We start from the raw sequence: 57,671 nt of genomic DNA, 5'->3' as shown, positions 1-57,671 counted from the left end.
CGTTTCCGGGGCGGGACGGGGCGGGGGGTTGCATGATCCAAGATGAGGACTTGAAGAATTCTTCATCTGCCGGGATGATGCTTCCCGGTCGTGGCGGCCGAGGGGACCAGCGCCCCGCGCCGGCCGCGCACACCGGTACCACCGAGCAGCAGGGAGCGAGCGGACGATGGCGGTCCCGCTGTACCAGGCCAAGGCGGAGTTCTTCCGCACCCTCGGGCACCCCGTCCGGATCCGGGTGCTGGAGCTGCTCCAGGACGGACCGCGTCCGGTGCGCGAGCTCCTGGCCGAGATCGGGATCGAGCCGTCCAACCTCTCCCAGCAGCTCGCGGTGCTGCGCCGCACCCAGCTGGTCGTGGCCACCCGTGAGGGCAACACCGTGGTGTACGCGCTGAGTACGCCGGACGTCGCCGAACTGCTGCGCGCCGCCCGGCGGATCCTCACCGAGCTGATCACCGACCAGGGCGCGCTGCTCACGGAGCTCCGGGGGCCGGGCGCCGCCGAGGGCCCGGCCCCCGCGTCGACCGCGTCACGAGCCGATGAGGACGGATGAGGGCCGGGCGGCCCGCCGCCGCCCGGCGGACCGGTCGCCCACCCGTCCCCCGACCGAAGGAGACCCCGGCCATGGCCAGCGGCACCAGTGACGAGAAGAGCAGGCGCAGGGCCATGCTGATCCGCGCGGGCATCTACATCTTCGCCACGCACCTGTTCGCCGGGTTCGTGCTCCTCCTGTTCACCCTCGGCGACCGTCACTGAGGTAGCGGTGGCTGGTGCTGGTCCACGCGTAGACGCCGTCGACCAGTTCCCGGGTGCCGTCGAGGTACCAGTGGCCGGACGGGTGGCGGCGCAGCAGGTGGCGGCGCAGCGCCTCGCTCTCCTCCCGCAGTCGCGCGACCCGGGCGCGGACCGACAGCACCGCCTGGCGGCGGGTGCAGCCGCGGACGCGTTGCAGGGTCAGCACGGTGTTGAAGGCGACGGTCGGCTGGCGTTCCTCCCGCTCCAGTGAGTACAGGTCGTTGATCAGCGTCGCGGCGTCGGCCGTGTGCGCGCGCAGTCGGTGCAGTTCGGGCTCGGCGTGCAGCCGGGCGGGCGCGTCGGCGCCGTGGACCCGCTCCAGTATGTTCATGAACGGGTAGAGGCAGCTGGCATGGCGGCGCAGCCGCATCGTCCCGGGGAGGCCGGGGGCCGTGCCGCGGGACCGGTGGGCGGACTCGGTGAGGAAGGTGTCCAGGCAGGCCCGCCACTCGGCGGCGCCGCGCGCGTGCCAGGCGGGGGACATGCCCTCGTTCTGCCGTAGCCACAACTCCCGCCAGGCGTGCAGGAGTCGGCCGCCTTCGGGCGCGGCCGCAGGGGCCGGGGCGAGAGCGGGGCCGGCGCCGGTGAGCACGCCGAGCAGCGGGTCGACCAGGCTCCGGGCCCGGTCCGGGTGGCGGCCGGGCGGGCCGTCGAAGCGGTCGTCGAGAATGGTGAACCAGCCCAACACATCGATGAGCAGGTCGAGTTCGGCACCGTGCGCCCGGGGGTAGGCGTGGTCGATCAGCTGGGGGAGCGCGTAGGCCTGGTAGCGCGGCAGGTCGGCCGGGGTGAGCAGGCCGTGGCCCAGCACCCAGTCGGCGTGCCGGGCGGTGGACGCGCGCAGCTCACCGGGCCGGCGCGGACCGCCGGGTGCGGGCGGCCGGGCGGCCGGATGGGTGGGCGGGGCCGGTCGGGGGCGGGCCGTGGCCCGGGTGGCCGGGAGCCCGGCGCGCGGGAGCCCGGTGACCGTGGCCCGGGTGGTGTCGGCCGGGGCGGGGGCGGTGTGCCGGTCGGTGGGGTGGTGCGGTGCGCCGCCGGTGCGCGGGGTGAGGCGGACGCGCAGGTCCTGGGCCTGGACGGTCGTCCAGACCACCTCGCGGGCCCGGGAGCCCGGTTGGGCCGTCGGCCGCCAGCGGCGCAGGATCGCGGCGGTGGCCACGGTCAGCTCCGCCCAGGCGAAGGCCTCGCCGATGCACTTGTGCTTGCCCGCGCCGAACGGCAGGAACGCCTGTCGCCCGGCGGTCGCCGCCGCGCCGCCCTCGTGCCAGCGGTCGGGGTGGAAGCGCAGCGGCTCCGGGTGCAGCAGCGGGTCACGGTGCACCGCGGTGAGGCTGTAGAGCAGTTCGGTGCCGGCCGGGATCCGGTACTGGCCGAGTTCGACCGGCACGCGGGCCGTCCGCATCAGGAAGGCGTTCGGCGCGTGCAGCCGGACCACCTCCTGGGTGACGCTGCGGGTGTACGTCAGCCGGGCGAGTGCCTCGGGGGTGGGGACGGTGCCGGCCGGGAGGTGCTCGTCCAGCTCCGCCAGGACACGGGCCTCCACCCGGGGGTGCCGCAGCAGTTCGTCGATCAGCCAGGTGAGCGTGGTGGAGACGGTCTCGGTGCCCGCGCCGAACATGGTGATCGCCTCGGACCGTACGTCGGCTTCGGTGAGCGGCCGGCCGGTGGCGGGGTCGGTGGCGGCGCGCAGCAGGGCGGGCAGGGTGCGGTCCGGCGCGCCGGAGGGCCGGCCGGTGCCGGCGGAACCGCCGAACGGACAGCCGCCGGCGGGTGAACCACCGGACCGGGCGCGGCCGTCGACGGCCTGGTCGACCACCTGGTTCAGGACCCGGACGGCGGCGTCGAAGCGCCGATTGACCGGGAGCGGCAGCCGGGCGAACGCCGGGTGCGGGTAGAGCGACTGGACGATCTGGCCCTTCACCATGTCGGGCAGCGCCCGGTGGAAGGCGAGCGTGGCGTCCTCGCTCAGCCGCGCGTCGAACAGCGTGCGGGTGACGATCTCCAGCGCGAGGTGGTTCATCTCCTTCGCGACGTCGAGGATCTGGCCCGACCGCCAGCTCCCCGCCCGCTCCTGCGCCACCTGGTGCATCACCGCGAGGTACTCGCCCGTCCGTTCCGGGCCGAAGGCGGGCTGGATGATCCGGCGGCGGTCGCGGTGCGCCTGCCCCTCGGACATCAGCAGGCCGTCGCCGAACGCCGTCTTGAGGGTGTCCTGGACGGCGCCGCGCGGGCAGTCGTGGGCGAGTGCCACCAGCAGGGTGTGGACCAGAGCGGCGTCGGTGACGACACAGACGGTGCGCGGCCCGAGCCGGATCCGGACCACGCCCCCGTGGCGGGAGAGCGAGCCGAGGAAGCCGAGCGGGTCGCGCAGCAGCGCGGGGGCGTGGCCGAGGCCGGCGAGGGCGCCCGGTGCGAGCGGGGGAGGGGCCGAGGGGGCTCTCCGTGGAATGCTTCTGGAGGGCGCGCTCGTTCTACGCGTCTCGGCCGTCAGGACCATGACATCACCTCTCACCAGATGGACCGGTGCGGCGGTACCGCCGGAGTCGTCGCCGCGACCGGGGGGAACCGAGGCGCCGCCGACGCGGACCCCGCGCGCACCACTGCCAGAGGGCGCACGTTATGGGAAACGCGCCGGTCCGGCGGGCGTTGCGCCGTACCCCGGTGGATCACTCCATCGGTGGAGCGCACAGGCGCGGACCGGGAGCGGTGTCCGCGGGCGGCAGGCGGTGGGTGGACGCGACCCGGTCGTTCGGCCCGGACCGGGTGGCACCCGGTCTTGCCCCACAGACAAGGTCTTTCGGCCCTCGGCCGCGGGGGCCCGGCCGGTCCAGCATGGTCCGGAACCAAGGAGGACCCTGATGACCCGTCTGCGCCACCGCTCGGCCCCCGACGTGCGGGTGGAGATACGCGGCGAACTGCCCCGCGCCGATGCCGAGTACGCGCGGGCCCGGGCGCTGGACGTGAGCGTGGCCCTCGGCCCCGGCGCGTACGCGGCCCGGGTCCGGCTCACCCGGCTGCGCCACCCCTCACTCGCCCGGCCGGTCGTGGCACAGGCCGCGATCGAGCTGGCCGGCGCCGGTCCGGTCCGGGTGCAACTGGCCGCCGCGACCGGGGGCGAGGCGGTGGACGTCGCGCTCGGCACCCTGGCCGGCCGCGCGGCGCGGCTGCGCGAACTGGGGGACATCGGGCTGGCCGCCGTGTACGAGAGCGCCTACCGGCCGCAGTGCGCGCCGCGGCCGCTGGCCGAGCGGCAGATCGTCCGACGGAAATCGGTCACGCCGGCCCGCCGCACCCCCGACGAGGCGGTCCGCGCGATGCTGGCCCTGGACCACCGGTTCCACCTCTTCACCGACGCGCTCACCGGCCAGGACAGCGTCGTCCACCGCAGCGCCGAGCACGGCGGCCTCCGGCTGGTCCGCGCCCACTCCACCGCGCGGCTCGGCCACTCCGGGCTCCCCCTGACCGAGAGCCCGCACCCCGCGCCCCGGCTGGACCCGGCCGAGGCGGCCCGCCGGCTCTGGCTCACCTGCCTGCCCTTCGTCTTCCACACCGATCCCGGCGACGCGCGCGGCCGGGTCCTCTACCGCCGTTACGACGGTCACTACGGCTTGATCACGCCGGTAGCGGAGGCCCGCTGAGGGGCAGGTATCGGTCGGCACCGGCCGACCGGGCCGGCCGCCGCTCCGCCGGGCGGGCCGCTCCCGCAGGCCGGCCCCGCACGGCACCGCCCCGCACCGCCCGTACGAGTGACGAGCAGACGAGCACCCGACCGACAGGCACACCCCCTAGCGCAAGACGGGAACTGGGACCATGGACTGCGAAGAAGTCATGCTGACCGTCCGGATCTCCGCTGCCGAGCGGGCCCTGCTGCGCGAACTGGCGCGCGGCCACGGCAGCGACGTGTCGGAGGTCGCCGTGGACGGCCTGCTGGACGTCATCCCCGCCCTGCACGGCGACGCCGGCGTGCTGGCCCTGCTCCGCGTCCTCGCCCGGCCCGCGCCCTGCGCCGTCACCCTCTGGCTGCCCGTACCGGTCGCCGACCTGCTCCCGCTGGTCGGCGAGCGGGTCACCCGGGTGGCCGGACTGCGGGTCGGCCCCGCCAGTGCCGCGCTCGCCGCCGGGCTGCGCCTCTGGCTGGCGGGCGACCCGGACCGCCTGGCGGCCTCCCTCGCCACCATGCACGCGCAGGGCGCCCACCGGTACGGCGTCGGAAGCCTGGGCGTCGCGGCCTGAGCCCGCCGCGGTCCGGGGGCGGTCCGGGGGCGGTCCGGGGGCCCGTTCCCCCGGCCGGACCCGGTGTTGTCGGACCCCTCTGGTACTCCTGACGGCATGACAGACCACGCCTCGTCCGAAGAGCTCGCTCTGCTGCGTGCCGCCTTCACCACCGGTCCGGCCGCCGCTCCGGCCGCCGATTCAGCTGCCGACCGGAGCGCGCCGGCCCTGCGGACACCGCCGCTCGGCTGGGACGCGGTGCGTGCCTTCGAAGCGGAGCACGGCATCGTGCTGCCCGAGCCGTACCGGACGGTCGTGGCCGAGATCTGTGACGGCTCCTCGGACGGCCCGCCGTACTACGGGCTGATACCGGTCGCCGCGCTGCCGGCCGACTGGGGCGCCGGCCGTCCGCCGCAGGTGCTGGCGGAGCCGTTCCCGCTGACCGCCGCCTGGCAGTGGGACGACGATCCGCGGCCGGAGGAGGAGGTGGACGCCCTGCTGGAGCGGGTCTTCCACCACGGCTCGATCGTGTTGGGCACGGACGGCTGCGGGATGTACTGGCACCTGGTGGTCTCGGGCCCCGGGCGCGGTGAGGTCTGGCTGATCACGGGGGAGGGTGCGGTCCCTTACGGCACCCGGGAGGGTGGGTTGGTGGGGGAGCCGGGTTTCGCGGGTTGGGTCGGGCGCTGGGTGGCGGGCCTGTCCTGGTGGTCGGAGTGATGCCGGGCGCAGGGGCCCCGGATGGCATGTGCCGGGCAGGAAAAGGGCCGGTCGGAGTGCTGGTCACGATGTCGGCGCGGGTCTAGCATTCCCGTCACGGCAGCCGGGGTACGGACGTTCGGACCACCCCGGCCGGGGTGGCCGCCACCACCCCATGCCGGGGAGCGCGTACCCCCCGAGCGCGCTCCCCGGCGCCCGCCGTACGTTCGCTCGCCGTACGTTCGCCCGCCGTACGTTCGCCCGAGTCGGCGAACGGGTCGTCGGCCCTGCCCGGGGCGGGCGCTCAGTACGGTCCGGTCAGTTCGGCCACCCGTGGGAAGCGGGCGATCGCCTCGGCGACGGTCGGTGCCGCCGACCGGCGGGGGCGCAGCGTGGCGAGGGCCACCGAGGGCGCGGTCAGCCGGGCGGCGGGGGCGGCGAGCGAGAACACGTCGAAGTAGGCCGCCGAGACGCCGGGGTCGGTGAGAGCCGCGCGCAGCAGCCGGCCGGTGTACCAGCGGGTGAACCGGCCGGCGGGCCGGTGGGCGGGAGGTTCGTTCGACCGGACGCCGGGAAAGGCCCGGTCCTGCTCCTCGGCCATGTTCCAGGGGGTGTCGACCGCGCGGGCGATCCGCTGCTGGACGGCGCTGCTGACGTGCGGGTGGAGTCCCTCGGTGTCGAGGGCGCTCCGGATGGCGACCGCGCACTGGGCGGCGACCGCCATGCCGTGGCCGTAGACCGGGTTGAGGGCGGCGAGCGCGTCGCCGGTGGCGGCGAACCCCGCCGGGGTCCCGTCCCGGTAGCAGCGGCGGCGGTTCAGCGTGCCGTGGCAGGTGCGGATCGGACCGATGGGGCGGGCGGTGCGGGCGAGGTCGTGGACGACCGGGTGGTCGAGCCCCCGGAGGAAGGTGTGGAACTCGGCCTCGGTGCGGGAGGGTTCGCCTGCCCGGGTGCCGGAGAGGGTGATGATCCAACGGTCGTTCTCGATCGGGACGACGGTGGCGCCCCGCCCGGGCGCGCGTCGGCCGGGGACGGGGACGATGCTGACGATCGGGAAGCCGTGGTTGCCGCGCGGGGCGTCGAACAGGCGGGCGGCGTAGGCGAGTCCGGCGTCGACCGTCACCTCGCGCGGGCCCGCGGAACCCAGCGCGCGCAGCCATCGCGGGGCCTGCGAGCGGCGGCCGGTCGCGTCCACCACGAGGTCGGCCGGCAGGCTCTCCCGGGATCCGTCCGGGTTCTCGACCAGTGCCCCGCGGACCTGGGTCGCGTCTCCGGTCAGGCCGAGGACGGAGGTGCCCTCGCGGATCGTGACGGTGGCGCGGCCGCGCAGTCGTTGCCGGACGGTGTGGTCGAGCAGGTGCCGGCTGCAGGCGATCAGATAGGCGCTCGACTCGAAGGCCTGGAGCCAGCCCGGGCCCAGCCGCATCAGCAGGCCGGAGGGCATCGGCCGGCGGTGGGCCCCGGCGGTGAGCAACGCGTCGACGGTTCCCGGGAGAAGGGCGTCCACGGCGTCGGCGCCGCCGCCGAGCAGGATGTGGCTGAAGTCGCCCTGCGGCAGTCCCCGGCGTGGGTGCGGCCCGTCGGGGAGGGTGTCCTGCTCGACGACGGTGACGTGCCGGGCGTGCGGTTCGAGGGCCGCGGCGGCCAGCAGCCCGGCCAGGCCGCCGCCGAGCACGAGGGCGGTGCTCACCGCACGCCGGTGTGACGGTCGCCGACGGGGGCGCGCCCCCGGCCGGAGCTCAGCGGACCCGGCTCCATGCGCCGCCCTTCGGTCTTCGGTGACCGGTCGGTCGACCGGGGTAGCCCATTCTGGCCAGCGGTCGCAACTGTTCAAAGCGCAACCATCGTTCTTTCCCCCGCACGGGTGATCAAGGAGCCCTGGCGGCGCCTCGCGCCGGGGCTGCCCGCCTCGCGCCGGGTCCCCCGCCCCACACCCGGCCGGCCCGTTCGCCGGGCTGCGCCGGGGCGTTCGAGGCGGTCTCGCAGACGCGCGCGAATTTCGAAAGGAGGTTTTTGTTATCCGGTCCGGCCGGGTCCGGTCTCCGGGGTGTCGGAAGGTCCGGCCGCCGCGTCGAGCGGTGGGCGGGCCGTCGTACCGAGGAGAGGAGAAGAACACGATGGGAAACCGGAGCAGCGAACACCGGAGTACGGACCGTCGGCGTCGCAGGCGCGGCAGGCCGGGGCGCCGGACGGCGCTCCTGGCCGCCGCGGTGGTGGCCGGGCTGGTCGCGGGCGCACTGGGGATCCAGACCGCGTTCGAACCGGCTGCGGACCGCGGCACGGCGGCGGCGGCGGTGGACAGTTCGGCCGACCGGGCGGAGGCGGGCACGGCCGGAGCGGTCACCGAGGACGGCGGGCCGGGGGAGACCGGGACCGCCGAGGGGGCCACCCAGGCACCCGCCCCGCAGCGGGAGAAGAAGGCCACCCCGCTGCGCGAGATACCCAAGGACCAGCCGGAGCGCGGCCTGGTCTACGCGGGCCTGACCCTGCCGACCGGCGACCGGTGCGCCGGCTCGTTGGAGGTCTCGGGCGGGCAGCTGTGCAGCCACGGCCCGGACGCGCCGCCCAAGGACATCGACATCCGCAAGGACGTCCCGCCGGTGGCCGCCGCGGCCGCCCAGGCGCCGGTGCTCACCCCGGCACCGGATGCCCAACCACCTGCCGTCGCGGACCTGTTGAAGGGAGCGACGCCGGTCCTGGACGCGGGGCAGAAGGCCCTCCTGGGTGACGCCGGCGCCCCCGCCGGAGCGCCGGCCCCGCAGCAGAACGCGGCCGCCGCCGGCGCCGCGCTCGTCTGCGAGGGTGACGGCAGCACCGGCAACCGGGTCCAGGCGGTGTACGTCCACACCCCCGGCAACGACCGGTTCGCCCAGTACCTGGCCTCGTTCAAGAAGTGGGCCGCCGAGGTCGACGTCATCTACAACGCCAGCGCCGAGGAGACCGGTGGTGTGCGGCACGTCCGTTTCGTCACCGAACCCGACTGCACCGCATCGGTGTTGAACGTGCAGATCGCGGACTCCGAGATCCAGGACTTCAACGCGAGCAACCGCGCGCTGGCCGCGCAGGGGTTCAATCGCAAGGACCGCAAGTACATGATGTTCACCGATGCCAAGGTCTACTGCGGCATCGGCACCTTCGCGGGCGACGAGCGACCCGGGCAGGACAACCTGAGCAACTTCGGCCCCTCGTACGGCCGGACCGACTCGGGCTGCTGGGGAGGCCACACGGCGGCGCACGAACTCGGCCACAACCTGGGCGCGGTGAGCAACAGTGCGCCCAACTCCAGCAAGGGCGGCCACTGCGTCGACGAGTGGGACCTGATGTGCTACTCGGACACCCCGTACTACCCGGCGATGAAGACGGTCTGCCCGGACAACGCCAGTGACGCCCGGCTCGACTGCCACCACGACGACTACTACAACACCGCACCCGCGCCGGGCAGTTACCTGGCCACGCACTGGAACGTCGCCAACAACCGCTTCCTGATCGCGGGCGGCGGCACCGGTCCGAACCCCAGTCCGACCCCGACGGCCACCGCGACGGCCTCGCCGACCCGCACCGCCTCGCCGAGCCCGACCGGCACGTCGACCGGCACCCCGACCCCGACCCCCACGCCGACCGCGACGACGACCCCGACCCCGACCGGGAGCCCGACGGCGACCACGACCCCGTCGCCCACCGGCTCGCCGACCCGCACCGCCTCGCCCACGCCCTCGCCGACCTCCTCGCCCACCTCCGGCGCCGCCGGGCCCGAAGTGACGACCAGTCAGATCACCCAGAACTCGGTGATGCTGAGCTGGCCGGCCGTGCCGGCCGCCGCCGGGTACGACGTGCTGCTGAACGGCCAGACCCTCGGCACCGTCCGCTCCACGGTCGTCGGTCTCGTCCGGCTGGCGCCCGCCACCTCGTACACCGTGGCCGTCGCGGTGCGGGACGGCGCGGGCGCCGTCTCCAAGCCCGGCCGCGCCGCCACCTTCCGCACCCTCGCCGACGGCGGTCAGCCGCAGCCCGGCAGCCGCTACACGCTGGTGAACGGGTTGACCGGCCAGGCCGCCGACCTCTGGGGCAGCTCGCTCAACGACGGCACGGTGGCCATCGCCTACCAGCGCACCGGCTACGCCAACCAGAAGTGGAGCTTCGAGGACGCCGGTTCGGGCGCCGTGCGGATCAAGTCCGCCCGCTCGGACAAGTGCCTCCAGCTGGGCGGCGACCCGGTGGCCGGCCAGTACCTCGCGCAGCAGCCCTGCTCCGGCGCTGCCGCGCAGAAGTGGCGGCTCACCCCGTCGGCCGGCGGGTTCACCCTGAACGCCGACGGCTCGAACCTCGTCCTGGGTGTCAGCAACCGCTGGTACTACGGCGGTTGGCTGCTGGAGCTGCAGAAGCCCAACGGCCAGGCCTACCAGTCCTGGACGCTGCAGAAGACCGGCTGACGGCGGGTCGCCCCCGCCGTAGCCGTCCCCACCACCCGCCCGGGTGCGGCCGCCGCGCAGCAGCGCGGCGGCCGCACCCGGCCACCCCCCCACGAGGAAAGCCCCGCCATGCGCACCCGACCGTTCGCCGCCGCCCTCGCCCTCGCCGGGGCGGTCGTCCTCGCACCCGCCGCGGTGCCCGCCGCCGCCCACGGCGACACCGTCCACCTGGAGGTCACCGGCCAGGACAGCGGGCACGTCACCACCGTCGCCACCTGGGAGAACGACCACGACCCGGTCACCGAGGAGTTCGCCGGGACACTCGCCGCGACCTCCGCCGACGGCCGGGCGGCCGGGCCCTGGCGGCTGGTCGCCGTCCCCGGGCACCCGGGGGCGTACACCACCCGGGAGCTGCTGCCGGCCGGCCACTGGAAGATCACCGTCGACTGCGCCTTCCCGTCCCTCGGGCACGGCGAGCGCGAACTGGACATCGAGGCGGCCGTCATCTCCGACCCGACGCTGCCCACCCCCACCGCGCCGCCCACCGCGCCGCCCACCGCCACGTCCGGGCCCGGGCTCCCGCCGGCGTCCGCACTCGTGCCCGTGTCCCCGGTGGCGTCCGCCGCCGCCGGCGCGGCCGCGTCGTCGGCGCCGAGCACCGCCGCCGGGACCGGCGGCTCCTCGACGGCGACCTGGGCGGCCGTCGCCACCGCCGTCGCCGCCGTGCTGCTGGTCGCCACCGGCTTCCGGCTCCGCCGCCGGGCCAGCCGGAGCTGACGCCCGGACCGGAACTGACGCGCGCCGAAGATCCGCCGGCCGGTGGAACCGTCGCGCCCGAACCGTCGTCCCCTCACTCACCGGACGCTGCCGAGGCGTCCGTCGGGAGCAAGGGAGCGTTCGCGTATGAAGAAGGTCCTGATCACCGGTGGCGCGGGATACATCGGCAGCACCGTCGCGTCCGCGCTGCTCGACCAGGGCATCACACCGGTCGTCCTGGACGACCTCTCCAAGGGGCGGCCGGAGTTCGTCGAAGGCCGGGTGTTCTACCAGGGGGACATCGCCGACGCCGGGCTGCTGGACCGGATCTTCGCCGAGCACCCCGACATCGCCGCCACGCTGCACTGCGCCGCGCGGATCGTGGTGCCCGAGTCGGTGGCCAGGCCGCTGTTCTACTACCGGGAGAACGTCGCCAAGACCGTCGAGCTGCTGGAGGGCCTGCGCCGCAACGGCTGCACCCGGGTGGTCTTCAGCAGTTCCGCCTCCATCTACGCGCCCACCCCGGACGCCCGGGTGGACGAGAGCTGCCCGGTCGCCGCCGACAGTCCGTACGCGCGCACCAAGCAGATGATGGAACAGGTCCTCCAGGACTGGACCCGGGGTGACGGCGCCGAGCACGTCCGCGTCATCGCGCTGCGCTACTTCAACCCGATCGGCGCCGATCCGCGACTGCGCACCGGCCTGCAGGACCTCCGGCCGACCCACGCCCTCGGCAAGCTGATCGAGGCCCACGCCGACGGCGTGCCGTTCACCGTCACCGGGGTGGACTGGGCGACCCGCGACGGTTCCGGCATCCGGGACTACATCCATGTGCAGGACCTCGCCGAGGCCCATGTCGCCGCGCTCACCCGGTTCGACGAGGTCGTCGAGCCGGCGGCCGAGGACCGCTTCCGGGTGATCAACATCGGCACCGGCGAGGGCACCACGGTCCGCGAACTGATCGCGGCCTTCGAGGCGGCCGTCGGGGCCGAACTCGACGTCCGGGAGGCGGATCCCCGCCCCGGAGACGTGATCGGGTGCTACGCCGCCGTGGACACCGCCCGTGAACTGCTCGGCTGGACCGCGCGGCGCACGATCGAGGAGGCGGTCGCCGACGCCCTCGCCTGGCGCGCCAAGTGGACGGCGCACCTCGCCCCGGCCGACCTGACCTCGGCCGACCACACCTCGGCCGACCTGACCTCGGCCTGACGGACAGCACCTGACGGGTACTGACTGAGGAGACCCGCCCGACGAACCCGCCGACCGGGCCCGCGCGTTCTGCCGCGCGGGCCCGGTCGTCTGCCGCGTCCGCTACTCGGCGGGCTTCTGGTCGCCGTCCGGGGTGCGGATGAAGTCCTTGGCCTTCTCGACACCGGTGCCGAGCGGACCCGCGTACGTGCCGTCGGTCCGGTCGTCGATCACGCCGGCGACCTTCTCCAGGCCCTGGCCGACGAGGTCGCTGTGCTCGCGTGCGAGGCCGGTGGCCCGGTCCACGAGGTTCTTCAGGCCGTCGAACATGGTGTGCTCTGCTCCTCTGCTGTGGTGGCCGCGCGGCGGGCGGCGGGTGTGCAGACGGCAGCTTACCTCTACAGGGGTGTAGAAGTTCCCTGGGTCCGTGGAGCGGTTCGTACTCCGGGTGCCCCGCGCACCCCGCCGCCCCCGTCCGGAACCGGGGCCACGGCCCGCCGCGTCTTTCGGTGGAGCCGACGGGCGCTCGTCCACATGGTCGAGCGGCCCGGCGGGGCGGGCGGTCGAGGGACGGAGGGGCGCGTGGGTGAGCGGGTGGCCGGGCGGAGCTGGTGGAGGTGGACCCGGAGGGCGTTGACCGGACTCTGCGGGGTGGGCCTGGTGCTGCCCGCGGTGCTGGTCGCCACCCGGCTGGGCGGCTGGGACGACGGGACGGCGCTGGCGCTCCCGGTCGTGCTGCTGCCCTACGCGGCGGTGGCCACCCTGCTGGTGCTGGGCGTGCTGCTCGCGCTGCGCTCCTGGTGGGCGGCGGGTCTGGCCGGACTGCTGGCGGTGGTTCAGCTCTGCTGGCTGGTGCCGAGGTTCGTGCCCGCGGGTGGCACGGTGGCCGCCGACGTGCCGCGGCTGCGCGTCGCGACGAGCAACGCCTACCTGGGGCAGGTCGACGCCGACGCGTTAGTCCGGCTGGTGCGCGAGCAGCGGGTCGACGTGCTCGCGGTGGAGGAGCTGCGCGGCTCCGCGGCCGCCGCGCTGGAGCGGGCCGGCATCGCGGAGGTGCTGCCGCACCGACAGCTGCCGCCGGGCGGCGACACCGCGCTGTACTCCCGGTTGCCGCTCGCGCCGCTGGACGAATCGGCCCCGGCGGCGGCCCGGGCGCAGGTGGCCGCCGAGGTGTCGGTCGGCGGCCGGGTCGTTCGGCTGACGGCCGTGCACACCTACTACCCGCTGGGCGACGCCCGGCGCTGGTCCGAGGACTTCGAGGGCCTGCGGGCGGCGGCCGAGGGCGGCACCCGCGATGCCGTCTTCCTGGGCGACTTCAACGCGACCCTGGACCACGCGCCGATGCGTGACCTGCTCGCCACCGGCCTGACGGACACCCATGCCGAGCTGGGGCGCGGCGGTTCGCCCACCTGGCCGGAGGACAACGCGGACTTCCCCCGGCTGCCGCCGATGATCCAGATCGACCATGTTCTTCATGGGAAAGGTTTGACCGGGGTGGCGGTGTCCGAGCACCGGGTGCCGGGTACGGATCACCGTGCGGTGGTGGCCGAACTCGCCGTGACGGGCTGAGAGTCGTCCGGCCGGTGCGGGCTGCCCCGCGCCGGCCGTCGGCCTGGCTCGGAGCGGTCGGCCGCCCTTCGTGCACCTCATGGATCAGGGTGTTCGGGTCGTCACTCCCGTCACAGGAGTGATCACGATCATCACCCGATCGTGTTCGACATGACGTAGAGTCTGAGTCGGCATGCACAGGCCAGACGGTACGTCCGAGTGCGCCCTTCCGGCGGGGGCCGGGGGCGCCGGCCCTTTCCTGCGGGCACGGTCGGGCTCGTCCTGGGGCTGTCGCACAGCGGGTGAGGCTGCGGGCCGAGGGGGTGAGATGCGTCGTGCGGGTCGAGTCACAGGTCGTGGTGGGTCGCGACATGTCTGAACAGGTGCGGCGGCGAGACGGTCTGTTCCACGATGTGGCCGGGCCTTTCCAACGCCTCGGTGTTCTGGGCATGCTCATGGGTGACCGTCGGCGGGGCGCTGCCTCCGCCGGTCGCGGTGATCGGGGTCGCCGTCGCGGCCCCGGCTGCCCGGGGGCACGTCACGCTGTCCACGGGAAAAGCCTCTTACGGATCGGATGGTGCTCGCTGCCCTTGTGCCCGCGGGTGACCGGCGACGGAGCCGGTACCGCGCCCCCCTTTCCCCGTCTTCCCCCGCGGACCTCGTCCGGCGGTCGGGTGACTGTTCAGAGTCCTGTCGACGCCGTGGTCGCATCAGTCGCGGCGTGAGCGGCTCGGGCTCTTCCGGCTCGTCGGCTGCGTGCCGCTGTGTGTTCAGCGGTCGGGGTTCCGTCGTGCCGTGGCCGATCTCTCGTCCAGTACCCCGGACGGCACCGGCAGGTCTCCATGGCGTCGAACGCCGGCTCCCTCGCGGGGAGTTGTCGAACGGCGCCCCGGTACCGCGGTGTGCCGGGCCCGGTGCGTCCGTCCTGCGGGCGGGGCCCCGGCGGCCGGTCTCCGGGGCCGGAGCGCGGTGGACTCCACGGTCCGCCGCCGACCGCCGGACCGCCGCCGGACCGTGGTCGACCAGGCACGACCGGCACGATCGCGTTGCAGGCCCCACATTCCCATGTCGAATCGAGTGGCACCCCACGATGCCCGTCGAGCAGCCGGGCGATTCAGGGCGTCACTGATTCCGAGTCGGAGGATACAGTGTCAATTCGGACTTCCACGACGCCCGGTCCTTCCCTGGGGTTATCCGATGAAGTCGTCCAGTTGGCGGCGCGTTCCGCGCAGTCCTGGCTCGACGGCCAGCTCGGTAGGAGTATGGATCTGGCCGCTGCCGCCACGGTCCGGGCGCGGGCCGGTGGGCCGGGCGCATGCACGCTGAAGGCGAGAATCTGGCACGCGACGCTGCTGACACGCGTCCGCGGTCTGGGGGCGGCCACCATCATGCTCGCCGACGACTCGTCACCTGTCCACGGTTCTCACCAAGTTGAGAAGCGTGCTGCTCATTTGCTGTGTGAGGCGGAGCTCGACCTGGCCAAGGGCGATCTGGACGGGGCGGCCGCCTCCGCGGTGGCGGGGCTCCGGCTGGCGCAACAGGCCGGCAACCGGTCGCTGACACCGAGCGGGTTTCTCGTGATGGCCGTCAGTTCGACCCGGCGGCTGGACCTCACCACGGCCCTCCAGTACGCGAACCGGCTGCGGGACCACGCGCTGCTCGGGCACGCGAACCTGATGGCCGGCCAGTGCGCCTGGGCCGTCGCGCAGGTCCTGGAAGCCCGGGACGGCACCGAGAGCATCGCCCACCTCCTGAAGGGCCTGGTGCACGACGGTGCGCTGGCAAGGGAGTTGCTGGTCTCGCAGCCGGCGGCGGCCGCCTGGCTGGTCCGCGCCGCGCAGCGGCTGGGGGACGACGAGATCGCCGTCCGGACGGTCACCCAGATCAACGCACTCGCGGCACGCAATCCCAGTTTCCGCACCGTGCAGGCGGCGTCCGCGCACGCCATCGGCCTGTTCGAGCAGAACGCCGCGGCCCTGGAGCGGGCGTCCGGCCTGCATCTGGACCGGTGGGCGCAGGCCTCCGCGCTGGAGGACGCGAGCGCGGTGCGGTTCGCCCGCAGCTCCGAGCCGGAGCAGGCCGTCGAGCTGCTGAAACGCGCGGCGGACGACTACCAGGCGGTCGGTGCGTCCCGGGACGTGCTGCGGGTGCGCAGCAAGCTCAGGGAGGTCGAGGGCAACAGCGGCCAGTTCTCGCGCCGCCCGAGCCGGACCAGGACGCAGGCCAGTCAGTTGACCGACACCGAGTACGCGGTGGCCGAGTTGGTGAGCCAGGGTCTCACCAACGGCCGGGTCGGGCGGCAGCTCTTCATGTCGCCGCACACCGTGGCGTTCCATCTCAAGAAGATCTTCCGCAAGCTCGACGTCGCCTCCCGGGTCGAGCTGGCCGGCACCTGGAACCGGCTGGTGGAGGAGCGGACGACCGAATTGGGGGCCGAGTCCGCATTCGTGGCCGAGGCTCCGGTGGGGCGGCTGGCCGTGTGAGGCCCGCGCGCCGGTGCGAACGGTTCGCGGACGTTCGCGGAACCCACCCTTCCGGTAGGGGTTCCGCGGGGCGCCGTCCGAACTCGGGACCGGCGCGCGGGCCGGTTGCGCGGCTCCTCACGGGGCCGGTGGCCACCCGCGCTACCAGACTGAGGGATGCCCGTCCGGGGCGCTTCTCCTTAGACTCGAAGAGAGTTGGAAAAGCAGTTCTCGGTGAATCGCTCAGGACAATCCAGGGGCCTTTTGTGTCTTCTCTTCTCCACATTGATTCGAGCATCCGCGCAACCGGCTCCGTGACGAGGCAGCTGTCGTCCCACTTCGCCGGCCAGTGGCGCCAGAACCACCCCGGCGACGCCTACACCTACCGGGACCTCGCCGCCCAGCCGGTCCCGCACATCACCCACGCGGTGCGCGAGTTCCTCCTGGACCCCAGCCGTGACCACGGGCTGACGCCGGAGGAGAAGGCGCTCACCGAGTCGGTGGTGGCCGAGGTCCGCGAGGCGAGCACCATCGTGCTGGGCGTGCCGATGTACAACTACGCCGTCCCGTCGACGATCAAGTCGTGGATCGACCTCCTGGTCAGCCCGGCCCACATGGTGCCCCCGGGTGCCGAGTCCGGCCCGCTGAGCGGCAAGACGGTGATCGTGGTGACCGCCCGCGGCGGCTCGTACGCGCCGAGGACCCCGCGGGAGGGCTGGGACCACCAGGAGCCCTACCTGCGCGCCGTGCTGAGCTCGATCGGCCTCGCCGACAACCTGAAGTTCGTGCACGCCGAGCTGACCCTCTCGGCGATCGTGCCGGCCATGGCGGCTCTCAAGCCGCTCGGCGAGCAGTCCCTGGCGAACGCCAACGAGACGCTCAAGAAGCTGGCTCTCTGATTTCACGGCTGCCATTCGCGGCCGGCGGGCACGTCACGGCGGGCCTTTTGCCGAATTCACCCGGAGTTCACGGGCCCGCTCATCCGCGCGGGCCCGGCGGATCGTCCAGGAACCGGCTCCGGGCCGATTCGGCGGGGCCGCCGTTTTCGTGCGCAGGGATATTTTCGACCCGAAACGGAGAAGGTGCGTCATGAGCGAGGCGATCTCTTACGAGGATGCCTGGGCGCGGACTGACAAGTTCGACCCGCCGGCGATTTTCGACGAGCTGCGGAAGGAGCGCCCGCTGGCGCGGATGGTCTACCCCGACGGACACGTCGGGTGGATCGCCACCAGCCACGAGCTCGCCCGGCAGGTCCTGAGCGACCCGAAGTTCAGCCACAACCTGGAGATCGGGCACTTCCCGGTCACCAAGTACGGCGGCCCGGTCCCGCAGTTCCCGGCCATGCCGGGGATGTTCATCCACATGGACCCGCCGGAGCAGACCCGGTTCCGCCGGATGCTGACGCGTGAGTTCACCGGCCGCACGATCAACCAGCTGGCGCCGCAGGTCGAGGCCGTGGCCGCCGAGCAGATCAAGATCATGCGCGAGCAGGGCAACTCCGCCGACCTGCTGGAGAGCTTCGCCAACCCGCTGGTCCTGCGCGTGCTGTCCGACCTGATCGGCCTGCCCTACAGCGAGCGGGACCGCTACGCCGAGGCGCCGGCGGTCATGAACAACCCGTTCGGTGACGCGCAGGAGTCGATGGCGGCGTTCGCCCAGGTGGGCGCCTTCATCCACGAGACCATCGCGCGCAAGAAGGCGGAGCCCGGGGACGACATCCTGAGCCGGCTGATCGCCTCCGGGGAGCTGACCGACGAGGAGCTGGGCAACATCACCGCCCTGCTGCTGTTCGCCGGTTACGAGACCACGGAGGGCGCGCTGACGGTCGGTGTGTTCGCGCTGCTGCACCACCCCGAGCAGCTGGCCGTCCTGCGGGCGGACCCCTCGAAGATCGACGACGCGGTGGAGGAGATCCTCCGGTACATCACCGTCAACCAGTACGAGATCTTCCGGACCGCCCTGGAGGACCTCGAACTCGGCGGCCACGCCGTGAAGAAGGGCGAGACGGTCACCGTCTCCCTGCCGGCGGCCAACCGGGACCCGGCGAAGTTCGGCTGCCCGGCGGAGCTCGACTTCAGCCGGGACACCGCGGGCCATGTGGCCTTCGGGTACGGCGTCCACCAGTGCATCGGCCAGAACCTGGCCCGCCTGCAGCTGCGGGTCGGCCTGCGCGCGCTGCTGGAGGCCTTCCCCGACCTGCGCCTGGCGGTGCCGGCGGACGAGATCCCGCTGCGGACCCACGGGTCCGTCTTCGCTGTGAAGTCCCTGCCCGTTTCCTGGTAACTCCCTGCTCTCCGGAAGGAGTTCGCGGTAAGGTGCGCCCCGATCTGATCACCCCGCTCCCGGTCATCCTCCGGGAGAACGCGGTCCGGCTCACGGACAAGATCGCTTTCGAGGACGACCGGCACGCGGTCACCTACGGAGAGCTCGAAGCGCGGACGCGGAGGCTGGCCGGTCACCTGGCCGGCCTCGGCGTCCGCCGCGGGGACCGGGTGGCACTCTGCCTCGGCAACTCCGTCGCCATGGTGGAGGGCTATCTCGCCGTCGTGCGGGCCGGCGGGATCGGGGTACCGGTCAATCCGCGGGCGACGGCGGCCGAGACCGAGTACCTGCTGAGCGACAGCGGCGCGGTCTTCGCCCTGACCGAGGCCGGTAGCGCAGAAACGTTCCTGCGCTTGCTCCCGGACCCGGCTTCGGGCGTCAGCGTCCTGGCCACCGGTCCGGCACCGGCCCCGGCGGGCGCCCTCGCCTTCGACGAACTCGCCGTCACCGAGCCCGCCACCGAGGCCCCCGACGACCTCGGCCTGGACGAGGTGGCCTGGATGTTCTACACCTCGGGCACCACCGGCCGGCCCAAGGGCGTGCTGTCCACCCAGCGCAACTGCCTCTGGTCCGTCGCGTCCTGCTACGTACCCGTCCCGGGCCTGTCCGAGCAGGACCGCGTGCTGTGGCCGCTGCCGCTCTTCCACAGCCTCTCGCACATCGCCTGCGTGCTCTCCGTCCCGGTGGCCGGTGCCACCGCCCGGATCATGGACGGCAGTTCCGCGGACGACATCCTCACCGCGCTCCGTGCGGACCGCTCCACCTTCCTGGCCGGCGTCCCCACCACGTACCACCACCTGGTCAGCACCGCCCGGCGGACCGGCCTGTCGCTGCCCGACCTGCGGATCGGGCTGGTCGGCGGCGCCGTCACCGGCTCCGAGCTGCGCCGCTCCTTCGAGGAGGGCTTCGGGGTACCGCTGGTCGACGCCTACGGGAGCACCGAGACCTGCGGGGCGATCACCATCAACCCGCCGGACGCCGCCCGCGTCGAGGGCTCCTGCGGCCTGCCCGTGCCGGGCGTCGGGGTGCGGATCGTCGACCCGCGCACCGGCCGGGACGTCGCGGCCGGCGAGGAGGGCGAGGTCTGGGTCAGCGGACCGAACGTCATGGTCGGCTACCACAACAGCCCGGAGGCCACCGCCGAGGCGCTGCGGGACGGCTGGTTCCACACCGGCGACCTCGCCCGGCGCGACGAGGCCGGCTACTTCACCATCTGCGGCCGGCTCAAGGACCTGGTCATCCGCGGCGGCGAGAACATCCACCCCGACGAGGTCGAGGCCGTCCTGCGCACCGTCGAGGGCGTCGCCGACGCCGGAGTGGCCGGGGTGGCGCACGACACGCTCGGCGAGGTGCCCGTCGCCTGGGTCGTCCCGGGCCCGGCCGGTCTCGACACCGCCGCGCTGATCGACCGCTGCCGCGAGCGGCTCTCCGCCTACAAGCTGCCGGAGCGGGTCTACGAGGTCGCCGGCATCCCCCGGACGCCCTCCGGGAAGATCGTCCGCCGCCTGCTGGCCGAGCAGCCCGCCCGGCTGCGCTACGCCGCCGACGGACACCATGACGCCCTGTTCGCACCGGTCTGGGTGCCGGCGCCGGCCGCGCCCGCCGAGGGCTCCGGGCCCGCCACCGCCGGCTGGGCGCTGGTCGGCCCCGCCGACGCGCTCGCCACCGGCCTGCGGGCCGCCGGCCTGGACGTCCGGCTCCATCCCGACCTCGCGGCCCTGGACGCCGCCGTGGCTGCCGGGGAGCCCGCTCCCGGTGTGACGGTGCTCGCCCCGGCCCCCGGCGGCGCCGACGGCCGTGCCGCCGCCGCCCGGCCGGTCCCGGCCGGAGCCCGGCTGGTCGTCCTCACCCGCGGCGCGGTGACCGCCGCCGCCGGGGACGGCGCGCCGGACCTCGACGGCGTCCCGCTCTGGGCCGTCGTGCGGTCCGTCCAGGCCGACGCCGACCGCCCCGAGGCGGTGACCCTGCTCGACCTCGAAGGCGACGCGGACCGCGACGGCGACCGCGACGGCGACGCGGACCGCGAGGCCCGCGCGCTGCTCGCCGCCGTCGCCTCCGGTGAGCCCCAGCTCGCGCTGCGCGCCGGGGAGCTGCTGGTCCCGAGACTGGTCCCGGTCCCGGTCACCGACCGGCCGCGACCCGCCGACGCGCCGGGCCTCGGCCCGACCGTGGTCGTCACCGGCGCCGACACCGCCGCCGGTGCCGCCCTGGTGGGCCACCTGACGACCGCGCACCGGGTGGAGAGCCTGCTGCTGGTCGACTCCCCGACGCCGGGCGAGGCCGCCGAACCCGCCGCCGAGCCCGCCGGGGTGGCGGTCACCAGGGTGACCGTCGACCCGACCGACCCGGCCGCGCCGCGGACCGTGCTGCGCGCCGCACTGGCCGGCCTCGGCCGCCCGGTGACCGCCGTGGTGCACGCCGCCGCCGACCCCGCCCTCGCCCTGGCCCTCGACGAGCTCACGGCCGGCACCGAGCTCGCCGCCTTCGTCACCGTCACCGGGACCGCCGCCGTCCTGGGTGCCCCCGCGGCCCCCGACACGGCCGTGGCCGAGGCGCTGACCGAGGCGCTGGCGCACACCCGTCGGCTGAGCGGCCGTCGCGGCGCGGCGCTGGCCTGGAGCACCGGGGAGCCGTCGGCCGGTGCCGAGGCCGACCGGGCCCGCCGCCTGCGGGACGGGCTCGCCGCGTTCGACCTGCTGATCGAGACCGGAACCCCGGCGCTGGTGGCGCTGCGGACCGGCCCGTTCGAGCAGGACGGCCCCGTCCCGGCCGTGCTCCGCGCCCTCGCCGAGGCGGCGCCCGCGACCGCCCGGCCCGACGAGGCCGTCACCGCCGTCCTGCGCGAGCGCCTGGCGGGCCTGGACGAGCGCGCCCAGCTCGCCCTGCTCGAAGAACTGGTCCGGACCGAGGCCGCCGCCGTACTGACCCGGCCGGGCGCCGGGCCGATCCCGGCCGGCCGGGCCTTCCGTGACCTCGGCCTCACCTCGCTCGCCGTCGTCGAACTGCGCAACCGGCTGACCGAGACCACCGGGCTGCGCCTGCCCGCCACCGTCAGCTTCGACCACCCGACGCCGGAGGCGCTGGCGGCCCACCTGCGGGCCCGCGCCCTCGGCCTCGGCGAGACCCCGGAGCCGGCCGGCCGCGTGCTGCCCGGCGACCCGGACGAGCCGATCGCGATCGTCGGCATGGCGTGCCGGCTGCCGGGCGGTGTCACCGGACCGGACGAGCTGTGGCGGCTGGTCAGCGAGGGCCGGGAAGCCCTGTCCGGCTTCCCGGAGGACCGTGGCTGGGATCTGGAGGGGCTGTTCTCCGGGGATCCGGAGCAGGCCGGCACCTCCACCGCCGACCGGGGCGGCTTCCTGCGCGACGCCGGGCTGTTCGACGCCGGGTTCTTCGGGATCTCGCCGCGTGAGGCGCTGGCGATGGACCCGCAGCAGCGGCTGCTGCTGGAGGCGTCCTGGGAGGCCATGGAGCGGGCCGGTATCGACCCGGCCGGGCTGAAGGGCGCCGACGTCGGGGTGTTCTCCGGTGTCATGGGCCAGAGCTACGGCGCGGGCGGCGCGGCGCCGGCGGAGCTGGAGGGCTTCGTCGCCACCGGCACGGCGTCGAGCGTGGCCTCGGGCCGGGTGTCCTATGTGTTCGGGTTCGAGGGCCCGGCGGTGACGGTGGACACGGCGTGTTCCTCGTCGCTGGTGGCGATGCACCTGGCGGCGCAGGCGCTGCGGCGCGGGGAGTGCTCGCTGGCGCTGGCCGGCGGTGCGACCGTGATGGCGACGCCGGATACCTTCGTGGAGTTCTCGCGGCAGCGGGCGCTGGCCGGCGACGGCCGGTGCAAGTCCTACGCGGACGCGGCGGACGGCACGGGCTGGGCCGAGGGCGCGGGTGTGGTGGTACTGGAGCGGCTCTCCGAGGCACGGGCCAACGGGCACCGGGTACTCGCGGTGGTGCGCGGCAGCGCGGTGAACCAGGACGGCGCGTCGAACGGTCTGACCGCGCCCAACGGCCCCTCGCAGCAGCGGGTGATCCGCAAGGCGCTGGCGAACGCGGGCCTGACCACCGCCGAGGTGGACCTGGTGGAGGGGCACGGCACCGGGACGGTGCTGGGCGACCCGATCGAGGCGCAGGCACTGCTGGCCACCTACGGCCAGGACCGGCCCGCGGAGCGGCCGTTGCGGCTCGGGTCGTTGAAGTCCAACATCGGTCACACCCAGGCCGCCGCCGGCGTGTCGGGCGTGATCAAGATGGTGCAGGCGCTGCGGCACGGCGTGATGCCGCCGACCCTGCACGTGGACGCGCCGTCCTCCCAGGTGGACTGGACGGCGGGCGCCGTCGAGCTGCTGACCGAGGCGCTGGAGTGGCCGGAGACCGGCCGCCCCCGCCGGGCCGCCGTCTCCTCCTTCGGTGTCAGCGGGACGAACGCGCACCTGATCCTGGAGCAGGCCCCCGAGGAGGCCCCGGTCGTGGTCGAGGCCGCGCCCGACGCCGTGCTGCCCCTGGTGCTGTCGGCCAGGAGCACCGCCTCGCTGGCGGGCCAGGCCGGGCGGCTGACGGCTCTGGCGGGGGCGGTCGACACGGCGGCGCTGGCCGGTGCGCTGGTGACCCGCCGGGCGCTGATGGACGAGCGTGCGGTGGTGGTGGCGGGTTCGTCGGAGGAGGTGCTGGCGGGGCTGGGTGCGCTGGCGCGGGGCGAGTCGGCTCCCGGTCTGGTGACGGGCAGCCCGTCCGGGGCGGGCCGGTCGGTGCTGGTGTTCCCGGGGCAGGGCTCGCAGTGGGCTGGGATGGGTCGTGAACTGCTGGATTCCTCGCCGGTGTTCGCGGAGCGGGTCGCCGCGTGCGCGGCGGCGTTGGAGCCGTGGGTGGACTGGTCGCTGGTCGAGGTGCTGCGGGGTGAGGCCCCCGCCGAACTGCTGGAGCGGGTGGATGTGCTGCAGCCGGCGAGCTTCGCGGTGATGGTCGGTCTGGCCGCCGTCTGGGCGTCGGTGGGTGTCGTTCCGGACGCGGTGGTCGGTCACTCGCAGGGCGAGATCGCGGCGGCCTGCGTGGCGGGCGCGCTGTCGCTGGAGGACGCGTCGCGGATCGTGGCGGTGCGCAGCCAGGTGATCGCGGGCAGCCTCGCGGGGCGTGGCGGCATGGCCTCCGTCGCCCTCTCCGAGGCCGAGGCCGTCGCGAGGCTGGAGCGTTGGGCGGACCGGGTGGAGGTGGCGGCCGTCAACGGCCCGTCCTCCGTGGTGGTGGCCGGTGACGCCGAGGCGCTGGACGAGGCCCTGGCGGTCCTGGCGGCCGACGGGGTGCGGGTGCGTCGGGTGGCGGTGGACTACGCCTCCCACACCCGCCACGTCGAGGCGATCGAGGGGACGCTGGCCGAGGCCTTCGCGGACATCCGCGGCCGGGCGCCGCAGATCCCGTTCTACTCGACGGTCACCAGCGGTTGGGTCGACGAGGCGGGCGTGCTGGACGGCGGCTACTGGTACCGCAACCTGCGCGGCCAGGTCCGCTTCGGCCCCGCCGTCGCCGAACTGCTCGGCCAGGGTCACACCGTGTTCGTGGAGTCCAGTGCCCACCCGGTGCTGGTCCAGCCGGCCAGCGAGATCGTGGACGCCGCCGAGGTGTCGGCCGTGGTCACCGGTTCGCTGCGGCGGGACGAGGGCGGCCCGCGCCGGCTGCTGACCTCGATGGCCGAACTCTTCGTCCGGGGCGTCGCCGTGGACTGGACGGGCGTGCTGCCCACCGGCACCGCCCCCGTCGACCTGCCGACCTATGCCTTCGACCACCGGCACTACTGGCTGCGGACGGCGCCGGCCACCGACGCGGCCTCGCTCGGCCAGGCCTCCGCCGACCACCCGCTGATCGGCGCGATCGTCGGTGTGCCCGGCTCGGGCGGCTTCATGACCACCGCGCGGTGGTCGCTCGGCGCGCACTCCTGGCTGGCCGACCACGTGGTGGGCGACGCCGTGCTGGTGCCGAACGCGGCCCTGGTCGAGCTGGCCGTCCGGTTCGGTGACGAGGTCGGCACGCCGACCGTCGCCGACCTGACGGTGGAGCGGCCCGTGGTGCTCCCGCTGCGCGGGGGCCGGTCCGTTCAGATGACCGTCGGAGCGGCGGACGACACCGGCCGGCGCGCCGTCGAGGTCTACTCCCGCGCGGACGACGCGGCGCTGGACGCGGAGTGGACGCGCCACGCCCACGGCACGCTGGCCCCCGCCCCGGCGGACGACCCGGCCGCCCGGCCCGCCGGCGGCCCGGCGACCGAGGTCGCCCTGGACGACGCGGCCGGACCCGCCGACCGCTACGGCCTGCACCCGGCACTGCTGGACGCGGCGCTCCGCACGATCCTCCCGGAGGGCATGCTCGCGGCCGAGTGGCGCGGGGTGACCCTGCTCGCCTCGGGCGCCTCCGAGCTGCGGGTCCGTATGTCCGAGTTGTCGGACGAGGGGGCCCGGCTGGAGCTGAGTGATCCGGACGGTGGGCCGGTGCTGACCGCCGACGCGGTCCTCGCCCGGCCGTTCTCGCCCGAACAGGACGGGATCACCCGGGAGTTGACCCAGGACGCGCTGTTCGTCCCGCAGTGGACCGCGCTGTCCCTGCCCGCCGTGGACCGGGCGCTCAGCACGGCCGCGGTCGCGACCGCGGGGGACGTCGAGGCCCTGGCCGCCTCGGAGGGCCCGGCCCCGGACGTCCTGCGGTACGCGGTGGAGCACCCGGGCGGCGACCCCCGGGCCGCCGTGGCCGCCGCGTTGGCCCTCCTCCAGGCCTGGCTCTCCGCACCCGCGCTGGCGCAGTCCCGGCTGGTCGTGGCCGTCACCGGGGACGCGGGCGATCTCGCCGGCGCCGCCGTGTCCGGCCTGCTGCGCTCGGCCCAGTCCGAGCACCCGGACCGCATCGTCGTCGTCGAACCCGCCGACACCGCCGACGCGTTGCTGCCGGCCGTGCTGGCCAGTGGTGAACCGCGGGTCCGGGTGCGGGCCGGCGTGGCCGAGGCGCCCCGGCTGGTGCGCGCCACCGTCCCGCCGCGCGCCGGGACGGCCGACAGCGCCGCGACGGCCGAGGACACCGCGACGGCCGGCGGCACCGGGGGGCTCGACCCCGCCGGGACCGTCCTGGTCACCGGCGGGACCGGCACGCTCGGCGCCCTGGTCGCCCGGCAGTTGGTCACCGCGCACGCCGTCCGGCACCTGCTGCTCGTCAGCCGCCGCGGCCCCGCCGCCGAGGGCGCGGCGGAGCTGCGCGAAGAACTCACCGCGCTGGGCGCCACCGTCACCGTCACCGCCTGCGACACGGCCGACCGCGACCAGGTCGCGGCGCTCCTCGCGGCGGTGCCGGCCGAGCACCCGCTGACCGCCGTCGTCCACACCGCCGGCGTCCTGGACGACGGCGTGGTCACGGCGCTGACCCCGGAGCGGGTCGACACCGTGCTGCGGCCGAAGCTGGACGCGGCCCTGCACCTGCACGAGCTGACCCGGGAGCTGGACCTCGCGGCCTTCGTGCTCTTCTCCTCCGCCGCCGGTGTCCTGGGCAACCCCGGGCAGGGCAACTACGCGGCGGCCAACGCCTGCCTGGACGCGCTCGCCCACCGGCGCCGCGCGCTCGGCCTGCCCGGCGTCTCGCTCGCCTGGGGCTACTGGAGCCAGGCCAGCGGCATGACCCGTCACCTCGGTGCCGCCGACCTGCACCGCACCCGGCGCCTGGGCATGGTCGGGCTCTCCGACGCCGAGGGGATGGCGCTGTTCGACGCCGCCCTGCGCGCCGACGCCGGAACGCCCGCCGCGCTGGTGGCCGCGAAGTTCGACCTGCCCGCCCTGCGCGCGGCGGCCCGCGGCGGCCCCGTCGCACCGCTGCTGCGCGGCCTGGCACCCGCCGGGCGGCGGACCGCCCGGACCGCCGACGGCACGGACACCGCGGCGCTGCGGGAGCGCCTCGCCCGCCTGGGCACGGCCGAGCGGACGGAGGAGCTGGTGGCCCTGGTGCGCCGGCACGCCGCCAACGTGCTCGGCCACGCCGCCCCCGACGCCGTCCGGGCCGACCGCGCCTTCAAGGAGGCCGGCTTCGACTCGCTGACCGCCGTGGAGCTGCGGAACCGGCTGGCGGCCGCGAGCGGCCTCACGCTCTCCTCGACCATCGTCTTCGACTACCCGAAGCCGGCGGCCCTCGCCGAGCACCTGCGCGTCAGGCTCTTCGGCACCACCGCGTCCGAGAGCGCCACCGCCTCCGAGGGCACCCGCGCCGGCGGGGCGACCGCGGCCGCCGACCCCGACGAGCCGATCGCGATCGTGGCGATGTCCTGCCGTCTCCCGGGCGGCGTGCACAGCCCCGAGGACCTCTGGCGGCTGGTGGCCGACGGCGTCGACGCCGTCACCGAGTTCCCCGAGGACCGCGGCTGGGACATCGAGCGGCACTACGACGCCGACCCGGACAGCGCGGGCAAGACCTACGTCCGGCACGCCGCCTTCCTCGACGACGCCACCGGGTTCGACGCCGGCTTCTTCGGCATCTCCCCGAACGAGGCGCTCGCCATGGACCCGCAGCAGCGGCTGCTGCTGGAGACCTCCTGGGAGGCCTTCGAGCGCGCCGCGATCGACCCCACCGGGCTGAGCGGGCAGGACATCGGCGTCTTCGTCGGCGTCAACAGCCACGACTACACCGTGCGGATGCACCGGGCGGCCGGGGTCGAGGGCTTCCGGCTCACCGGCGGCTCCGCCAGCGTGCTCTCGGGCCGCGTCGCCTACCAGTTCGGCTTCGAGGGACCGGCCGTCACGGTCGACACCGCCTGCTCCTCCTCGCTGGTCGCCCTGCACCTGGCCGCGCAGGCGCTGCGCCGCGGCGAGTGCTCGATGGCGCTGGCCGGCGGTGTGATGGTGATGGGCAACCTGGAGACCTTCGTCGAGTTCTCCCGCCAGCGCGGGCTGGCCCCGGACGGCCGCTGCAAGGCCTTCGCGGACGGTGCCGACGGCACCGGCTGGGCCGAGGGCGTGGGCGTGCTGCTCGTCGAGCGGCTCTCCGAGGCGCGCCGGCGCGGGCACCAGGTGCTCGCGGTGGTCAGCGGCAGCGCGGTGAACCAGGACGGCGCGTCCAACGGTCTGACCGCGCCGAACGGCCTCTCCCAGCAGCGGGTGATCCGCAAGGCGCTGGCGAACGCGGGCCTGTCGCCGGTCGAGGTGGACGCGGTCGAGGCGCACGGCACGGGCACCGTGCTGGGCGACCCGATCGAGGCGCAGGCCCTGCTCGCCACCTACGGCCAGGACCGGCCCGCCGACCGCCCGCTCTGGCTCGGCTCGGTCAAGTCGAACATCGGCCACACCCAGGCCGCGGCCGGGGTGGCCGGTGTGATCAAGATGGTGATGGCCATTCGGCACGGGGTGCTGCCCCGGACGCTGCACGTGGACCGGCCCTCGACCCATGTGGACTGGTCGGTCGGCGCGGTGGAGCTGCTGACCGAGGCCCGGGAGTGGCCGGAGACCGGCCGCCCGCGCCGGGCGGGGGTGTCCTCCTTCGGCATCGGCGGGACCAACGCGCACGTCCTGGTGCAGCAGGCCCCGGCCGAGGCCCCGGCCCCGGCCCCGGCCCCGGCCGGGCCCGCGCCGCAGGAGCGGGCCGACGCCGGCCCGACCGTGCCGGTGCCGGTCCCGCTCTCGGCCCGGACGGCGGCCGCGCTGCGCGGCCAGGCCGGCCGGCTCGCCCGCTTCGTCGACGACCGGGCCGACCTCCCGCTCGCCGGCACGGCCCACGCGCTCGCCACCACCCGGGCCCGGCTCGACCACCGCGCCGTCGTCCTGGCGGGCGACCGCCGACAGCTGGCCGACGCCCTGCGCGCCCTCGAACACGGCGCGCCCGGCGCCGCGACCGTCGTCGGGAACTCCGCCGACGCCGACGCCGACGGCAAGCTGGCCTTCCTCTTCACCGGGCAGGGCAGCCAGTGGGCCGGCATGGGCCGCCGGCTCGCCGAGGCGTTCCCCGTCTTCCGGGACGCCTTCGCCGCCGCCTGCGCCGCCGTCGAGCGGCACCTGGACGGGCACCTGGCGCGGCCGCTGCACGAGGTCGTCTTCGCCGACCCCGGGACGGCGGAGGGCGCGCTGCTGGACGAGACCCTGTACACCCAGGCCGGCCTCTTCGCCCTGGAGACCGCGCTGTTCCGGCTCTTCGCCTCCTGGGGCGTCCGGCCGGACCTGCTGGCCGGTCACTCGATCGGTGAGATCACCGCCGCGCACGCGGCCGGCATCCTGGACCTCGCCTCGGCGGGTGAACTGGTCGCCGCGCGCGGTCGGTTGATGCAGGCGCTGCCCGCCGGCGGCGCGATGGTGGCCGTCCGGGCGACCGAGGCCGAGGTCGCGCCGCTGCTGGCCGGCGCGGCCGGTGTGGTCGGTGTCGCGGCGGTCAACGGACCGGACTCCCTGGTGCTCTCCGGCGCCGAGGAGGCGGTGCTCGCCGTCGCCGCCGAGCTGGCCCGCGAGGGCCGCAAGACCCGGCGGCTCGCCGTCAGTCACGCCTTCCACTCGCCGCTGATGGCCCCCATGCTGGCGGAGTTCGAGGCCGTCGCGGCCCGGCTGACGTACCGGCCGGCCACCGTCCCCGTCGTCTCCACCCTCACCGGCGGGCTCGCCGAGGACGGGTACTTCGGCACCGCCGGGTACTGGGTCGACCAGGTGCGGCACGCCGTCCGGTTCGGCGACGCGGTCGGGTCGCTGCGCGACCAGGGCGCCGTCACCTACCTCGAACTCGGGCCGGGCGGGGTGCTGACCGCGATGGCGCTCGGCACGCTCGGTGAGCAGGCGCGGGGCTGCCTGGCCACGCTGCGCACCGACACCCCCGAGGACACCGCCGTCCTCACCGCGCTCGCCGAACTGCACGTGCGCGGCGTGGACGTGGACTGGCCCGCCGTCCTCGGCCGGCCGGGGACGACGGCCGGTGACGGGCCGGTGACGACGGTCGGCGCCGAACTGCCCACCTACGCCTTCCAGCACGAGCGCTACTGGGTGGAGAGCGGCGCCGCCGCGGACGCCGAGGCGCTCGGCGCCCGCAGCACCGGGCACCCGCTGCTCGGCACCGTCGTCGAGGTCCCCGGGGACGGGGGCGGCACCGGTGCCGTCCTCACCGGGCGGCTGACCCGGCGCAGCCCCGGCCTGCCGGTCGACCCGGCCGGCGCCGGCGACACCGCCGTCCCGGCGGCCGTGCTGCTGGACCTGCTCGTCCGGGCCGGCAGCGAGACCGCCAGCGGAGCCGTCCGGCAGATCACCGTCGAGACGCCGCTGACCCTGCCCGAGCACGGGCACCTCCAGCTGCGGGTCTCCGTGGCGGCCCCGGGTCCGGAGGGCCTGCGCCGCGCCGGCGTGCACTCCCGCCCGGCCGGCCGGGAGCAGGGCCCGTGGACCTGCCACGCCCGCGCCCTGCTGGCACCCGGCCTGCCGCGGCCCGCCTTCGACCTGCGGAGCTGGCCGGCCGCCGACGAGGCCGAGGACACCGCCGGGCCCGCCGCCAAGGTCGCCGGCGTCCGCCGGCTCTGGCAGCGGGACGGCCGGCTCCTCGCCGACATCGAGCTGCCCGCCGAACGGGCCGACGAGGCCGAGGTGTTCACGCTCCACCCGGCGCTCATCGACACCGCGCTGAAGGTCCTCGCCGCCCACACCGGCGGCGGCGACACCGACGACCGCGAGCCGGCCGCCTGCGCCGACCTCGCCGTCTACGCCGAGGGCGCCGCCGCGCTGCGGCTGCGGATCACCCCGACCGGCGACGGGGGACACCTGGTGGAGCTGGCCGACCCGGAGGGCGAACCGGTCGCCGCCTTCGGGCCGGTGACGCTGGAGGGCGCCGCCGCTCCCGCCGAGCCGCTCGCGGCGGGCACCGGCCCCGCCGCCGCCGGGCCGACCCCGGCGGACGCCCCGCTGGCCCGGCGCGTGGTGCGGCGCGGCGCGGCGGCCGGCGGCTCGCTGGCCGCCCGGCTCGCCGACCTCGCCGGCGCGGAACAGCACCGCCTGCTGATGGACCTGGTGCGGGAGAGCGCCGCCGCCGTCCTCGGCCACCAGGAGGGCGCCGAGTCCTTCGACGGCAGCCGGCCCTTCCGGGAGCTCGGCTTCGACTCCCTCAGCGCCGTCAAACTCCGCAACCGGCTGCACGACTTCACCGGTCTGTCCCTGCCCACCAGTCTGGTCTTCGACTACCCGACCCCGGCCGCGCTGGCCGGCCAGTTGCGCGCCGAACTGCTCGGCGAGGGCCCGGCGAGTGCCCCGGTGCCCGCCGCGGCCGCGACGGACCCGGACGAGCCGATCGCCATCGTCGCGATGAGCACCCGGCTGCCGGGCGGGGTGAACAGCCCCGAGGAACTCTGGACGCTGGTCGTGGAGGAGCGCGACGGGCTCTCCGCCTTCCCCACCGACCGGGACTGGGACGTCGACAAGCTCTACCACCCGGACCCGGCGCACCCCGGCACCAGCTACACCAGGGTCGGCGGATTCCTGCACGACGCGGCCCAGTTCGACGCCGGACTCTTCGGCATCTCGCCGCGTGAGGCGCTCGCCATGGACCCGCAGCAGCGGCTGCTGCTGGAGACGTCCTGGGAGGCGCTGGAGCGGGCCGGGATCGACCCGCTCTCCACCCGGGGCCGCGACATCGGGGTCTTCACCGGAATCGTCCACCACGACTACGTGACGAGGCTGCGGCAGGTGCCCGACGACGTCCAGGGCTACGTCATGACCGGTACGTCGTCGAGCGTGGCCTCGGGCCGGGTGTCCTACGTCTTCGGGTTCGAGGGCCCGGCGGTGACGGTGGACACGGCCTGCTCCTCGTCGCTGGTGGCGATGCACCTGGCGGCGCAGGCGCTGCGGCGCGGCGAGTGCTCGATGGCGCTGGCCGGCGGCGCGACCGTGATGTCCAGCCCGGACGCCTTCCTGGAGTTCTCGCGGCAGCGCGGCCTCTCCGCCGACGGCCGCTGCAAGGCCTACTCCGCGACGGCCGACGGCACCGGCTGGGCCGAGGGCGTGGGCGTCGTGGTGCTGGAGCGGCTCTCCGAGGCACTGCGCAACGGGCACCCGGTGCTCGCCGTGCTGCGCGGCAGCGCGGTGAACCAGGACGGCGCCTCCAACGGCCTGACCGCCCCCAACGGCCCCTCGCAGCAGCGGGTGATCCGCCGGGCGCTGGCGAACGCCGGCCTGGACGCGTCCGAGGTGGACGTCGTCGAGGGCCACGGCACCGGCACCTCACTGGGTGACCCGATCGAGGTCCAGGCGCTGCTGGCCACCTACGGCCAGGACCGCCCGGCCGGCCGGCCGCTGCGGCTCGGGTCGCTGAAGTCGAACATCGGCCACACCCAGGCGGCGGCGGGTGTCTCCGGTGTGATCAAGATGGTGGAGGCGATGCGGCACGGTGTGATGCCCGCGACGCTCCATGTGACCGAGCCGACGCCGCAGGTGGACTGGGCGGCCGGCGCGGTGGAGCTGCTGACCGAGGCACGGGAGTGGCCGCGCGACGGCCGCCCGCGCCGCGCCGCGGTCTCCTCGTTCGGCGCGAGCGGGACCAACGCGCACGTGATCCTGGAGGAGGGGCCCGAACCGCTCCGGGCGGAGCCCGCCGTCGAGGCGGCGCCCGACGCCGTGCTGCCGCTGGTGGTGTCGGCGAAGAGCACCGGGTCGCTGGCCGGCCAGGCCGGTCGGCTGGCCTCCTTCGTCGAGGCGTCGGCGGCGCCCCTCACCGCGGTGGCGGGTGCGCTGGTCGCGCGGCGCGCGGTGCTCTCCGAGCGCGCGGTGGTGGTGGCCGGTTCGCGGTCCGAGGCACTGGCCGGACTGGGCGCGCTGACCCGGGGCGAGTCCGCGCCCGGGCTGGTGACGGGCAGTGTGTCCAGTCCGGGCCGGACGGTGCTGGTGTTCCCGGGTCAGGGTTCGCAGTGGGCCGGGATGGGGCGTGAGCTGCTGGACTCCTCCCCGGTGTTCGCGGAGCGGGTCGCCGCGTGTGCGGCGGCGTTGGAGCCGTGGGTGGACTGGTCGCTGGTCGAGGTGCTGCGGGGTGAGGCTCCGGCCGAGCTGTTGGAGCGCGTCGATGTGCTGCAGCCGGCGAGTTTCGCCGTGATGGTCGGTCTGGCCGCCGTCTGGGCCTCGGCCGGGCTGGTCCCGGACGCCGTCCTGGGCCACTCGCAGGGCGAGATCGCGGCGGCCTGCGTCTCGGGTGCGCTGTCGTTGGAGGACGCGGCGCGGATCGTGGCGGTGCGCAGTCAGGTGATCGCGGGCAGTCTCGCGGGGCGTGGCGGGATGGCCTCGGTGGCGCTCTCGGAGTCTGAGGCCGTCGAGCGCCTGGAGCGTTGGGCGGACCGGGTGGAGGTGGCGGCCGTCAACGGCCCGTCCTCCGTGGTGGTGGCCGGTGACGCCGAGGCGCTGGACGAGGCCCTGGCGGTCCTGACGGCCGACGGGGTGCGGGTGCGCCGGGTCGCGGTGGACTACGCCTCGCACACCCGCCACGTCGAGGCGATCGAGGGGACGCTGGCCGAGGCCTTCGCGGACATCCGCGGCCAGGCCCCGCTGGTGCCGTTCTTCTCCACCGTCACCGGCGCGTGGGTCGACGAGGCGGGCGTGCTGGACGGCGGCTACTGGTACCGCAACCTGCGCGGCCAGGTCCGCTTCGGCCCCGCCGTCGCCGCGCTGCTGAGCGAGGGTCACACGGTGTTCGTGGAGTCCAGCGCCCACCCGGTGCTGGTCCAGCCGGTCAACGAGATCTTCGACACCGCCGCGGACGACAGCGTCCGGCTGCGCGCCGTCGTCGGCGGCACGCTGCGCCGGGACGAGGGCGGCCCGCGCCGGCTGCTGGCCTCGATGGCCGAACTCTTCGTCCGGGGCGTCGCCGTGGACTGGACCGGCGTCCTGCCGGCCGGCGCCGACACCGCCCAGCCGGACCTGCCGACCTACGCCTTCGACCGCCGGCACTTCTGGCTCCAGGAGGGCGAGACGCCCGACGACTCCGCCTCGGCGGCGGACGGCGCGGACTCCGACTTCTGGGCCGCCGTCGAGCAGACGGACGCCGACTCGCTCGCCCACCTGCTCGACCTGGCCTCGGCCGACCAGCGGGACGCGCTGCGCACGGTCGTCCCGGTCCTGGCGGACTGGCGGGGCCGGCGCCGCCGCCGGTCGAGCGCCGAGAAGCTGCGGTACAACGTCACCTGGCGGCCGCTCGAACGCGAGGCCGTCGGGGTGCCGGGCGGCCGGTGGCTGGCGGTCCTCCCCGCCGGGGGGCCGGCGGACGCCTCCGCCGCCGACCTGGCGGCGGCGCTGGCCGGGCAGGGGCTCGACCTCGTCACGCTGGAGGTCGCGACCACCGGGACCACGCGCGACCGCCTCGCGGAGCGCCTGACCGCCGTGCTGGCCGAGCACGACGTGACCGGCGTGCTCTCCCTGCTCGCGCTCGCCCCCGGAACCGCCCCGTCCGACGTGGGCGCCACCGCGGCGACCCTCACGCTGATCCAGGCCCTGGGGGACACCGCGGCCGGCCGGCCGCTCTGGTGCCTCACCCGGGGCGCCGTGAACATCGGCATCCAGGACACCCTCACCGCGCCGGCCCAAGCCGCGCTGTGGGGCCTGGGCCGCGCCGCCGCCCTGGAGTTCCCCGACCGGTGGGGCGGCCTGATCGACCTGCCGGCGGCGAACGACGCCCGGACGGCGCGGTACCTGCTCGGCGCGCTGAACGGCACCGCCGGCGACGACCAGCTGGCCGTCCGCCGCTCGGGCGTCTACAGCCGCCGACTGGTCCGCAAGCCCGCGCCGGAGCCCACCGCCGGCGGCGGCTGGCAGCCCACCGGCACGGTGCTGGTGACCGGCGGCGCCGAGGGGCTCGGCCGGCACGCCTCGCTCTGGCTGGCACGCTCCGGCGCCCGCCGGCTGATCGTCACCACCGGCCCCCGGACACCCGAGGAGGCGCTGGCCGGGCTGCGGGAGGAACTCGCCGCGCTGGGCACGGACACCACCGTGCTCTCCTGCGCCGACGCCGAGCGGGACGAACTCGCCCGCCTGGTCGCCGCGAGCCCGGCGGACCAGCCGCTCACCGCCGTGCTGCACGCGGCCGACATGGCCTGGACCAGCTCCGTCACCGACACCGCCGCGGCGGACCTCGCCGAGGTGTTCGCCGCCAAGGTGGACACCGCCTTCTGGCTCGACGACCTGGTCGCGGACACCCCGCTCGACGCGTTCGTGGTCTTCTCCTCGATCGCCGGCGTCTGGGGCGGCGGCGGGCAGAGCGTCTCCGGCGCGGCCAACACCGTGCTCGACGCCCTGGTCGAGTGGCGCCGGGGACGCGGCCTGCGGGCCACCTCGATCGCCTGGGGCGCCCTCGACCAGATCGGCGCCGGCATGGACGAGGAGACCCTCGTCCAGCTGCGCCGCCGGGGTGTCCTGCCGATGGCCCCGCAGGTCGCGATGACCGCCTTCGAGCAGGCGGTGGAGGCCCGGGAGAAGTTCGTGTCGGTGGTCGACATGGACTGGGACGCCTTCATCCCGGCGTTCACCTCCGTCCGGGCCAGCCCGCTGTTCGCGGACCTCCCGGAGGCGGACGCCGCCCTGCGGGCCTCCCAGCCGGACGCCGGGAACAGCGACACCACCTCCTCGCTGGTGGACTCGCTGCGGGCCGTCCCGGAGGCCGAGCAGAGCCGGATCCTGCTGAAGCTCGTCTGCGGCCACGCCGCGACGGTCCTGGGCCACAGCGGCGCCGAGAGCATCGGCCCGCTGCAGGCCTTCCAGGAGGTCGGCTTCGACTCGCTGGCCGCCGTCAACCTCCGCAACAGCCTGCACGTGGCCACCGGCCTGCGGCTGCCGGCGACGCTGATCTTCGACTACCCCACCCCGGACGCCCTCGTCGGCTACCTGCGCTCCGAGCTCCTGCGGGACGCCGGCGACGACCTCGACGGGCGGGAGGACGACCTGCGGCGCGCGCTCGCGGACGTCCCGTTCGCCCGCTTCAAGGAGGCCGGCCTCCTGGACACCCTGCTCGCCCTCGTCGAGACCGAGGACGCCCCCGCGACCGACGCGGCGGCCGGACCGGCCGAGGACGACGCCGACCTGATCGACGCCATGGACGTCGCCGACCTCGTGTCGCGCGCCCTCGGCACGACGAACTGACCCGGACGACCCGGATGCCCCTGAAGACCCGGTACGACCAGCTGACCACCGACAGCGGACTGACACGGAGGACGTAGGAACATGACGACGCCGGACGAGCAGATCGTCAACGCACTTCGTGCCTCGCTGAAGGAGAACGCGCGGCTCCAGCAGGAGAACCAGAAGCTCCTCGAAGCCCCCGCCGAGCCCATCGCCATCGTGTCGATGGCCTGCCGCTACGCGGGCGGGATCCGCACCCCCGAGGACCTCTGGCGGGTCGTCACCGACGGCACCGACGTGTACACCGCCTTCCCCGAGGACCGCGGCTGGGACCTCGAAGGCCTGTACCACCCGGACCCGGACAACCCCGGCACCACCTATGTGCGCGAAGGCGCCTTCCTGCACGACGCGGGCCAGTTCGACGCCGGGTTCTTCGGCATCTCGCCGCGCGAGGCGCTCGCCATGGACCCGCAGCAGCGGCAGCTGCTGGAGGTGTCCTGGGAGGCGCTGGAGCGGGCCGGCATCGCCCCGCACTCCGTCCGGGGCACCGACATCGGCGTCTTCGCCGGCATCGTGCACCAGGACTACGCCCCGGACCTCAGCGGCTACGAGGGCTTCCTCAGCCTGGAGCGGGCCCTGGGCACCGCCGGCGGCGTCGCCTCCGGCCGCGTCGCCTATTCCCTCGGGCTGGAGGGCCCGGCGGTCACCGTCGACACCATGTGCTCCTCGTCGCTGGTCGCCATCCACCTGGCCGCCCAGGCACTGCGCCGCGGCGAGTGCTCGATGGCGCTGGCCGGCGGCGCGACCGTGATGGCCACCCCGGGCGGGTTCGTGGGCTTCGCCCGCCAGCGCGGCCTGGCCTTCGACGGCCGCTGCAAGTCCTACGCCGCCTGTGCCGACGGCTCCAGCTGGGCCGAGGGCGCGGGCGTCGTCCTGCTGGAGAAGCTCTCCCGGGCCCGGGAGCTCGGTCACCGCGTGCTGGCGGTCATCCGGGGCTCCGCGCTCAACCAGGACGGCGCCTCCAACGGTCTGACCGCGCCCAACGGACCGGCGCAGCAGCGGGTCATCCGCAAGGCGCTGGACAGCGCCAACCTGTCCGCGGCCGACATCGACATGGTCGAGGGCCACGGCACCGGCACCGTCCTCGGTGACCCGATCGAGGCGCAGGCGCTGCTGGCCACCTACGGCCAGGACCGCCCGGCCGACCGCCCGCTGCGGCTGGGCTCGGTCAAGTCGGTGATCGGCCACACCCAGGCCGCCTCCGGCGTCGCCGGTGTGATCAACATGGTGCAGGCGCTGCGGCACGGCGTGATGCCGGCCACCCGGCACATCGACGCGCCCACCCCGCAGGTGGACTGGACCGCCGGCGCGGTGGAGCTGCTGACGGCGTCCCGGGAGTGGCCGGAGAACGACCGGCCGCGCCGGGCCGGGGTGTCCTCCTTCGGCGCGAGCGGGACCAACGCGCACCTGATCCTGGAGCAGGTGCCCGAGGAGGAGCCGGCCGCCCTCGGGGCCGCGCCCGACGTGGTGGTGCCGCTGGTGGTCTCCGCCGCCTCGGCGGGGTCGCTGGCCGGCCAGGCCGAGCGGCTGGTCTCCTTCCTCGACGCCTCGCGGGCGGTCCCCCTCGCCGACGTGGCGGGGACGCTGGCCACCGGGCGCGCGGTGCTCGGTGAGCGCGCGGTGGTGGTGGCGGGTTCGCCGGACGAGGCGCTGGCGGGGCTGGGGGCGCTGGCGCGCGGGGAGTCGGCCCCCGGTCTGGTGACCGGGATGTCGGGCGGGGCGGGCAAGCTCGTCCTGGTGTTCCCGGGGCAGGGTTCGCAGTGGGTCGGCATGGGGCGTGAACTGCTGGACTCCTCCCCGGTGTTCGCCGCGCGGGTGGCGGAGTGCGCCGCCGCGCTGGAGCGCTGGGTGGACTGGTCGCTGGTCGAGGTGCTGCGCGGTGAGGCCCCCGCCGAACTGCTGGAGCGGGTGGACGTGCTGCAGCCGGCGAGCTTCGCGGTGATGGTCGGTCTGGCCGCCGTCTGGGCCTCGGTGGGTGTCGTCCCGGACGCGGTGGTCGGTCACTCGCAGGGCGAGATCGCGGCGGCCTGCGTGGCCGGCGCGCTCTCCCTGGAGGACGCGGCGCGGATCGTCGCGGTGCGCAGCCAGGTGATCGCCGGCAGCCTCGCCGGGCGCGGCGGGATGGCCTCGGTGGCGCTCTCCGAGAGCGACGCCGTCGAGCGGCTGGAGCGCTGGGCCGACCGCGTGGAGGTCGCGGCCGTCAACGGCCCGAGGTCCGTGGTGGTCGCCGGTGACGCCGAGGCCCTCGACGAGGTGCTGGACTCCCTGGAGGACCAGGGCGTGCGGGTGCGGCGGATCGCCGTGGACTACGCCTCGCACTCCCGGCACGTCGAGGCGATCCAGGAGACCCTCGCCGAGGCCTTCGCGGACATCCGCGGCCAGGCCCCGCAGATCCCGTTCTTCTCCACCGTCACGGGCGAGTGGATCGGCGAGGCCGGGGTGCTGGACGGCGGCTACTGGTACCGCAACCTGCGCGGCCAGGTCCGCTTCGGCCCCGCCGTCGCCGCGCTGCTGAGCGAAGGGCACACCGTCTTCGTCGAGTCCAGTGCCCACCCCGTCCTGGTCCAGCCGATCAGCGAGATCGTGGACGCCGCCGACGCGTCGGCCGTGGTCACCGGTTCGCTGCGCCGCGACGAGGGCGGCCCGCGCCGCCTGCTCACCTCGATCGCGGAACTCTTCGTCCGGGGCGTCGCCGTGGACTGGACGGGCGTGCTGCCCACCGGCACCGCCCCCGTCGACCTGCCGACCTACGCGTTCGACCACCAGCACTACTGGCTCCACATGACCGGGTCGGCCACCGACGCCGCCTCGCTGGGCCTCACCGGCACCGACCACCCGCTGCTCGGCGCCGTGGTGCGGCTGCCGCAGTCCGACGGGCTGGTGTTCACCTCCCGCCTGTCGCTGCGCACCCATCCCTGGCTCGCCGACCACGCGATGCAGGGCGTGGTGATCGTCCCCGGCACGGTCTACGTCGACCTGGCGGTGCGCGCGGGCGACGAGTTCGGCTGCGGCATCCTCGAAGAGCTGATCATCGAGGCCCCGCTGGTGCTGCCCGAGCAGGGCGGCGTCCGGGTGCAGGTCGCCGTCGGCGGCCCCGGCCCGACCGGCTCCCGCACCGTGGACGTCTACTCCCTGCGTGAGGACGCCGCCGGTGAGGACGGCGACGGCGAGTGGACCCGGCACGCCACCGGTCTGCTCTCGGCCACCGCCCCGAGCGGCAGCGGCACGCCCGCCGTGGACTTCACCGCCTGGCCCCCGGCCGGTGCCGAGCCGGTGGAGATCGACGACTTCTACACCGACCTGGTCGTCCGCGGCTACTCCTACGGCCCGGCGTTCCAGGGCCTGCGGGCGGTCTGGCGGCGCGGCGAGGAGCTCTTCGCCGAGGCCGTGCTGCCCGCGGACCACCGGGAGAACGCCGACAGGTTCGGCATCCACCCGGCCCTGCTGGACGCCGCCCTGCACACCAACGCGTTCACCAACCCGGAGGACGGCCGCAATGTGCTGCCGTTCGCCTGGAACGGGCTGGTCCTGCACGCCCTGGGCGCCTCCGCGCTGCGGGTGCGGGTCGCCCCCCGGGGCACCGACGCGCTGTCCTTCCAGGCCGCCGACGAGGCCGGCGAGCTGGTCCTGACGATGGACTCGCTGGTCTCCCTGCCGGTCTCCGCCGAGCAGTTGGGCAGCGCGGCGGGCCAGGACGGCCGGGACTCGCTGTTCCGGGTGGAGTGGACCCAGCTGCCCGCGCCCGAGGGCGCCACGGCCGCGCCGGTCTGGGCCCCGTTGTCCGGCCCGGAGGACGTGGCCGCGCTCGCCGACCGCGAGAGCGTCCCGCCGGTCGCCGTCCTCGACGCGAGCGGGGACGACGCCGACGCCGACCCGCTGGCACTGACCTGCCGGGTGCTGGCCGCGATCCAGGCCTGGACGGCCGCACCGGGCCTGGCCGACGCCCGGCTGGTCGTGGCGACCCGGGGCGCGGTGCCGGCCGGCGGCGACGCCGCGGTGACCGACCCGGCCGGCGCCGCCGTCTGGGGCCTGGTCCGCGCGGCCCAGGCGGAGAACCCGGACCGGATCGTCCTGGTCGACCTGGACCCCGCCGCCGCCACCGGGGCGGGCCCGGTCCTCGGGGCGGTGCTGGCCTCGGGTGAGCCGCAGGTCGCGGTGCGCGGCACCGTGCTGTCCGCCTCCCGACTGGTGCGTGCCGACGCCGCCCCGGCGGCCGGCGGTGCCGACGCGGCCGACGCCCCCGTGGCCTTCGACCCGGAGGGCACCGTCCTGGTCACCGGCGGCACCGGCTCGCTGGGCGCCGTGGTGGCCCGCCACCTGGTCACCCGGCACGGCGTGCGCCATCTCGTCCTGGCCGGCCGCCGAGGTCCCGACGCCGAGGGCGCCGGCGACCTGGCCGCCGAACTGGCCGGGCTCGGGGCCTCGGTGTCCGTCGTCGCGAGCGACGTCGCCGACCGTGCGGCGGTCGCCGCCCTGCTGACCGCCGTCCCGGCCGAGCACCCGCTGACCGGCGTCGTGCACCTGGCCGGCATCCTGGACGACGGGGTGATCGGCGCGCTGACCCCGGAGCGGATCGCCGGGGTCTTCGCGCCCAAGGCGACCGCGGTGCGCCACCTGGACCAGCTGGTCCGCGAACTCGCCCCGGAACTGCGGGCGTTCGTGGTCTTCTCGTCCGCCGCCGCGCTGCTCGGCTCGGCCGGCCAGGGCAGCTACGCGGCGGCCAACGCCTACCTCGACGCCGTGATGACCCGTCGTCGCGCGAGCGGCCTGCCCGGTGTCTCGCTGGCCTGGGGCCTGTGGGAGCAGAGCACCGGTCTGACCGCGCACCTGAGCGAGGTCGACCAGGCACGGATGAGCCGCGGCGGCGTCCTGGCGCTGACCCCGGCCGAGGGCCTGGCCCACTTCGACACCGGACTGCACGCCGAGCAGGCGCTGCTCGTCCCGATCAAGCTCGACCTGCGGGCGCTGCGCTCCGACACCGCGTCCGGCGGCGCCGTCCCGCACATGCTGCGCAGCCTGGTGCGGAGCGGGCGCCGGGTGGCGCGGGCCGCCGCCGGTGACGGCAGCGGGCTGGTCCGCCGCCTCGCGGGGAAGTCCGAGGCCGAGCAGGAGAGCATCCTGCTGGGCATCGTCCAGGCCGAGGCCACCGCCGTGCTCGGCTTCAACGGCCAGGAACTGGCCCAGGGCACCCGCGGCTTCAGCGACATCGGCTTCGACTCGCTCACCGCGGTCGAGCTCCGCAACCGGCTGAGCGCCGCGACCGGGGTCAAGCTGCCCGCCACCCTCATCTTCGACTACCCCACGCCGGTGGCGCTCGCCCGCTTCCTGCGCGAGGAACTCGGCGACACGGCGGCCGGCGCCGCCGCCGTCCCCACCGTGGTCGCGGCCGACCCGGACGAGCCGATCGCGATCGTCGGGATGGCCTGCCGGCTGCCCGGCGGCGTCCTCGACCCCGAGGGCCTGTGGCGCCTGGTGCACGAGGGGCGCGACGGGATGGTGGGCTTCCCGGACGACCGCGGCTGGAACCTGGACGAGCTCTTCGACGACGACGCGTCGACGCCCGGCACCTCCTACGTGCACAAGGGCGGATTCCTGCAAGGCGCGGGGAAGTTCGACGCCGAGTTCTTCGGCATCTCGCCGCGTGAGGCGCTCGCCATGGACCCGCAGCAGCGGCTGCTGCTGGAGGCGTCCTGGGAGGCCATGGAGCGCGCCGGGATCAATCCCGGCACGGCGCGCGGCGGCAACATCGGCGTCTTCTCCGGTGTCTCCATCCACGACTACGTCGAGTCGCTCACCAGCATGCCCGCCGAGCTCGAAGGCTTCGTGACCACCGCGACCGCGGGCAGCGTGGCCTCGGGCCGGGTCTCCTACGTGTTCGGGTTCGAGGGTCCGGCGGTGACGGTCGACACGGCGTGCTCCTCCTCGCTGGTGGCGATCCACCTGGCCGCGCAGGCGCTGCGGTCGGGCGAGTGCTCGCTGGCCCTGGCCGGCGGCGTCGCCGTGATGGGCTCGCCGGTCGGCGTGCTCGGCATGTCGCGTCAGCGCGGCCTGGCGGCCGACGGCCGGGTCAAGGCGTTCTCGGCGGGCGCCGACGGCACCATCCTGTCCGAGGGCGTGGGCATCGTGGTGCTGGAGCGGCTCTCCGAGGCACGGCGCAACGGGCACCAGGTGCTCGCCGTGCTGCGGGGCAGCGCGGTGAACCAGGACGGCGCCTCCAACGGCCTGACCGCCCCCAACGGCCCCTCGCAGCAGCGGGTGATCCGCAAGGCCCTGGCCAACGCGGGCCTGGACGCCTCCGACATCGACGCGGTGGAGGCGCACGGCACCGGGACGGCACTGGGTGACCCGATCGAGGCGCAGGCCCTGCTGGCCACCTACGGCCGGGACCGCGACCCGGAGCGTCCGCTCTGGCTGGGCTCGCTGAAGTCCAACATCGGCCACACCCAGGCCGCCGCCGGTGTCGCCGCCGTCATCAAGATGGTCCAGGCGCTGCGGCACGGCGTGCTGCCCGCCACGCTGAACGTGACCGAGCCGACGCCGCAGGTGGACTGGACGGCCGGCGCGGTGGAGCTGCTGACCGAGCCGCGCGACTGGGCCGGCGGTGGCCGGCCGCGCCGGGCCGGGATCTCCTCCTTCGGCATCAGCGGCACCAACGCGCACCTGATCCTGGAGGAGTCCGCCGAGGCGGTGGCGCCCGAGCCCGAGGCGGGCGAGCTGCTGCCGGGCGCCGAGGTGGTGCCGCTGGTGGTGTCGGCAGCCTCGTCGGCTTCGCTGGCCGGCCAGGCCGAGCGGCTGGCGGCCTTCCTCGACGCTGCGGACGCGGCGACGCCGGCCGGTACGGCGGCCGCCCTGGTCTCCCGGCGGGCGCTGCTCTCCGAGCGCGCGGTGGTGGTGGCCGGTTCGACGGACGAGGCCCTGGCCGCGCTGGCCGCACTGGCCCGGGGCGAGTCCGCTCCCGCGCTGGTGACCGGTGGTTCGCTCGGGTCGGCCGGGGCGGGCCGGTCGGTGCTGGTGTTCCCGGGGCAGGGTTCGCAGTGGGCCGGGATGGGGCGTGAGCTGCTGGATTCCTCGCCGGTGTTCGCGGAGCGGGTCGCCGCGTGTGCGGCGGCGTTGGAGCCGTGGGTGGACTGGTCGCTGGTCGAGGTGCTGCGGGGTGAGGCCCCGGCCGAGCTGCTGGAGCGCGTCGATGTGCTGCAGCCGGCGAGTTTCGCCGTGATGGTCGGTCTGGCCGCCGTCTGGGCGTCGGTGGGTGTCGTTCCGGACGCGGTGGTCGGCCACTCGCAGGGCGAGATCGCGGCGGCCTGCGTGGCGGGCGCGCTCTCCCTGGAGGACGCGGCCCGGATCGTGGCGGTGCGCAGCCAGGTGATCGCCGGGCAGCTGGCCGGCCTCGGCGGCATGGCCTCCGTCGCCCTCTCCGAGGCCGAGGCCGTCGCGAGGCTGGAGCGTTGGGCGGACCGGGTGGAGGTGGCGGCCGTCAACGGCCCGTCCTCCGTGGTGGTGGCCGGTGACGCCGAGGCGCTGACCGAGGCGCTGGACGCGTTGGCCGCCGACGGGGTCCGGGTGCGTCGGGTGGCGGTGGACTACGCCTCCCACACCCGGCACGTCGAGGCGATCGAGGGGACCCTCGCCGAGGCCTTCGCGGACATCCGCAGCCAGGCCCCGCTGGTGCCGTTCTTCTCCACCGTCACCGGCGCGTGGGTCGACGAGGCCGGGGTGCTGGACGGCGGCTACTGGTACCGCAACCTGCGCGGCCAGGTCCGCTTCGGCCCCGCCGTCGCCGCGCTGCTGAGCGAGGGTCACACCGTGTTCGTGGAGTCCAGTGCCCACCCGGTGCTGGTCCAGCCGGTCAGCGAGATCGTGGACGCCGCCGAGGTGTCGGCCGTGGTCACCGGTTCGCTGCGGCGGGACGAGGGCGGCCCGCGCCGGCTGCTGACCTCGATGGCCGAACTCTTCGTCCGGGGCGTCGCCGTGGACTGGACGGGCGTGCTGCCCACCGGCACCGCCCCCGTCGACCTGCCGACCTATGCCTTCGACCACCGGCACTACTGGCTGCGGACGGCGCCGGCCACCGACGCGGCCTCGCTCGGCCAGGCCTCCGTCGACCACCCGCTGATCGGCGCCGTCGTCCGGCTGCCGCAGTCGGACGGGCTGGCCTTCACCTCCCGGCTCTCGCTGCGCACGCACCCCTGGCTGGCCGACCACGTCGTCGGCGGCGCCGTGCCGGTGCCCGGCTCCGCGCTGGTGGAGCTGGCCGTCCGGGCCGGCGACGAGGTCGGCTGCGGCACCCTCGACGAGCTGGTCGTCGAGACCCCGCTGGTGCTGCCCGAACAGGGCGGCGTCCGGGTCCAGGTCACCGTCGGTGGCCCCGACGAGACCGGTGCCCGCAGCGTCGACATCTACGCGACCCGCGAGGACGCCGCCGACGACACCGGCGCCGACGCCTGGACCAGGCACGCCACCGGCCGGCTCGCCGCGGCGACGGCGGCCCGTACCGAGGCCCACGCCGACCTCGTCGTCTGGCCGCCCACCGGTGCCCGGCAGGCGGGCGCCGACGAGCTGTACGACGACCTGCTCCGCCTCGGCTACGCCTTCGGCCCGGCCTTCCAGGGCGTCCGAGGGCTCTGGCGGCGCGGCGAGGAGGTCTTCGCCGAGGTCGTCCTGCCCGAGGAGCAGCGCCCCGACGCCGGCCGCTTCGGCATCCACCCGGCGCTCCTGGACGCCGCCCTCCAGTCCGGCCTGCGGCACGCCGCCGTCGCGGACGAGAGCGTGGGCGGACCGCGGCTGTGGCAGCCGGCCGAGTGGACCGGCCTCACGCTGCACGCCGCCGGCGCCTCGGCGCTGCGGGTGCGGCTCGCGCCGTCCGACCAGGGCGGGCTGTCGCTGGAGGCCGCCGACGAGACCGGCGGCCCGGTCCTGACGCTGGACGCGCTCTCCTTCCTGCCGGTCTCCGCCGAGCAGCTCGCGGCCGCCTCGGCGGACGCCGGACCCGACTCGCTCTTCCGGGTCGAGTGGGCCGAACTGCCCGCGGCGCCCGCCGGAGGCGAGGCGCTGCCGCCGTGGGTGCCGCTGTTCCACGCCGACGAGGTGCAGATCCTCGCCGACAACGTCACCACCCCGGTGGTCGCGCTGGTCGAGGCGGTCGGCCGGCGCGGCGACGCCCTGGCGCTGACCAACCGGATCCTGGAGCTCGTCCAGACCTGGCTGGCCGCACCGAGCCTGGAGGAATCCCGGCTGGTGCTGGTGACCCGCGGCGCGGTGCCGGCCGGCGGCGACGCCGCGGTGACCGACCCGGCCGGCGCCGCGGTCTGGGGCCTGATCCGCGCCGCCCAGGCGGAGAACCCGGACCGGATCGTCCTGCTCGACACCGACACGGCCACCGACGTCACCTCCGGCACGGACGTCGAACCGCTGCTCGCCGCCCTGCTCGCCGGCGGCGAACCGCAGGTCGCCGTGCGCGGCGGCGTGCTGTCCGCGCCGCGGCTCGTCCGGGCCACCGGCGGCGACGCGACCGGCACCGACCCGGCGTTCCGCCCGGAGGGCACCGTCCTGGTCACCGGCGGCACCGGCTCGCTGGGCGCCCTGGTGGCCCGTCACCTGGTCACCGAGCACGGCGTCCGGCACCTGGTGCTGGTCAGCCGGCGCGGGGCCGAGGCGGCGGGCGCGCCCGAGCTGGCGGCCGAACTGGCCGGGCTGGGCGCGGCGGTGACGGTCACCGCCTGCGACGTCGCCGACCGCGACGCGGTGGCGGCGCTGCTGGCCACCGTGCCGGCCGAGCACCCGCTGACCGGGGTCGTGCACACCGCCGGTGTGCTGGACGACGGGGTGATCGGCGCGCTGACGCCGGAGCGGATCGCGGGCGTCTTCGCGCCCAAGGTGACCGCCGTGCGGCACCTGGACGAGCTCACCCGTGAGCTCGGACTGACCACGTTCGCGGTGTTCTCCTCCGCCGCCGGCCTGTTCGGCTCGGCCGGCCAGGGCAGCTACGCGGCGGCCAACGCCTACCTGGACGGCCTGATGGCCGGCCGTCGCGCGGCCGGCCTGCCGGGTGTCTCGCTGGCCTGGGGCCTGTGGGAGCAGAGCACCGGTCTGACCGCGCACCTGAGCGAGGTCGACCAGGCACGGATGAGCCGCGGCGGCGTCCTGGCGCTGACCCCGGCCGAGGGCCTGGCCCTGTTCGACGCGGCCCTGAACGCCGACCGGGCCCTGGTGGTGCCGATCAAGCTCGACCTGCGGGCCGCCCGCGCCGACGCGGCCTCCGGCGGCGCCGTCCAGCCGCTGATGCGGGGTCTGGTCCGGGCCGGCCGGCAGGCCGTGCGGGCCGCCGCCGCGCAGCGCGGCGGCGGCGGGCTGGCGGACCGGCTGGCCGGGCTGTCGGCGGCCGAGCAGGAGGCCCTGCTGCTGGAGCTGGTCCGCGGCCAGGTGGCGACCGTCCTCGGCCACGCCGGGGCGGACAACGTCAAGGCGGAGAAGGCGTTCAAGGACGCCGGCTTCGACTCGCTGACCTCCGTCGAACTGCGCAACCGGGTACGCGAGGCGACCGGTCTCAACCTGCCCACCACCGTGGTCTTCGACTACCCGACCCCGCTCGCCCTGGCCCGCCACCTGCACGGCGCGTTCGGCCACGTCGCCGCCGCGGCCGGATCGGCGGCGCCGACCGTGCTGGTCGCCGACCCGGACGAGCCGATCGCGATCGTCGGGATGGCCTGCCGGCTGCCCGGCGGCGTGGCGAGCCCGGACGACCTGTGGCGGTTGGTCGCCGACGGCCGGGAAGCCCTCTCCCCGTTCCCGGAGGACCGCGGCTGGGACCTGGACGGCCTGTTCGACGCCGACCCCGGCCGGGTCGGCACCTCCTACGTCGACCGGGGCGGCTTCCTGCACGAGGCCGGGCTGTTCGACGCCGGGTTCTTCGGGATCTCGCCGCGTGAGGCGCTGGCGATGGACCCGCAGCAGCGGCTGCTGCTGGAGGCGTCCTGGGAGGCGCTGGAGCGCGCGGGCATCGACCCGGCGGCGCTGAAGGGCACCGACGTCGGCGTCTTCTCCGGCGTGATGAGCCAGGGCTACGGGTTCGGCGGCGAGATCCCGCCGGAGCTGAGCGGCTTCACCGCGACGGGTTCCGCCGGCAGCGTGGCCTCGGGCCGCGTCTCCTACGTGTTCGGCTTCGAGGGCCCGGCGGTCACCGTCGACACGGCGTGCTCCTCCTCGCTGGTGGCGATCCACCTGGCCGCGCAGGCGCTGCGGCAGGGCGAGTGCTCGATGGCACTCGCCGGCGGCGCGACCGTCCTGGCCAACCCGCACACCTTCGTGGAGTTCTCCCGCCAGCAGGCGCTCTCGCCCGACGGCCGCTGCAAGGCCTTCTCCTCGACGGCCGACGGCACCGGCTGGGCCGAGGGCGCGGGTGTGGTGGTGCTGGAGCGGCTTTCCGAGGCGCGCCGCAAGGGGCACCCGGTGCTCGCGGTGGTGCGTGGCAGTGCGGTGAACCAGGACGGCGCGTCCAACGGTCTGACCGCGCCCAACGGCCCCTCGCAGCAGCGGGTGATCCGCAAGGCCCTGGCCAACGCGGGCCTGTCCACCGTCGAGGTGGACGCGGTCGAGGCGCACGGCACCGGCACGGTGCTCGGTGACCCGATCGAGGCACAGGCGCTGCTGGCCACCTACGGCCAGGACCGGGAGCCGGGGCGTCCGCTCTGGCTCGGGTCCGTCAAGTCCAACCTGGGGCACGCGCAGGCCGCCGCTGGTGTCGCGGGCGTGATCAAGATGGTGGAGTCGCTGCGGCACGGGGTGCTGCCGCCCACCCTGCACGTCGAGTCGCCCTCGACCGAGGTGGACTGGGAGGCCGGCGCGGTCGAGCTGCTGACCGAGGCGCGGGCGTGGCCGGAGACCGGCCGCCCCCGCCGCGGCGGGGTGTCCGCGTTCGGTGTCAGCGGCACCAACGCGCACCTGATCCTGGAGCAGGCGCCGGTCGAGGCCGAGGCGGAGCAGGCGGTCGTGACCGCCCCCGACGCCCTGGTGCCGCTGGTGCTGTCCGCGAAGAGCGCGGGCTCGCTGGCCGGCCAGGCCGGGCGGCTGACCGCCTTCGTGGAGACCTCCGGGGCCGGGGCGCCGGACGTCGCCGCCGCGTTGCTGTCGCAGCGGGCGCTGCTCTCCGAGCGCGCGGTGGTGCTGGCGGGTTCCACGGAGGAGGCGCTGGCGGGGCTGGCCGCGCCGGCGCGCGGGGAGGCCGCGGCCGGGGTGGTGACCGGCACGGTGTCCGACGCGGACCGCACGGTGTTCGTCTTCCCGGGGCAGGGTTCGCAGCGGGTGGGGATGGGCCGGGAGTTGGCGGAGCGGTATCCGGTGTTCGCCGAGGCGTTCGACGCGGCGTGTGCGGCGTTGGACGCGGGGTTGGCGGGCCGGGTGGAGCACTCGGTCAAGGATGTCGTGTTCGGTACGGCGGGCGATCTCGGCCAGACGGTGTTCACCCAGGCCGGCTTGTTCGCGGTGGAGACGGCGTTGTTCCGGCTGGTGGAGTCCTGGGGCGTGCGGCCGGACGCGGTGCTGGGGCATTCGATCGGTGAGATCACGGCCGCGCATGTCGCGGGTGTGCTGTCGCTGGCGGACGCGGCGGCCGTGGTGGCCGCGCGGGGCCGGCTGATGCAGGCGCTGCCATCCGGTGGCGCGATGGTGGCGGTGGCGGCGACGGAGGCAGAGGTCGCCGAATTCCTGGGCGATGGCGTCGACTTGGCGGCGGTGAACGGTCCGTCCTCGGTGGTGCTCTCCGGGGAGGAGGCGGCCGTGCTGAAGGCGGCCGAGAGCCTGAAGGAGCAGGGTCGTAAGGTCAAGCGGCTGGCGGTCTCGCACGCCTTCCACTCGGCGCTGATGGAGCCGATGCTGGCCGAGTTCGCCGCCGTGCTCGGCGAGGTGACCTGGGGCGAGGCGCGGTTCCCGGTCGTCTCCAACGTCACCGGCCGGGTGGCCGAGCCGGGTCAACTCGCCGATCCCGCCTACTGGGTGGACCATGTACGCCGCCCGGTCCGGTTCGCCGACGGGATCACCGCGGCCGCCGAACTCGGTGGCGCGCTGTTCGTCGAGCTGGGCCCGGGTGCCGCGCTCAGCGGAGTGGTCGCGGAGTCCGCCGGCGAGGACGCGCTCTGCGTCGCCGCGCTGCGCGACGGCCGCCCCGAGGCGCACACCCTGCTCACCTCGGTGGCCGAACTCTTCGTCCGGGGCGTCGCGGTGGATTGGGCCGCGACCCTGCCCGCCGGCGCCGGCAGCGCCCACCTGGAGCTGCCCACCTACGCCTTCGACCACCGGCACTACTGGCTGCAGACCACCCAGGCCACCGACGCGGTCTCGCTCGGCCAGGTCACGGCCGACCACCCGCTGCTCGGCGCGGTGGTGGAGGTGCCCGAGACCGGCGGGGTGCTCTGCACCTCCCGGCTCTCGCTGCGCACCCACGCCTGGCTGGCCGACCACGCCGTCGGCGGCGTCGTCCTGGTGCCCGGCACCGGTCTGGTGGAGCTGGCCGTCCGGGCCGGTGACGTGGTGGCCGCCGGCGCGCTGGACGAACTCGTCATCGAGGCCCCGCTGGTGGTGCCCGAGCACGGCGGCGTCCGGGTCCAGGTCGCCGTCGGCGGCCCCGACGAGCACGGCACGCGCACCGTCGCCGTCTACTCGGCCCGCGAGGACGCGGCCGGCGAGATCGGCCCGGGCGCCTGGACCAGGCACGCGGCCGGCACCCTGACGACGGCTCCGGCCGACGTCGCGGCGACGCCCGGCTTCGACGCCACCGTCTGGCCGCCGGCCGGCGCGGAGCCCGTCGGCCTCGACGTCGCCGGGTTCTACGACGACCTCGCCCGGCACGGCTACGCCTACGGCCCGGCCTTCCAGGGCCTGCGGGCGGTCTGGCGGCGCGACGAGGAACTGTTCGCCGAGGTCGTCCTGCCGGACGAGCGGCGCGACGAGGCCACCCGCTTCGGCATCCACCCGGCGCTGCTCGACGCGGCCCTGCACACGCAGGCGTTCGCCCAGCCGGAGGACGGCCACAACGTGCTGCCGTTCGCCTGGAACGGGCTGGTGCTGCACGCCGCCGGCGCCGGGGCGATCAGGGTCCGGATCGCCCCGCAGGGGCCCGACAAGCTGGCGCTGACCGCCGTCGACGAGGCCGGCGGCGCCGTCCTCACGGTCGACTCGGTGACCTTCCGGCCGGTGGACGTCGAGCAGCTGGACACCGCGGCGGCGGCCGACGAGGGCCGCGACGCGCTGTTCCGCCTGGAGTGGAGCGCGCTGCCCCCGGCACCGGCGGCAGCCGGCCCGGTGCCGTCCTGGGTGTCGGTCACCGGCGGCGAGGACGTGGCCGCGCTGGCCGGCGAGGCACCCGCCGTCGCCGTCCTGGAGGCCCAGGGCACCGGCGGCGCCGACCAGGTGGCCGCCCTGACCGGAACGGCACTGGAGGTCGTCCAGGCCTGGCTGGCCGACGAGGCCTTCGAGGACGCGCGGCTCGTGGTGGTCACCCGGGGCGCGGTGCCGGCCGGGCCCGACGCCGACGTCACCGACCTGGCCGGAGCGGCGGTGTGGGGTCTGCTGCGCACCGCCCAGGCCGAGAACCCCGACCGGATCGTCCTGCTCGACCTCGACCCGGACACCGAGGACTCCTTCGGCACCGTGCTCGGCGCCGTCCTGGCCGGCGGTGAGCCGCAGGTCGCGGTCCGGGCGGCGGCGCTGTCCGTGCCGCGCCTGGTCCGGGCCCAGGCCCGGCCGGGTACGGAGGCACCGGAGGCGTTCCGCCCCGACGGGACCGTCCTGGTCACCGGTGGGACGGGTTCCCTCGGCGCACTGCTGGCGCGGCACCTGGTCACCGAGCACGGCGTCCGGCACCTGGTGCTGGCCAGCCGGCGCGGGGTGCGGGCGGCGGGCGCGACCGAGCTGGTGGCCGAACTGGCCGGTCTCGGGGCGGCGGTGACGGTCACCGCCTGCGACGTGACCGACCGGGAGGCGGTCGCGGCGCTGCTGGCGGCGGTGCCGGCCGAGCATCCGCTGACCGGCGTCGTGCACACCGCCGGCGTCCTGGACGACGGGGTGATCGGCGCGCTGACGCCCGAGCGGCTGGCCTACGTGTTCGGTCCGAAGGTGACCGCCGTGAGCCACCTGGACGAGCTCACCCGCGACCTCGACCTCACCACGTTCGCGGTGTTCTCCTCCGCGTCCGGCCTGTTCGGCTCCGCCGGCCAGGGCAACTACGCGGCGGCCAACGCCTTCCTCGACGCGCTGGCCCACCGGCGCCGGGCGGCGGGCCTGCCCGGCACGTCCCTCGCCTGGGGCCTCTGGGAGCAGATCAGCGGCATGACCGCCCACCTGGGCGCCGCCGACCAGGCCCGGATGAGCCGTGGCGGGGTCCTGCCGATCGGCCCGGCCGAGGGCATGCGGCTGTTCGACGCGGCCCTGCGGACCGACACGGCGCTGGTGGTGCCGATCAAGCTGGACCTGCGCTCGCTGCGGGCCGACGCGGCCGCCGGCCGCACGGCCCAGCCGCTGCTGCGCGGACTGGTCCGCGCCGGACGGCAGTTGGCACGCACCGCGGCCGGTGACAGCGGCGGGCTGACCCGTCGCCTCGCCGGCCTGGCACCGGCCGCCCAGGAGGCCCTGCTGCTGGACCTGGTCCGCGGCCAGGTGGCGACCGTGCTCGGTCACGCCGGGCCGGACCAGGTCGGACCGGAGACGGCGTTCAAGGACGCCGGCTTCGACTCGCTGACCTCGGTGGAGCTGCGCAACCGGCTCCGCGAGGCGACCGGCCTGAAGCTGGCCGCGACCGTGGTGTTCGACTACCCGGCCCCGCTCGCGCTGGCCCGCTTCCTGCACGGCGAACTCGGCACCACCGACGACGCGCTCTCGATCGTGAACGCGAAGATCGAGGACATCGAGTCACTGATCGCCGGACTGCTGTCCGACGAGTCCAAGAAATCCAGCATCGTGCTCCGCCTTCAGGGGTTGGTGGCGAAGTTCAACGGAGTCGAGCAGACGGAAGAGTCCACGGTGGCCGAGCAGTTGGAGTCCGCCTCGGCCGATGAGGTCCTGGACTTCATCAACGACGAGCTCGGAATCTCCTGAACCCCCCACGCCTTCACGGTCTGCCCAACCCCCCCGGTGAGGAATTGACGATGGCCACGGACGAAAAGATCCTCAAGTACCTCAAGCGTGTCACGGCCGAACTGCACGACCTGCGCAAGCAGGTCCAGCGGAACGCGGACGAGCCGGTGGCGATCGTGGGCATGGCCTGCCGGCTGCCCGGCGGCGTCACCGGCCCCGACAGCCTGTGGCAGCTGGTCAGCGAGGGCCGGGACGGCGTGTCGGCGTTCCCGGACGACCGCGGCTGGGACTTGGACACGCTCCTCGACGACGACCCGGACAAGGCCGGCACCTCCTATGTCGGGCAGGGCGGATTCCTGCGTGACGCCGGGAAGTTCGACGCCGAGTTCTTCGGGATCTCGCCGCGTGAGGCGCTCGCCATGGACCCGCAGCAGCGGCTGCTGCTGGAGACCTCGTGGGAGGCCCTGGAGCGGGCCGGCGTCGACCCGGCCTCGCTCAAGGGCGCGGACGTCGGGGTGTTCAACGGGATCATGGGCGTCGACTACTTCTTCGGCGGCAGCGTGCCGCCGGAGTTGGAGGGCTTCGCCGGTACGGGTGCGGCGGGCAGCGTGGCGTCCGGCCGGATCTCGTACGTGTTCGGCTTCGAGGGCCCGGCGGTGACGGTCGACACGGCGTGCTCGTCCTCGCTGGTGGCGATCCACCTGGCCGCGCAGGCGCTGCGGCGCGGCGAGTGCTCGATGGCGCTCGCGGGGGGTGCGACCGTGATGGCCACCCCGCACACCTTCGTGGAGTTCTCGCGGCAGCGGGGGCTGGCCTCCGACGGCCGGTGCAAGTCCTACGCGGACGCCGCGGACGGCACCGGGTGGGCCGAGGGCGCGGGTGTGGTGGTGCTGGAGCGGCTCTCCGAGGCACGGCGCAAGGGGCATCAGGTGCTTGCCGTGCTGCGTGGCAGCGCGGTGAACCAGGACGGCGCCTCCAACGGTCTGACCGCGCCCAACGGGCTCTCCCAGCAGGTGGTCATCCGCAAGGCGCTGGCGGCGGCCGGGCTCACCCCGGCCGACGTGGACGTGGTGGAGGGGCACGGCACCGGCACGGTGCTGGGTGACCCGATCGAGGCGCAGGCGCTGCTGGCCACCTACGGCCAGGAGCGCGAGCCCGGGCGGCCGTTGTGGCTCGGGTCGTTGAAGTCGAACATCGGCCACGCCCAGGCCGCGGCCGGTGTGTCGGGTGTGATCAAGATGGTCCAGGCGCTGCGGCACGGCGTGCTGCCCGCGACCCTGCACGTGGACGCGCCGTCCTCGCAGGTGGACTGGACGGCGGGCGCCGTCGAGCTGCTCGACCGCAGCCGGCCGTGGCCGGAGGTGGACCGGGTGCGCCGGGCCGGGGTGTCGTCCTTCGGTGTCAGCGGGACGAACGCGCACCTGATCCTGGAGCAGGCGCCCGAGGAGGAGCTGGAGCCGGTCGCGGGCGAGGCCGCGCCGGGTGCCGGCACGGTGCCGCTGGTGGTCTCGGCGAAGAGCGCCGGCTCGCTGGCCGGCCAGGCCGAGCGGCTGACCGCCTTCGTCGGGGCGTCGGAGCAGGAGCTTCCGGACGTCGCCGCCGCGCTGGTGTCGCAGCGGGCGTTGCTGGGTGAGCGTGCGGTGGTGCTGGCGGGTTCGTCGGAGGAGGCGTTGGCGGGGCTGGGTGCGCTGGCGCGCGGGGAGTCCGACGCCGCGCTGGTGACCGGAGGCGGCTCGGCCCGTACGGTGTTCGTCTTCCCGGGGCAGGGTTCGCAGCGGGTGGGGATGGGCCGGGAGTTGGCCGAGCGGTACCCGGTGTTCGCCGAGGCGTTCGACGCGGCGTGTGCGGCGTTGGACGCGGGGTTGGCGGGCCGGGTGGAGCACTCGGTCAAGGACGTCGTGTTCGGTACGGCGGGCGATCTCGGCCAGACGGTGTTCACCCAGGCCGGCTTGTTCGCGGTGGAGACGGCGTTGTTCCGGCTGGTGGAGTCCTGGGGTGTGCGGCCGGACGCGGTGCTGGGGCATTCGATCGGTGAGATCACGGCCGCGCACGTCGCGGGTGTGCTGTCGCTGGCGGACGCGGCGGCGGTGGTGGCCGCGCGGGGTCGGCTGATGCAGGCGCTGCCGTCCGGTGGTGCGATGGTGGCGGTGGCGGCGACGGAGGCGGAGGTCGCCGGATTCCTGGGCGATGGCGTCGACTTGGCGGCGGTGAACGGTCCGTCCTCGGTGGTGCTCTCCGGGGAGGAGGCGGCCGTACTGAAGGCCGCCGAGAGCCTGAAGGAGCAGGGGCGCAAGGTCAAGCGGCTGACGGTCTCGCACGCCTTCCACTCGGCGCTGATGGAGCCGATGCTGGCCGAGTTCGCCACCGTGCTCGCCGAGGTGACCTGGGGTGAGGCGCGGTTCCCGGTCGTCTCCAACGTGACTGGCCGGGTGGCCGAGCCGGGTCAACTCGCCGATCCCGCCTACTGGGTGGACCATGTACGCCGCCCGGTCCGGTTCGCCGACGGGATCACCGCGGCGGCCGAGCTCGGCGGCGCGGTCTTCGTCGAGCTTGGCCCGGGTGCCGCGCTGAGCGGTGTGGTGGACGAGACGGCCGACGGCCGTGCCGTGTCGGTGGCGGCGCTGCGCGACGGCCGCCCCGAGGCGCACACCCTGCTCGCCTCGGTCGCCGAACTCTTCGTCCGGGGTGTCGAGGTGGACTGGGTCAAGACCCTGCCCGCCGGTGCCGGTGCCGCTCGGGTGGAGCTGCCCACCTACGCGTTCGACCACGAGCACTACTGGCTCCAGATGATGGCCTCGGTGACGGACGCGGCGGCGCTCGGCCTGACCGGCGCCGGTCACCCGCTGCTCGGCGCGGTGGTCCCACTTCCGCAGTCCGACGGGCTGGTGTTCACCTCCCGGCTCTCGCTGCGGACGCACGGCTGGCTGGCCGACCACGCCGTCGGGGGAGTGGTCCTGGTCCCCGGTACCGGTCTGGTGGAGCTGGCCGTGCGGGCCGGTGACGAGGTCGGCTGCGGCACGCTGGACGAACTGGTGATCGAGGCACCGCTGGTGGTGCCCGAGCACGGCGGCGTCCGGGTCCAGGTCGCCGTCGGCGGCCCGGACGAGCGCGGCGCGCGCACGGTGGAGGTCTACTCCTCCCGCGAGGACGCCGCCGAGACGTGGACCCGCCACGCCGCCGGCCGGCTGGCGCCGACCGCGGTCGGCGACGCCGCCCCGGCCTTCGACTTCACGGCCTGGCCCCCGGCGGGGGCACAGCCGGCCGACATCGATGACCTCTACCCCGATCTGGTCGCCCAGGGCTACGCCTACGGCCCGGCCTTCCAGGGCCTGCGCGCGCTGTGGCGGCGCGGCGAGGAACTCTTCGCCGAGATCGCCCTGCCCGAGGACCACCGGGACCAGGCCGACCGCTTCGGCATCCACCCGGCGCTGCTCGACGCCGCCCTGCACCCGGGCCTGCGGGACACCGTGGCGGCCGACGGCGACCGGCTGTGGCAGCCGCTGCGGTGGAGCGGGCTCGTGCTGCACGCCACGGGCGCGGCGGCACTGCGGGTCAGACTCGCCCGACTCGGCGCCGGCACACTGTCGTTCGAGGCCGCCGACGAGACCGGCGCCGCCGTCCTGGCGGCCGAGGCGGTGACGCTTCGTCCGCTCGCGGTGGAGCAGTTGGCCACCTCGGCGGGCGCGGCGGGTGGTGACGCGCTGTTCCGGGTGGAGTGGACCGAGCTGCCCGCGGCGGCCGCCCCGGTCGCCGTGCGGTGGACCGCCCTGTCCGGCCCGGCGGAGGTGACCGCGCCGACCGACGCTGAGCCGGTGCCGTCCGTCGTCGTCCTGGACGCGGTCGGGGACGCCGCGGACGAGAACGCGGCGCTCGCTCTGACCGGCCGGGTGCTGGTGACCGTGCAGGCCTGGCTGGCCGCGCCGCACTTCGAAGGTTCGCGCCTCGTGGTGCACACCCGGGGTGCGGTGGCCGCCGGCGGCGACGCCGCGGTGACGGACCCGGCGGGTGCGGCGGTCTGGGGTCTGATCCGGGTCGCCCAGGCGGAGAACCCGGACCGGATCGTGCTGCTCGACACCGGCACCGGCACCGGCACCGACACCGACACCGGTACTGAAGCCCCCGTCGACGCTGTGCTCGCCGCGGCGCTGGCCACGGGCGAGCCGCAGGTCGCCGTGCGCGGGAGGACCCTGTCCGCGCCGCGCCTGGTCCGCGCCGTCGACGCCGTCGAGGCCGACCCGGCCCCGGCGTTCGACCCGGCGGGTACCGTCCTGGTCACCGGCGGCACGGGTTCGCTGGGCGCGCTGCTGGCGCGGCACCTGGTGACCGGGCACGGGGTCCGGCAGTTGCTGCTGGTCAGCCGGCGCGGTCTCGATGCCGAGGGTGCGCCGGAGTTGGCCGCGGAGTTGGCCGGGCTCGGGGCGTCGGTGTCGGTGGTGGCCTGTGATGTGACCGATCGTGGGGCGGTGGCGGCGCTGCTGGCGGCGGTGCCGGCCGAGCACCCGCTGACGGGTGTGGTGCACACCGCCGGCGTCCTGGACGACGGGGTGATCGGCGCTCTGACGCCCGAGCGACTGGCCTACGTGTTCGCCCCGAAGGTGACCGCGGTGCGGCATCTGGACGAGTTGACGCGTGAACTGGCGCCGGAGCTGCGGTCGTTCGTGCTCTTCTCGTCGGCGGCCGGGGTGTTCGGGTCGGCGGGGCAGGGCAACTACGCGGCGGCCAACGCCCAGTTGGACGCGGTCGCCCACCGGCGCCGCGCCGACGGTCTGCCGGCCGTGTCGCTGGCCTGGGGCCTCTGGGAACAGGCCGGCGGCATGGCCGCGCACCTCACCGAGGCGGACCAGAGCCGGGTGAACCGGGGTGGCTTCCTCGCGATCGCGCCGGCGGAGGGCCTGGAGCTCTTCGACGCGGCCCTGCGCACCGGCCGGGCCGTGACCGTGCCGATCAAGCTGGACCTGCGGGCCGTCCGGGCCGAGGCCGCGACGGGGCGCGGAGTCCTGCCGCTGCTGCGCAGCCTGGTGCCCGTCGGCCGCCGGGCCGTCCGGACCGCCTCCGGGCTGGCCGACCGGCTCGCCGGGCTGGCCGCGGCGGAGCAGGAGACCCTGCTGCTGGAGCTGGTGCGCACGCACGTCGCGACCGTGCTCGGGCACGCCGGGGCGGCCAACGTCAAGGCGGAGAAGGCGTTCAAGGACGCCGGCTTCGACTCGCTGACCTCCGTCCAGCTGCGCAACCGGCTGCGCGAGGCCACCGGCCTCAACCTGCCCACGACCGTCGTCTACGACTACCCCACGCCGGTGGCGCTCGCCCGCTTCCTGCGTGAGGAGCTCGGTGACACCGCTGCCGCCGCCGCCGTCCCCACGGTGGTCGCGGCCGACCCGGACGAGCCGATCGCGATCGTCGGGATGGCCTGCCGGCTGCCCGGCGGCGTGGTCACCCCGGAGGACCTGTGGCGGCTGGTGTCGGAGGGCCGCGACGCGGTGTCCGGCTTCCCGGTGGACCGCGGGTGGGACGTGGGCGGCCTCTACGACGAGGACCAGGAGAACATCGGCACCTCCTACGTCGACCAGGGCGGCTTCCTGCACGACGCGGGGCTCTTCGACGCGGGCTTCTTCGGGATCTCGCCGCGTGAGGCGCTGGCGATGGACCCGCAGCAGCGGCTGCTGCTGGAGATGTCCTGGGAGGCGCTGGAGCGGGCCGGGGTCGACCCGGTCTCGCTGAAGGGCCGGGACGTCGGGGTGTTCTCCGGTGTGATGACGCAGGGCTACGGGATCGGCGGCGTCATCCCGCCCGAGCTGAGCGGGTTCACCGCCACCGGTTCGGCGATGAGCGTCGCCTCCGGCCGGGTGTCCTACGTCTTCGGCTTCGAGGGTCCGGCGGTGACGGTCGACACGGCGTGTTCGTCCTCGCTGGTGGCGATGCACCTGGCGGCGCAGGCCCTGCGCTCGGGCGAGTGCTCGCTGGCGCTGGCCGGCGGCGCGACGATCATGGCGACGCCGCACACGTTCGTGGAGTTCTCGCGGCAGAAGGCACTGGCCCCCGACGGCCGGTGCAAGGCGTTCTCCTCGACGGCCGACGGCACCGGGTGGGGCGAGGGCGCGGGGGTC

The 57,671-nt window shown here is 75.4% G+C and carries 19 protein-coding genes (1 of these 19 only partly in view); 15 read left to right on the top strand and 4 right to left on the bottom strand.

Annotated elements, in window-relative coordinates:
- Positions 1-166 precede the first annotated feature (166 nt).
- Positions 167-550 carry an ArsR/SmtB family transcription factor gene (locus tag ACIQTO_RS24115; protein ID WP_402391593.1) on the top strand — a complete coding sequence of 128 codons (384 nt, stop codon included), beginning with the start codon at positions 167-169 and terminating at the stop codon, positions 548-550.
- A gap of 71 nt (positions 551-621) precedes the next feature.
- Positions 622-753 (top strand): DUF6126 family protein, encoded by a 132-nt coding sequence (locus tag ACIQTO_RS24110; protein WP_329491248.1) that lies wholly within the window; start codon positions 622-624, stop codon positions 751-753.
- Here the strand turns inward: ACIQTO_RS24110 and ACIQTO_RS24105 are convergent.
- Positions 731-3,289 (bottom strand): cytochrome P450, encoded by a 2,559-nt coding sequence (locus ACIQTO_RS24105; RefSeq protein ID WP_402391590.1) that lies wholly within the window; start codon positions 3,287-3,289, stop codon positions 731-733. The genes ACIQTO_RS24110 and ACIQTO_RS24105 overlap by 23 nt on opposite strands.
- 361 nt (positions 3,290-3,650) lie before the next feature.
- Here ACIQTO_RS24105 and ACIQTO_RS24100 point away from each other — a divergent pair, with 361 nt between their 5' ends.
- From ACIQTO_RS24100 to ACIQTO_RS24090, 3 genes are all read left to right on the top strand, one after another.
- The gene (locus ACIQTO_RS24100) at positions 3,651-4,430 is read left to right on the top strand and encodes a sigma 54 modulation/S30EA ribosomal C-terminal domain-containing protein (protein ID WP_402391587.1); all 780 of its coding nucleotides are present in this window, start codon (positions 3,651-3,653) and stop codon (positions 4,428-4,430) included.
- A gap of 172 nt (positions 4,431-4,602) precedes the next feature.
- Positions 4,603-5,025, top strand: a complete 423-nt coding sequence (locus ACIQTO_RS24095; RefSeq protein ID WP_402391585.1) for a hypothetical protein — start codon at positions 4,603-4,605, stop codon at positions 5,023-5,025.
- A gap of 96 nt (positions 5,026-5,121) precedes the next feature.
- Positions 5,122-5,724 (top strand): SMI1/KNR4 family protein, encoded by a 603-nt coding sequence (locus ACIQTO_RS24090; protein WP_402391582.1) that lies wholly within the window; start codon positions 5,122-5,124, stop codon positions 5,722-5,724.
- Between the two features lie 283 nt (positions 5,725-6,007).
- On the opposite strand, the gene ACIQTO_RS24085 is transcribed toward ACIQTO_RS24090, so the two are convergent.
- Complete coding sequence (locus ACIQTO_RS24085; RefSeq protein ID WP_402391579.1) at positions 6,008-7,393, bottom strand: NAD(P)/FAD-dependent oxidoreductase; 1,386 nt, start codon at positions 7,391-7,393, stop codon at positions 6,008-6,010.
- A 427-nt stretch (positions 7,394-7,820) separates the two neighbouring features.
- Between ACIQTO_RS24085 and ACIQTO_RS24080 the strand changes: the two genes are divergently transcribed.
- The 3 genes from ACIQTO_RS24080 to galE all read left to right on the top strand — a co-directional run bounded on the left by ACIQTO_RS24080 (position 7,821) and on the right by galE (position 12,077).
- Positions 7,821-10,133: an RICIN domain-containing protein gene (locus tag ACIQTO_RS24080; RefSeq protein ID WP_402391576.1), complete on the top strand. Its 2,313-nt coding sequence runs from the start codon at positions 7,821-7,823 to the stop codon at positions 10,131-10,133.
- 108 nt (positions 10,134-10,241) lie between these two features.
- Entirely contained in the window at positions 10,242-10,889 is a 648-nt protein-coding gene (locus tag ACIQTO_RS24075) for a hypothetical protein (RefSeq protein WP_402391573.1), read from the top strand.
- Positions 10,890-11,015: 126 nt separating this feature from the next.
- Positions 11,016-12,077, top strand: a complete 1,062-nt coding sequence (gene galE, locus ACIQTO_RS24070) for a UDP-glucose 4-epimerase GalE (protein ID WP_402391570.1) — start codon at positions 11,016-11,018, stop codon at positions 12,075-12,077.
- A 102-nt stretch (positions 12,078-12,179) separates the two neighbouring features.
- Here galE and ACIQTO_RS24065 read toward each other — a convergent pair whose 3' ends face one another.
- Positions 12,180-12,386 carry an antitoxin gene (locus ACIQTO_RS24065; protein ID WP_402391567.1) on the bottom strand — a complete coding sequence of 69 codons (207 nt, stop codon included), beginning with the start codon at positions 12,384-12,386 and terminating at the stop codon, positions 12,180-12,182.
- Between the two features lie 303 nt (positions 12,387-12,689).
- Here ACIQTO_RS24065 and ACIQTO_RS24060 point away from each other — a divergent pair, with 303 nt between their 5' ends.
- Positions 12,690-13,625 carry an endonuclease/exonuclease/phosphatase family protein gene (locus ACIQTO_RS24060; RefSeq protein ID WP_402391564.1) on the top strand — a complete coding sequence of 312 codons (936 nt, stop codon included), beginning with the start codon at positions 12,690-12,692 and terminating at the stop codon, positions 13,623-13,625.
- A 326-nt stretch (positions 13,626-13,951) separates the two neighbouring features.
- Here the strand turns inward: ACIQTO_RS24060 and ACIQTO_RS24055 are convergent, their stop codons facing one another.
- Positions 13,952-14,155 carry a hypothetical protein gene (locus ACIQTO_RS24055; RefSeq protein WP_402391561.1) on the bottom strand — a complete coding sequence of 68 codons (204 nt, stop codon included), beginning with the start codon at positions 14,153-14,155 and terminating at the stop codon, positions 13,952-13,954.
- Between the two features lie 900 nt (positions 14,156-15,055).
- Between ACIQTO_RS24055 and ACIQTO_RS24050 the strand changes: the two genes are divergently transcribed.
- The 6 genes from ACIQTO_RS24050 to ACIQTO_RS24025 all read left to right on the top strand — a co-directional run.
- Positions 15,056-16,087, top strand: coding sequence for a LuxR C-terminal-related transcriptional regulator (locus ACIQTO_RS24050; protein WP_402391558.1), 1,032 nt, complete (start codon positions 15,056-15,058; stop codon positions 16,085-16,087).
- Between the two features lie 245 nt (positions 16,088-16,332).
- Positions 16,333-16,965 carry an FMN-dependent NADH-azoreductase gene (locus tag ACIQTO_RS24045; protein WP_402391555.1) on the top strand — a complete coding sequence of 211 codons (633 nt, stop codon included), beginning with the start codon at positions 16,333-16,335 and terminating at the stop codon, positions 16,963-16,965.
- Between the two features lie 190 nt (positions 16,966-17,155).
- A complete protein-coding gene (locus tag ACIQTO_RS24040; protein WP_402391552.1) occupies positions 17,156-18,349 on the top strand; it encodes a cytochrome P450 in 1,194 nt (397 codons plus the stop codon).
- Positions 18,350-18,381: 32 nt separating this feature from the next.
- Positions 18,382-35,466 carry a type I polyketide synthase gene (locus ACIQTO_RS24035; protein WP_402391549.1) on the top strand — a complete coding sequence of 5,695 codons (17,085 nt, stop codon included), beginning with the start codon at positions 18,382-18,384 and terminating at the stop codon, positions 35,464-35,466.
- 81 nt (positions 35,467-35,547) lie between these two features.
- Entirely contained in the window at positions 35,548-51,588 is a 16,041-nt protein-coding gene (locus tag ACIQTO_RS24030; RefSeq protein ID WP_402391546.1) for a type I polyketide synthase, read from the top strand.
- Between the two features lie 50 nt (positions 51,589-51,638).
- Positions 51,639-57,671, top strand: the 5' end (the start) of a protein-coding gene (locus tag ACIQTO_RS24025) for an SDR family NAD(P)-dependent oxidoreductase (protein ID WP_402391543.1). It continues 9,999 nt past the right edge of the window; the window shows 6,033 of its 16,032 coding nt (coding positions 1-6,033); the start codon lies at positions 51,639-51,641; its stop codon lies beyond the right edge, outside the window.

Source organism: Kitasatospora sp. NPDC091207 (genome assembly GCF_044768625.1).
Classification (GTDB): domain Bacteria; phylum Actinomycetota; class Actinomycetes; order Streptomycetales; family Streptomycetaceae; genus Kitasatospora.
Note: the sequence above shows the minus strand (reverse complement) of the source record. Positions and strands in the feature narration are given on the sequence as shown.

Bases quoted from the DNA above. Each gene is read 5' to 3' on its own strand.
- ACIQTO_RS24090 (WP_402391582.1), top strand. From the start codon at position 5,122: ATGACAGACCACGCCTCGTCCGAAGAGCTCGCTCTGCTGCGTGCCGCC.
- galE (WP_402391570.1), top strand. From the start codon at position 11,016: ATGAAGAAGGTCCTGATCACCGGTGGCGCGGGATACATCGGCAGCACC.
- ACIQTO_RS24075 (WP_402391573.1), top strand. From the start codon at position 10,242: ATGCGCACCCGACCGTTCGCCGCCGCCCTCGCCCTCGCCGGGGCGGTC.
- ACIQTO_RS24095 (WP_402391585.1), top strand. From the start codon at position 4,603: ATGGACTGCGAAGAAGTCATGCTGACCGTCCGGATCTCCGCTGCCGAG.
- ACIQTO_RS24080 (WP_402391576.1), top strand. From the start codon at position 7,821: ATGGGAAACCGGAGCAGCGAACACCGGAGTACGGACCGTCGGCGTCGC.
- ACIQTO_RS24110 (WP_329491248.1), top strand. From the start codon at position 622: ATGGCCAGCGGCACCAGTGACGAGAAGAGCAGGCGCAGGGCCATGCTG.
- ACIQTO_RS24115 (WP_402391593.1), top strand. From the start codon at position 167: ATGGCGGTCCCGCTGTACCAGGCCAAGGCGGAGTTCTTCCGCACCCTC.
- ACIQTO_RS24030 (WP_402391546.1), top strand. From the start codon at position 35,548: ATGACGACGCCGGACGAGCAGATCGTCAACGCACTTCGTGCCTCGCTG.
- ACIQTO_RS24065 (WP_402391567.1), bottom strand. From the start codon at position 12,386: ATGTTCGACGGCCTGAAGAACCTCGTGGACCGGGCCACCGGCCTCGCA.
- ACIQTO_RS24100 (WP_402391587.1), top strand. From the start codon at position 3,651: ATGACCCGTCTGCGCCACCGCTCGGCCCCCGACGTGCGGGTGGAGATA.
- ACIQTO_RS24105 (WP_402391590.1), bottom strand. From the start codon at position 3,289: ATGGTCCTGACGGCCGAGACGCGTAGAACGAGCGCGCCCTCCAGAAGC.
- ACIQTO_RS24040 (WP_402391552.1), top strand. From the start codon at position 17,156: ATGAGCGAGGCGATCTCTTACGAGGATGCCTGGGCGCGGACTGACAAG.